This window comes from Herminiimonas glaciei (genome assembly GCF_042664955.1).
GTDB lineage: Bacteria > Pseudomonadota > Gammaproteobacteria > Burkholderiales > Burkholderiaceae_D > Oxalicibacterium > Oxalicibacterium glaciei.
Map to the genome: position 1 here is coordinate 772,186 of NZ_JBHTBU010000001.1, position 57,671 is coordinate 829,856.

50 protein-coding genes (2 of these 50 only partly in view) are annotated in these 57,671 nt (G+C 54.4%); 35 read left to right on the forward strand and 15 right to left on the reverse strand.

Features of this window, described 5'->3' with window-relative positions; all coding sequences use genetic code 11:
- Positions 1 to 346, forward strand: the final stretch of a protein-coding gene (locus ACFQPC_RS03385; RefSeq protein WP_382270198.1) for a hypothetical protein. 455 nt of this gene lie to the left of the window's left edge; 346 of the gene's 801 nt are visible here — the last part of the coding sequence; its start codon lies off the left edge, out of view; its stop codon occupies positions 344 to 346.
- Between the two features lie 67 nt (positions 347 to 413).
- Entirely contained in the window at positions 414 to 1,070 is a 657-nt protein-coding gene (locus ACFQPC_RS03390) for a DUF1345 domain-containing protein (protein WP_382270199.1), read from the forward strand.
- Between the two features lie 16 nt (positions 1,071 to 1,086).
- On the opposite strand, the gene ACFQPC_RS03395 is transcribed toward ACFQPC_RS03390, so the two are convergent.
- The 8 genes from ACFQPC_RS03395 to dapC form a co-directional block, all read right to left on the reverse strand.
- Positions 1,087 to 1,923 carry a Rossmann-like and DUF2520 domain-containing protein gene (locus ACFQPC_RS03395; RefSeq protein WP_382270200.1) on the reverse strand — a complete coding sequence of 279 codons (837 nt, stop codon included), beginning with the start codon at positions 1,921 to 1,923 and terminating at the stop codon, positions 1,087 to 1,089.
- 10 nt (positions 1,924 to 1,933) lie between these two features.
- The gene (locus ACFQPC_RS03400) at positions 1,934 to 3,901 is read right to left on the reverse strand and encodes an ATP-binding cassette domain-containing protein (protein WP_382271863.1); all 1,968 of its coding nucleotides are present in this window, start codon (positions 3,899 to 3,901) and stop codon (positions 1,934 to 1,936) included.
- A 227-nt stretch (positions 3,902 to 4,128) separates the two neighbouring features.
- Positions 4,129 to 5,019: a 50S ribosomal protein L3 N(5)-glutamine methyltransferase gene (prmB, locus tag ACFQPC_RS03405; RefSeq protein ID WP_382270201.1), complete on the reverse strand. Its 891-nt coding sequence runs from the start codon at positions 5,017 to 5,019 to the stop codon at positions 4,129 to 4,131.
- 85 nt (positions 5,020 to 5,104) lie between these two features.
- Positions 5,105 to 6,232, reverse strand: coding sequence for a succinyl-diaminopimelate desuccinylase (dapE, locus tag ACFQPC_RS03410; protein ID WP_382270202.1), 1,128 nt, complete (start codon positions 6,230 to 6,232; stop codon positions 5,105 to 5,107).
- 3 nt (positions 6,233 to 6,235) lie between these two features.
- Positions 6,236 to 6,589, reverse strand: a complete 354-nt coding sequence (locus ACFQPC_RS03415; RefSeq protein ID WP_382270203.1) for an ArsC family reductase — start codon at positions 6,587 to 6,589, stop codon at positions 6,236 to 6,238.
- Between the two features lie 2 nt (positions 6,590 to 6,591).
- Entirely contained in the window at positions 6,592 to 7,716 is a 1,125-nt protein-coding gene (locus ACFQPC_RS03420) for a PilT/PilU family type 4a pilus ATPase (RefSeq protein WP_382270204.1), read from the reverse strand.
- Between the two features lie 52 nt (positions 7,717 to 7,768).
- Positions 7,769 to 8,593, reverse strand: coding sequence for a 2,3,4,5-tetrahydropyridine-2,6-dicarboxylate N-succinyltransferase (gene dapD / locus ACFQPC_RS03425; RefSeq protein WP_012079922.1), 825 nt, complete (start codon positions 8,591 to 8,593; stop codon positions 7,769 to 7,771).
- A 53-nt stretch (positions 8,594 to 8,646) separates the two neighbouring features.
- Complete coding sequence (gene dapC / locus ACFQPC_RS03430; protein WP_382270205.1) at positions 8,647 to 9,861, reverse strand: succinyldiaminopimelate transaminase; 1,215 nt, start codon at positions 9,859 to 9,861, stop codon at positions 8,647 to 8,649.
- Positions 9,862 to 10,103: 242 nt separating this feature from the next.
- Between dapC and smc the strand changes: the two genes are divergently transcribed.
- The 5 genes from smc (at position 10,104) to def (ending at position 18,877) form a co-directional block, all read left to right on the forward strand.
- Positions 10,104 to 13,631 carry a chromosome segregation protein SMC gene (gene smc, locus ACFQPC_RS03435; RefSeq protein WP_382270206.1) on the forward strand — a complete coding sequence of 1,176 codons (3,528 nt, stop codon included), beginning with the start codon at positions 10,104 to 10,106 and terminating at the stop codon, positions 13,629 to 13,631.
- Positions 13,632 to 14,258: 627 nt separating this feature from the next.
- Entirely contained in the window at positions 14,259 to 15,377 is a 1,119-nt protein-coding gene (locus tag ACFQPC_RS03440) for a cell division protein ZipA C-terminal FtsZ-binding domain-containing protein (RefSeq protein ID WP_382270207.1), read from the forward strand.
- Positions 15,378 to 15,383: 6 nt separating this feature from the next.
- On the forward strand, positions 15,384 to 17,462 hold the full coding sequence (gene ligA, locus ACFQPC_RS03445; protein WP_382270208.1) for an NAD-dependent DNA ligase LigA: 2,079 nt from the start codon (positions 15,384 to 15,386) through the stop codon (positions 17,460 to 17,462).
- The gene (gene galU / locus ACFQPC_RS03450) at positions 17,455 to 18,330 is read left to right on the forward strand and encodes a UTP--glucose-1-phosphate uridylyltransferase GalU (protein ID WP_382270209.1); all 876 of its coding nucleotides are present in this window, start codon (positions 17,455 to 17,457) and stop codon (positions 18,328 to 18,330) included. Before ligA ends, galU begins: the two co-directional genes overlap by 8 nt.
- 10 nt (positions 18,331 to 18,340) lie before the next feature.
- Complete coding sequence (gene def / locus ACFQPC_RS03455; RefSeq protein ID WP_382270210.1) at positions 18,341 to 18,877, forward strand: peptide deformylase; 537 nt, start codon at positions 18,341 to 18,343, stop codon at positions 18,875 to 18,877.
- A gap of 57 nt (positions 18,878 to 18,934) precedes the next feature.
- Here def and ACFQPC_RS03460 read toward each other — a convergent pair whose 3' ends face one another.
- From ACFQPC_RS03460 to map, 4 genes are all read right to left on the reverse strand, one after another.
- Positions 18,935 to 19,918 carry a porin gene (locus ACFQPC_RS03460; protein ID WP_382270211.1) on the reverse strand — a complete coding sequence of 328 codons (984 nt, stop codon included), beginning with the start codon at positions 19,916 to 19,918 and terminating at the stop codon, positions 18,935 to 18,937.
- Positions 19,919 to 20,185: 267 nt separating this feature from the next.
- Positions 20,186 to 20,932: a pseudouridine synthase gene (locus tag ACFQPC_RS03465; protein WP_012079914.1), complete on the reverse strand. Its 747-nt coding sequence runs from the start codon at positions 20,930 to 20,932 to the stop codon at positions 20,186 to 20,188.
- 65 nt (positions 20,933 to 20,997) lie between these two features.
- Positions 20,998 to 23,550 (reverse strand): [protein-PII] uridylyltransferase, encoded by a 2,553-nt coding sequence (locus tag ACFQPC_RS03470; RefSeq protein ID WP_382270212.1) that lies wholly within the window; start codon positions 23,548 to 23,550, stop codon positions 20,998 to 21,000.
- A 19-nt stretch (positions 23,551 to 23,569) separates the two neighbouring features.
- Positions 23,570 to 24,400: a type I methionyl aminopeptidase gene (gene map, locus ACFQPC_RS03475; RefSeq protein WP_382270213.1), complete on the reverse strand. Its 831-nt coding sequence runs from the start codon at positions 24,398 to 24,400 to the stop codon at positions 23,570 to 23,572.
- A 284-nt stretch (positions 24,401 to 24,684) separates the two neighbouring features.
- On the opposite strand from map, the gene rpsB reads away from it, so the two are divergent.
- From rpsB to ACFQPC_RS03555, 16 genes are all read left to right on the forward strand, one after another.
- A complete protein-coding gene (gene rpsB / locus ACFQPC_RS03480; RefSeq protein ID WP_041296527.1) occupies positions 24,685 to 25,431 on the forward strand; it encodes a 30S ribosomal protein S2 in 747 nt (248 codons plus the stop codon).
- 126 nt (positions 25,432 to 25,557) lie between these two features.
- Positions 25,558 to 26,439 (forward strand): translation elongation factor Ts, encoded by an 882-nt coding sequence (gene tsf, locus ACFQPC_RS03485; protein WP_124573905.1) that lies wholly within the window; start codon positions 25,558 to 25,560, stop codon positions 26,437 to 26,439.
- Positions 26,440 to 26,611: 172 nt separating this feature from the next.
- Complete coding sequence (pyrH, locus tag ACFQPC_RS03490) at positions 26,612 to 27,328, forward strand: UMP kinase (protein ID WP_382270214.1); 717 nt, start codon at positions 26,612 to 26,614, stop codon at positions 27,326 to 27,328.
- A gap of 65 nt (positions 27,329 to 27,393) precedes the next feature.
- Complete coding sequence (gene frr / locus ACFQPC_RS03495; RefSeq protein ID WP_382270215.1) at positions 27,394 to 27,954, forward strand: ribosome recycling factor; 561 nt, start codon at positions 27,394 to 27,396, stop codon at positions 27,952 to 27,954.
- Positions 27,955 to 28,003: 49 nt separating this feature from the next.
- Complete coding sequence (gene uppS / locus ACFQPC_RS03500) at positions 28,004 to 28,768, forward strand: polyprenyl diphosphate synthase (RefSeq protein WP_382270216.1); 765 nt, start codon at positions 28,004 to 28,006, stop codon at positions 28,766 to 28,768.
- Positions 28,762 to 29,580: a phosphatidate cytidylyltransferase gene (locus ACFQPC_RS03505; RefSeq protein ID WP_382270217.1), complete on the forward strand. Its 819-nt coding sequence runs from the start codon at positions 28,762 to 28,764 to the stop codon at positions 29,578 to 29,580. The genes uppS and ACFQPC_RS03505 overlap by 7 nt, the downstream gene beginning before the upstream one ends.
- A 7-nt stretch (positions 29,581 to 29,587) precedes the next feature.
- Positions 29,588 to 30,760: a 1-deoxy-D-xylulose-5-phosphate reductoisomerase gene (gene ispC, locus ACFQPC_RS03510; protein ID WP_382270218.1), complete on the forward strand. Its 1,173-nt coding sequence runs from the start codon at positions 29,588 to 29,590 to the stop codon at positions 30,758 to 30,760.
- Complete coding sequence (gene rseP / locus ACFQPC_RS03515) at positions 30,757 to 32,124, forward strand: RIP metalloprotease RseP (protein WP_382270219.1); 1,368 nt, start codon at positions 30,757 to 30,759, stop codon at positions 32,122 to 32,124. The genes ispC and rseP overlap by 4 nt, the downstream gene beginning before the upstream one ends.
- A gap of 56 nt (positions 32,125 to 32,180) precedes the next feature.
- Positions 32,181 to 34,580, forward strand: coding sequence for an outer membrane protein assembly factor BamA (gene bamA, locus ACFQPC_RS03520; RefSeq protein ID WP_382270220.1), 2,400 nt, complete (start codon positions 32,181 to 32,183; stop codon positions 34,578 to 34,580).
- 94 nt (positions 34,581 to 34,674) lie between these two features.
- Positions 34,675 to 35,154 carry an OmpH/Skp family outer membrane protein gene (locus tag ACFQPC_RS03525; protein WP_382271864.1) on the forward strand — a complete coding sequence of 160 codons (480 nt, stop codon included), beginning with the start codon at positions 34,675 to 34,677 and terminating at the stop codon, positions 35,152 to 35,154.
- Positions 35,155 to 35,169: 15 nt separating this feature from the next.
- Positions 35,170 to 36,222: a UDP-3-O-(3-hydroxymyristoyl)glucosamine N-acyltransferase gene (gene lpxD, locus ACFQPC_RS03530; protein ID WP_382270221.1), complete on the forward strand. Its 1,053-nt coding sequence runs from the start codon at positions 35,170 to 35,172 to the stop codon at positions 36,220 to 36,222.
- 11 nt (positions 36,223 to 36,233) lie between these two features.
- Positions 36,234 to 36,704 (forward strand): 3-hydroxyacyl-ACP dehydratase FabZ, encoded by a 471-nt coding sequence (fabZ, locus tag ACFQPC_RS03535; RefSeq protein ID WP_041296526.1) that lies wholly within the window; start codon positions 36,234 to 36,236, stop codon positions 36,702 to 36,704.
- Positions 36,704 to 37,492 carry an acyl-ACP--UDP-N-acetylglucosamine O-acyltransferase gene (lpxA, locus tag ACFQPC_RS03540; protein WP_382270222.1) on the forward strand — a complete coding sequence of 263 codons (789 nt, stop codon included), beginning with the start codon at positions 36,704 to 36,706 and terminating at the stop codon, positions 37,490 to 37,492. Before fabZ ends, lpxA begins: the two co-directional genes overlap by 1 nt.
- A 49-nt stretch (positions 37,493 to 37,541) precedes the next feature.
- Positions 37,542 to 38,684 (forward strand): lipid-A-disaccharide synthase, encoded by a 1,143-nt coding sequence (gene lpxB / locus ACFQPC_RS03545; RefSeq protein WP_382271865.1) that lies wholly within the window; start codon positions 37,542 to 37,544, stop codon positions 38,682 to 38,684.
- 20 nt (positions 38,685 to 38,704) lie between these two features.
- Positions 38,705 to 39,337 carry a ribonuclease HII gene (gene rnhB / locus ACFQPC_RS03550; protein WP_382270223.1) on the forward strand — a complete coding sequence of 211 codons (633 nt, stop codon included), beginning with the start codon at positions 38,705 to 38,707 and terminating at the stop codon, positions 39,335 to 39,337.
- Between the two features lie 16 nt (positions 39,338 to 39,353).
- Positions 39,354 to 40,148 carry a TrmH family RNA methyltransferase gene (locus ACFQPC_RS03555; protein WP_382270224.1) on the forward strand — a complete coding sequence of 265 codons (795 nt, stop codon included), beginning with the start codon at positions 39,354 to 39,356 and terminating at the stop codon, positions 40,146 to 40,148.
- Here the strand turns inward: ACFQPC_RS03555 and ppsR are convergent.
- Entirely contained in the window at positions 40,145 to 40,993 is an 849-nt protein-coding gene (gene ppsR / locus ACFQPC_RS03560) for a posphoenolpyruvate synthetase regulatory kinase/phosphorylase PpsR (RefSeq protein WP_382270225.1), read from the reverse strand. The genes ACFQPC_RS03555 and ppsR overlap by 4 nt on opposite strands.
- A gap of 192 nt (positions 40,994 to 41,185) precedes the next feature.
- Here ppsR and ppsA point away from each other — a divergent pair, with 192 nt between their 5' ends.
- The 3 genes from ppsA to ACFQPC_RS03575 all read left to right on the forward strand — a co-directional run bounded on the left by ppsA (position 41,186) and on the right by ACFQPC_RS03575 (position 45,187).
- A complete protein-coding gene (ppsA, locus tag ACFQPC_RS03565) occupies positions 41,186 to 43,624 on the forward strand; it encodes a phosphoenolpyruvate synthase (RefSeq protein ID WP_382270226.1) in 2,439 nt (812 codons plus the stop codon).
- A gap of 161 nt (positions 43,625 to 43,785) precedes the next feature.
- On the forward strand, positions 43,786 to 44,241 hold the full coding sequence (locus ACFQPC_RS03570; RefSeq protein WP_382270227.1) for an NfeD family protein: 456 nt from the start codon (positions 43,786 to 43,788) through the stop codon (positions 44,239 to 44,241).
- A gap of 13 nt (positions 44,242 to 44,254) precedes the next feature.
- A complete protein-coding gene (locus ACFQPC_RS03575) occupies positions 44,255 to 45,187 on the forward strand; it encodes an SPFH domain-containing protein (RefSeq protein WP_012079892.1) in 933 nt (310 codons plus the stop codon).
- Between the two features lie 48 nt (positions 45,188 to 45,235).
- Here ACFQPC_RS03575 and smpB read toward each other — a convergent pair whose 3' ends face one another.
- A complete protein-coding gene (smpB, locus tag ACFQPC_RS03580) occupies positions 45,236 to 45,685 on the reverse strand; it encodes an SsrA-binding protein SmpB (protein WP_175625722.1) in 450 nt (149 codons plus the stop codon).
- Between the two features lie 63 nt (positions 45,686 to 45,748).
- On the opposite strand from smpB, the gene ACFQPC_RS03585 reads away from it, so the two are divergent.
- Positions 45,749 to 46,180 (forward strand): type II toxin-antitoxin system RatA family toxin, encoded by a 432-nt coding sequence (locus ACFQPC_RS03585; protein WP_012079890.1) that lies wholly within the window; start codon positions 45,749 to 45,751, stop codon positions 46,178 to 46,180.
- The gene (locus tag ACFQPC_RS03590) at positions 46,173 to 46,481 is read left to right on the forward strand and encodes an RnfH family protein (protein WP_382270228.1); all 309 of its coding nucleotides are present in this window, start codon (positions 46,173 to 46,175) and stop codon (positions 46,479 to 46,481) included. Before ACFQPC_RS03585 ends, ACFQPC_RS03590 begins: the two co-directional genes overlap by 8 nt.
- Positions 46,482 to 46,520: 39 nt before the next feature.
- Here ACFQPC_RS03590 and ACFQPC_RS03595 read toward each other — a convergent pair whose 3' ends face one another.
- On the reverse strand, positions 46,521 to 47,024 hold the full coding sequence (locus tag ACFQPC_RS03595; RefSeq protein WP_382270229.1) for a DUF4124 domain-containing protein: 504 nt from the start codon (positions 47,022 to 47,024) through the stop codon (positions 46,521 to 46,523).
- 162 nt (positions 47,025 to 47,186) lie between these two features.
- On the opposite strand from ACFQPC_RS03595, the gene guaB reads away from it, so the two are divergent.
- From guaB to ACFQPC_RS03630, 7 genes are all read left to right on the forward strand, one after another.
- The gene (gene guaB, locus ACFQPC_RS03600) at positions 47,187 to 48,647 is read left to right on the forward strand and encodes an IMP dehydrogenase (protein ID WP_012079887.1); all 1,461 of its coding nucleotides are present in this window, start codon (positions 47,187 to 47,189) and stop codon (positions 48,645 to 48,647) included.
- Positions 48,648 to 48,658: 11 nt separating this feature from the next.
- Positions 48,659 to 49,126 (forward strand): GAF domain-containing protein, encoded by a 468-nt coding sequence (locus ACFQPC_RS03605; RefSeq protein WP_382270230.1) that lies wholly within the window; start codon positions 48,659 to 48,661, stop codon positions 49,124 to 49,126.
- Positions 49,127 to 49,175: 49 nt separating this feature from the next.
- Positions 49,176 to 50,795, forward strand: a complete 1,620-nt coding sequence (gene guaA / locus ACFQPC_RS03610) for a glutamine-hydrolyzing GMP synthase (RefSeq protein ID WP_382270231.1) — start codon at positions 49,176 to 49,178, stop codon at positions 50,793 to 50,795.
- A gap of 266 nt (positions 50,796 to 51,061) precedes the next feature.
- Positions 51,062 to 53,776: an AAA domain-containing protein gene (locus tag ACFQPC_RS03615; protein ID WP_382270232.1), complete on the forward strand. Its 2,715-nt coding sequence runs from the start codon at positions 51,062 to 51,064 to the stop codon at positions 53,774 to 53,776.
- 139 nt (positions 53,777 to 53,915) lie between these two features.
- Positions 53,916 to 54,437 carry a sigma-70 family RNA polymerase sigma factor gene (locus ACFQPC_RS03620; RefSeq protein WP_382270233.1) on the forward strand — a complete coding sequence of 174 codons (522 nt, stop codon included), beginning with the start codon at positions 53,916 to 53,918 and terminating at the stop codon, positions 54,435 to 54,437.
- The gene (locus ACFQPC_RS03625) at positions 54,434 to 55,423 is read left to right on the forward strand and encodes a FecR domain-containing protein (RefSeq protein WP_382270234.1); all 990 of its coding nucleotides are present in this window, start codon (positions 54,434 to 54,436) and stop codon (positions 55,421 to 55,423) included. The genes ACFQPC_RS03620 and ACFQPC_RS03625 overlap by 4 nt, the downstream gene beginning before the upstream one ends.
- A 128-nt stretch (positions 55,424 to 55,551) precedes the next feature.
- Positions 55,552 to 57,671 carry the 5' portion of a TonB-dependent siderophore receptor gene (locus ACFQPC_RS03630; protein ID WP_382270235.1) on the forward strand. It continues 283 nt past the right edge of the window, so only the first 2,120 of its 2,403 coding nucleotides appear in the window; the start codon lies at positions 55,552 to 55,554; its stop codon lies beyond the right edge, outside the window.

Genomic DNA, 57,671 nt, shown 5'->3' on the forward strand with positions numbered 1-57,671 from the left:
TTTTGGCTCGGAACTACACGTGACTTCACATGTGATTCAAAAATTTTTGCCAGATGTCCTATGGAGCCAAATTTATGGAAAGCCTTATGTAGAGCTGTTTGGTTTAGAAAAGTTACTATCTGCACCTGCGTTTAAAGTCGAACAGCTTGCTCCTAATATCGTATATATACAACTTACTCCTACACTCTTTGATGTATATGAAAGATATGAAGATGTCGATGGGGTTCGCCAGCTTGTGAAGCAACATCTAGACGATAATATTTTTTTCAAAGAGGATAATCCTGAAGGTCATGTATATAGGACTCCAAATTTCAATTTTCCTCCTCGCCCCGTAAAACGACAATGACAGTTTCTATATGGAAGTGCCTTGATAGTGCATTTTGAGTACGGGCTAACAGTATTCCTTTCTAAGTATGTCCCATCAATCCCAATTTACTCGCTCTCACCTCCGCCTGACGTCGATAATCTTGATCACCGTTGTCGTCAGCCTGATCACGCCTGATTCATGGAATCTCGTAACACGTGCTTTGGCCGGCTGGAATGTCGCGGTATGGGCGAATCTTTTGCATATGGGATGGCGGATGGCTACGTCCAGTCATGCCCGCGTGAAGGCGATTGCCGAACGTGAGGATGCTGGTGCGGGTACGATGCTGGCGATTTTGTCTATCGCGGCACCTTTAAGTTTGCTGGCGATTATCCTTGAGTTGACTTCGGCCAAAGGTTTGTCTGGCACGGATCAGCTTTTCCACTACGTGTTCACCGGGATTACAGTATTGGGGTCGTGGTTGCTGTTGGGCGGTATTTATACGCTGCATTACGCGCGGCTGTATTACCAGTCGGAGGCAAAAAGCAGGGCTTTACGGTTCCCTGATGCTGAGCTCAATCCTGATTATTGGGACTTCCTGTATTTCTCTTTTACAATAGCCGTCGCGGCACAGACTTCTGACGTGACGGTGATGTCTTCCGGGATGCGCAAGGCGGTATTGGTGCAGTCGGTGTTGAGTTTCTTTTTCAATGCCGCGATCATCGGTTTGTCGATCAATATCGCTGCCGGTCTGATCGGTAACTGAATGACACCGATTAGCTTTACTTCCTTGTCCGCCGCAGTGCCAGTTGCGCAGTCAGCTTGCCCATCTGCTTATAGAGTTTGCCGTAGCGTTTATCCCAGTCATAGACCGCACGGTATTGCTTGATGACGGTCGCAACATCGCCACGTGCAATCGGGCCGGTCAAGGCATGCTCCGGACCTATCTGCAATACATTCTCCGAAGTTTCCCGCACCAGCGAGGCCATCATCTTCAAGGCGATCTCCGGCGGTATGCCTGCTTTGCCATAGGCTTGTACAGCGGTATCCATTAAGGTCACTAGGTAGTTGGACGCGAACACGGCGGCAGCGTGGTACAGCACCTTGTCTTCGCCCCGGATGGGTACCGTTTGTGCACCTATGGCCTTGAATAATGGCTGGAGTACAGCGAGTGCCGCCTGATCGCCTTCGACTCCGCAATAGGTGCCGGCAAAGTCTGCCATTACCTTTTCAGGGACTGCGAAGCTGCGGATGGGGTGGATGCTGGCGACTGCCGCACCATGCTTACTGGCGTCCATCAGGATGCTAGAAGGCAGCGCACCACTGCAGTGGAAAACGATGCTGTCTGCGGATAGGCGTCCGCTGTTTGCCAGGGCGCTACAGCAAGCAGCAATCTGGTCATCCGGTGCGGCAATGAGGAAGATGTGTGCGGCTTGCAGGTCGGTGTAGTCGCTTGCGACGCGGCCGGCCCCGATGAAAGCAACAGCACGCGTGCCGCTTTCTATCGAGGTGTTGAGTATGTCTCGTAGTTGGATTGCCTGATGTTGCACCCACAAGCGTGCCAGCGTCTGGCCGACTTTGCCGCACCCGATAATCGAGAGTGTTTGCGGTTCGCTCATGGGTTAACACCTAACTGTTGACTTGTTCCAGCGCTTCTTGCTGTTCCAGCCATTCCGCTTCCAGTTGTGCCACTTCCTTGGTGTAGAAGGTTTGGTCGGCCAGCAGTTGTTTCAGTTCTTTTTTGTTCGCAGCATCGTAGATGAGCGGATCGGCCAGTTTTTCATCTACGCTGGCTTTTTGCGCATTGCGCTTGGCAATTTGTTCTTCCAGCTTTTTGATTTTCTGTTCTATCGGCTTTTTGCGTGCTGCCAGTTTTTGGCGTTCTTCCGCCTCTTGTTTCTTTTGCTCACGCTTGTCTACTGCGCTGACTGCAACAGCAGGGGCAACCGGGCTGGCTGATTTTTCCTTGACTGCCGGCAGGCTAGCGTTGGCTGCTGCATTTTTTGCATCCAGCTTGGTTTTGAAGAGCCAATCCTTGTAGTCGTCGAGGTCACCATCAAAAGGTTGCAGTTTGCCATCGGCAACGATGATGAATTGATCGGTGGTCGCACGCAGCAAGTGCCGATCATGGGATACCACTACCAGCGTGCCTTCGAACTGCGCCAGCGCCATGGTCAGCGCTTCGCGGGTTTCCAGGTCCAGATGGTTGGTTGGTTCATCGAGCAGCAAGAGGTTAGGGCGTTGCCAGACGATGAGCGCCAATGCCAGGCGGGCTTTTTCACCTCCGGAGAATGGTGCAATCTTGCTGGTAACCATCGCGCCGTTGAAGTTGAAGCTGCCGAGGAAGTTGCGCAACTCTTGTTCACGTACCGTTGGTGCAATATGCGCCAGATGCCACAGCGGTGATTCTTCATGGCGCAGCATTTCAACCTGGTGTTGTGCGAAGTAACCGATAGCCAGGCCTTTACCGAATTGCGATGAACCGTTCAGTGGTTGCAGTTCGCCGGCGATGGTTTTGATCAGCGTGGATTTACCAGCACCGTTGACACCGAGCAAGCCTATGCGCTGGCCGATTTGCAGTGAAAAATTGATGCCGGAAACGATTTTCTTTTCCGTGATCGAATAGTCTTTTTCATCCTCGATGCGGTAACCGGCATCGACGTCTTCCATCACCAGCAATGGATTTGGTGCATTCGCCGGTTCGCGGAATTCAAACGAGAATTCTGCCGCTGCGCGCAATGGCGCGAGCTCTTCCATCTTCGACAGGGCCTTGATCCGGCTTTGTGCCTGGCGGGCCTTGCTGGCTTGTGCCTTGAAGCGGTTAATGAAGGATTCCAGATGCGCGCGTTGGCGTGCCTGCTTTTCCATCGCGCTTTGGGCGAGGATCATTTGTGCTGCGCGTTGACGCTCGAAATCCGAGTAGTTGCCGGAGTAGCGCTTGAGCTTGCGCTCATCGATATGTACGATGACGTTGACGACACCATCGAGGAAGTCTCTATCATGCGAGATGACGATCAGGGTACCGGCGTAACGCTTGAGCCAGTCTTCCAGCCAGATGATGGCGTCCAGGTCCAAATGGTTGGTCGGTTCATCGAGCAGCAAGAGGTCGGATGGACACATCAGGGCTTGCGCCAGGTTCAGGCGCATACGCCAGCCACCGGAGAAGCTGGCGACTGGTTGATCCATTTGTGCCATCGTGAAGCCCAGGCCCAGCAGCAATTGTTCGGCGCGTGAACGTACGGTGTAGGCGTCGGCGTCGGCCAGCGCACTGTATAACTCACCGATCAGCACACCGTTGTCCAGCGTGTCGGGTTCGCTTTCGAGGAAGGCGAGTTCTTCTTCCAGGCGACGCAAGGTGACGTCGCCGTCAATTGCGTAATCGATGGCCGAGCGTTCCAATGGCGGGGTTTCCTGCGCTACATACGCGACGCGCCATTTGGATGGGAAGTCGATGGTGCCAAGATCGGCGTGCAGTTCACCGCGCAGCAAGCCGAACAGGCTGGATTTACCCGCACCGTTGGCTCCGATCAGGCCGATTTTGTCGCCCGGGTTGAGCGTGACATCGACGTTGTCGAGAAGCGGCTTGATGCCGCGCATGAGGGAAACTTGCTGAAAACGAATCATGTGGTTTGTAAGCCGACGGCGCCATGTATATCTATACGCCAGCGGCTTTGCTTCTTTAAAGAATGATTAAAAATGCCTAGCATTGTTGCCAGGCGAAATCGCGGCTCGCGGCATTCACAGGAATACACGCAAGCGGCGGGGCAGGCTGCCGGCCTGCCGGGTTACTGCGTCGGCATCATGCGATGCCGACGAATACGACTTTATTGCAATTGATCTGCGGTGATCAGGAACACCATATCGTCGCCGGCGCTGGTAGTGAGCCAGGTCAGGTTCAGGTCAGGGAAAGCCGCTTCCGCGAATTCACGTTCATTACCGATTTCGACCATCAGCAAGCCATTTGGTGTCAGGCGTTGACCGGCACCGGCAACGATCTTGCGCACCAAGTCCATGCCGTCGGTACCACCCGCCAGGGCGATTTGCGGTTCACGCAAATATTCCGGTGGCAGCTTGTCCATGGAGCCGGAGTTGACGTACGGCGGGTTGGTGATGATGAGGTCGAATTTGTATTCCGGCACATTCGCGTACAAGTCTGATTCGATCAGATTGATGCGATGGGCCAATTCATATTCTTCGACGTTACGCTTCGCTACATCCAGCGCATCGGTCGAGATATCGACCGCGTCCACATGTGCATTCGGGAAGGCATCGGCCAGCATGATAGGCAGGCAGCCGGAACCGGTGCACAGTTCGAGGATGTTGTTCACTTTGTCCGGATTGCTGACCCATGGCGAGAATTGTTCAGGGATCAGTTCGGCGATGAAGGAACGCGGCACGATGACGCGTTCGTCGACATAGAAACGATAGCCACCGAGCCAGCCCTCATTGGTGATGTAGGCGGCAGGCAGACGTTCGTCGGCACGCTGTTCGATGACGCGCAAGACCGCATCGACTTCTTCCTGCAGCAAACGCGCATCGAAGAAAGGATCGAGTTTATCCAGCGGCAACTTGAGCGTATGCAGGATCAGGTAAGCCGCTTCATCCAGTGCATTGGTGCTGCCATGGCCGAAGAAGAGCTTCGCGGTGTTGAAACGGGTCACTGCGTAACGCAGCAGGTCGCGAATGGTAGAGAGTTCGTTAGGCTTGATAGGCATGGTTCTGTGCAGCAAAGTGAAAGGATGATGCCTGATGCGAGATGCCGCAATCAGGCGGGTGTCCGGCGATCAGCCGGATGTAAATTTAGAGCAACAGGTTTTCCATCGTGCGGCGATAGATGTTTTTCAGCGGATCGATGAAGCGGACTTCGATGTGCTCATCGATTTTGTGGATGCTGCCATTCGGTGGTCCGAATTCGACGACTTGCGGGCAGATCTGCGCAATGAAACGACCATCCGAGGTGCCGCCGGTGGTCGACAATTCTGTCGTCACGCCGGTTTCGGACTTGATCGCATCGCTCATCGCATCGCTCAGTGTGCCTTTCGGCGTGAGGAAGGGATGGCCGCTGATAGACCATTTCAAATCATATTCGAGGCCATGCTTGTCGAGAATGGCATGCACGCGTTTTTGCAAACCGTCTACCGTGCTGGCGGTGCAGAAGCGGAAGTTGAAATCGATGACGACATTACCCGGAATGACGTTCGATGCGCCGGCACCACCGTGGATGTTTGAAACCTGCCATGAAGTCGGCAGATAGTATTCATTGCCGTCATCCCACTTTTCAGCGACCAGTTCCGCCAATGCAGGTGCGCATTGGTGGATAGGATTGCGCGCCAATTGCGGGTAAGCGATATGGCCTTGTATACCCTTGACGGTGAGTTTGCCGGACATGCTGCCGCGGCGGCCGTTTTTGATGGTGTCGCCCAATACATCGGATGAAGTCGGTTCGCCCACCACACAGTAGTCGAGTTGCTCGCCGCGTGCCTTCAAGGCATTACATACGATCACGGTGCCATCGGTCGCAGGGCCTTCTTCATCGCTGGTGATGAGGAAGCCGATCGAGCCTTTGTGCGCAGGGTGTGCCTGCACGAATTCTTCGGCGGCGACGACCATTGCGGCGATCGAGGTTTTCATATCCGCTGCGCCGCGGCCGTACAGCTTGCCTTCGCGTTGCGTAGGGACGAAAGGCGGCGAGGTCCATTGTTCGAGCGGGCCGGTAGGCACGACGTCGGTATGACCGGCAAATACCAGCAGTGGCTGCGCAGTACCCTTGCGTGCCCACAGATTGGTCACGCCATCGGACTCTATGGTTTCGCAAACGAAGCCCAGCGGTTCCAGCAATTCGATCAGGCGCGATTGGCAGCCTTTGTCTTCCGGTGTAACGGAGGAGAGTGCGATCAGTTCTTCGGTCAGTGCGAGCGTTTTGCTCATAAATTAATCTTGAAAAATTTGTTGATAAAGTTCATCGGAAAAACCGACGCTGGATTTCTTGTCCTTGAACAGGACCGGACGCTTGATGACGGATGGCGATTCCAGCATCAGCGCCGTTGCGCTGGCGTTATCGTTAATCGCCGCCTTGCGTTCATCCGGCAGCTTGCGCCAGGTCGTACCCTTGCGGTTGACCAGCACATCCCATGGGACGTCGCGTAACCAGGTCTTGATCAGGTCGGCGTTGATGCCGTCTTTCTTGAAATCATGGAACACAAAATCGATGCCATTGTCGCTGAGCCAGGTGCGGGCTTTTTTGACGGTGTCGCAGTTCGGTATGCCGTATAGGGTAATCGTCATGTCTACATCTTCAGGGTAAATTCGGTAAAACTTGCTTCTTCCTGCTCCGGTGCTTCTTCCTGCACGGTTTGTGCGGAGTTGTTCAGCAGCCAGAACAAATTGCTGGCCGAGTCGGCATGCGCCAGTGCCTCGTCCTGCGTCACGATGCCATCCTTGATCAATTGCATCAATGCCTGTTCGAAGGTTTGCGAACCTGGCGACAAACTCTTTTCTATCGCTTCCTTGATCAGGGCAATTTCACCTTGCTCTATCAGTTCGGCGATATGGCGCGTATTCAACAACACTTCAACAGCGGCACGACGGCGACCGTCGATGGCACCGATCAGGCGCTGCGACACAATCGCACGCAAGGTCGACGATAAATCGGCGAGCAGCGATTGCCGGTTTTCTATCGGATAGAAATTGATGATGCGCGTCAACGCCTGGTAGCTATTGTTCGCATGCAGCGTTGCCACCACCAGGTGGCCGGATTGCGCATACGCCAGTGCGGCTGACATGGTTTCCTTATCGCGTATTTCGCCGATCAGGATGCAGTCCGGTGCCTGGCGCAAGGCATTCTTCAATGCGATAGGCAAATCACTGGCATCGCTGCCGATCTCACGCTGGTTGACGATGGATTTCTTGTTCTTGAACAGAAATTCAATCGGGTCTTCCAGCGTCAGGATATGGCCGGTGGCGATGGTATTGCGATGATCGAGCATGGCGGCAATCGTGGTCGACTTGCCGGAGCCGGTCGAACCGACTACCAGCAGCAAACCACGTTTTTCCATGATCATATCGGCCAGGATAGGTGGCAGCGCGAGGCTGTTCAGCGCTGGGATCTCTCCCGGTACGTAACGCAGTACGGCGGAAATACTGCCGCGCTGGCGGAACGCCGATAAGCGGAAACTGCCGACACCTGTCACCGGGATGCCGATATTGAGTTCGTTTTCACGTTCCAGCTCTTCCAGCTTGGCTGGCGGGACAACTTCGGCCAACAAGCTCATGACGGCATTCTGGTCCAGCTTTTGCTGGTTGATGGGTACCAGATTGCCGTTGATCTTGATATGGATAGGCGAGTTGACTGCAATAAACAGGTCAGATGCTGCTTTTTCCTTCATCAGAAGGAATAATCTATCCATTGCCATAGCTGTCCCGGTTCAGGTAAATGAAAACGCGTGTTGCGGTACTACTTACTGATTAGTCGCGCAGCAATTCATTGATGCCGGTTTTTGCGCGGGTTTTTGCATCGACGCGTTTGACGATCACTGCGCAGTACAGGCTGTATTTGCCATCAGCGGATGGCAGGTTGCCGGATACGACGACGGAGCCGGCAGGAATGCGGCCGTAAGTGACTTCGCCGGTGGCGCGGTCATAAATCTTGGTCGATTGGCCGATATACACACCCATCGAGATAACCGAGTTTTCTTCGACGATCACGCCTTCGACGATTTCCGAACGGGCACCGATGAAGCAGTTGTCTTCGATGATGGTCGGGTTCGCTTGCATCGGTTCCAGTACGCCACCGATACCGACGCCGCCGGACAAGTGCACGTTTTTACCGATTTGTGCGCAGGAACCGACAGTTGCCCATGCATCGACCATCGAGCCTTCATCGACGTATGCACCGATGTTGACGAAGGAAGGCATCATCACCACGTTTTTGCCAATGAAGCTGCCGTGACGGGCGACCGCAGGAGGCACTACGCGGAAGCCGCCTTTGGCGAAATCTTCAGCGGTGTAGTTGGCGAACTTGGTTGGTACCTTGTCGTAGAATTGCATGTGGTCGCCGGATGGCATGGTGATGTTGTCTTCCAGGCGGAAGGACAGCAAGACCGCTTTCTTGACCCATTGATTCACAACCCATGCACCGCTGTCTTTTTGCGCGACGCGCAGTGTGCCTTCGTTCAGTTGGGCGATGACTTGCGCGACCGCATTGCGGACGTCGGCAGGTGCATTTTTAGGGGAGAAATCGGCACGGTTTTCCCAGGCTTGGTCGATGATCTGTTCGAGTTGTTGAGTCATTTGATGGTCTTGTCAGTTGAAAGAAATGATTACTAGGATTAGCCAGGATTAAATTAAGCGGCAGTGCTGGATAATTTTTTTGCGAATTCGACTATGCGTTGCGCTGCTTCGAGGCATTCGTCGACTTCGGCCACCAGCGCCATGCGGATGCGGTTCTGGCCCGGATTGATGCCATGCGCTTCGCGGCCCAGATAGCTGCCCGGCAATACCGTGACATTATATTCGGCATAGAGGCGCTTCGCGAATTCAACATCGCTGATGTCGACCAGTTTGTCGACCCTGGCCCACAGGTAAAAACCGGCGTCCGGTAGGGAGACGTCCATGACTTCCTGCAGCAAGGGGGTGACTTGCTTGAATTTCTTGACGTATTTTTCGCGGTTTTCAATCACGTGCTGTTCATCGTTCCAGGCTGCAATCGACGCGCTTTGCACGGAAGGGCTCATCGCGCTGCCGTGGTAGGTGCGGTACAGCAGGAAGCTCTTGATGATGTCAGCATCGCCGGCGACAAAGCCGGAGCGCATGCCAGGCACGTTGGAGCGTTTGGACAGGCTGGAGAAACCAATCAGGCGCGGATAGCCTTCGCGTCCCAGTTTATGGGCCGCTTCCAGGCCGCCCAATGGTGCTTCCGCCTTGAAGTAAATTTCCGAATAGCATTCATCGGCGGCGATCACAAAGCCGTAACGATCCGACAATGCAAATAATTCAGCCCAGTCATCCAGCGTCAATACCGCGCCGGCCGGATTGCCGGGCGAGCAGATGTACACCAGTTGTACACGCGCCCAGACTTCTGGCGGGACGCTGGCGAAGTCTGGTGCAAAGTTGCGCGCCGGATCGCAATTGACGAAATAAGGCTCGGCACCGGCCAGATAAGCGGCGCCTTCATAGATTTGGTAAAGCGGGTTAGGGCAGACCACCAGCGCCTGCTTGCTCGGGTCGATCACGGTTTGTGCCAATGCAAACAATGCTTCGCGCGAACCATTGACAGGCAGCACTTGTGTCGCCGGATTCAGTTTCGGCAGGTTGTAGCGGCGCTCGAGCCAGCCTGCAATCGTGGCGCGCAAGGCATCAGCGCCGGCGGTAGTCGGATAAGTGGCGAGGCCATCTAGGTTATCCGCCAGGGCTTTCTGTATGAAAGCCGGGGTCGGATGCTTGGGCTCACCAATGCCGAGGCTGATAGGGCGGTAAGCAGTATTCGGCGTGACGCTCGCAAACAGTTGCTTCAGTTTTTCGAATGGATAGGGTTGGAGCTGTTTAAGGAGTGGATTCACGGCAGAGAGCAGGAAATGTACGGTTAGTGTTCGGGTTAAATGTAAATTCACACGAGGTTCAAAGTGGCAACATTATACCGCCCATGACGACAGAACCGCTGCATGCGTAAAGTCTTGCTCCAAATGCTTGGAATCGTTGTGCCAAATGCTATGATTAGCCCCTTTTACGGCCTCTTTTGCCGCCTCCGCCATATTGGCTGGATATTTACTTTAAGCAGCATATTCTAGGAACGGTCGATAACGTGCGTCTAACTTCCATTAAATTATCGGGATTCAAGTCTTTTGTTGATCCGACGAATTTCCAGGTGCCGGGTCAATTGGTCGGTGTCGTAGGCCCGAATGGCTGCGGCAAGTCCAATATCATTGATGCTGTGCGCTGGGTTTTGGGTGAATCCAAGGCTTCCGAGCTGCGCGGCGAGTCTATGCAGGACGTTATTTTTAACGGTACGACCAACCGCAAGCCGGCCGGTCGTTCTTCGGTTGAGCTGGTATTCGACAACGGCGACGGCAAGGCTGCCGGACAGTGGAGCCAGTATGCCGAGATCGCGGTCAAACGCACGCTGACGCGCGACGGCACTTCCACTTACTACATCAATAACCAAGCGGTGCGCCGCCGCGATATCCAGGACATCTTCCTCGGTACCGGCCTCGGCCCGCGCGCCTACGCGATCATCGGGCAGGGCATGATTTCGCGCATCATCGAAGCGCGCCCTGAAGAATTGCGTATCTTTTTGGAAGAAGCTGCCGGCGTTTCGAAGTACAAGGAACGTCGCCGCGAAACCGAAAACCGCCTGCAAGACACCCGCGAAAACCTGTTGCGTGTCGAGGATATCCTGCGCGAACTGAATGCCAACCTGGAAAAGCTGCAAAGCCAGGCTGCAGTTGCGCAAAAATTCCACGAGCTGCAAGCCGACCAGGACGAGAAGCAAAAACTGCTGTGGTTGTTGCGTAAAACCGAAGCGAAAAACGAGCAGGAAAAATTCTTCCGCGATATCGAAAAAGCACAAGTCGACCTGGAAGAACAAACCGCCAAACTGCGTCACGTCGAAACCGAACTCGAGCATATGCGCCAGGCGCATTATGCAGCCGGCGATCGCATGCATCAGGCGCAAGGCCATCTGTATCAAACCAATTCCGAAATCGGCAGCCTGGAAGCGCAAATCAAATTCGTGATCGAATCGCGTACCCGCCTGCAATCGCAACTGAATTCATTGACCGCGCAGCGCGACCAATGGCAACGCCAGGGTACGCAATTCCAGGATGACCTGGTTGAAGCCGAGATGCATCTGGAAGAACAATCCATGCGCGTCGAGCAGGCGCAGGAAGCGGCGCAACGCGAGAATGATCGTTTGCCGGCACTGGAACAGGCATGGCGCGAAGCGCAGCTGAAAACCACCGAATCGCGCGGCAAAATCATGCAGGCGCAACAGCAGATCGAACTGGAATCAGCGCATCAACGTAACGCGTCGAATATCTTGTCCGGGCTGACGGTACGCCGTGAACGCCTGCAGCAGGAAAAGCAGGGCTTGAACCTGCCGGACAGCACGCACCTTGCCAACCTGAAGATGCAGCTGGAAGAGAAGCAGGCGACGCTGGAAGAAGCGACCGAGCAACTCGAAGTCGCGCAAGAGCAATTGCCGAAGCTGGAAGAAGAGCGCCGCGCCGCGCAGGAACAGGTCAATACCGAAACGGCGAACAATGCGCAGCTGGAAGCACGCCTCGCTGCCTTGAAGCAGTTGCAGGAAAACGTACAGACCCAGGGCAAGGTACAGCCTTGGTTGCAAAAGCATGAACTGGGTGAATTGCCGCGCCTGTGGCAAAAACTGCAAATCGACCAGGGTTGGGAAACTGCGCTGGAATCGGTCTTGCGCGAACGCACATCAGCGCTGGAAATGTCGAATCTGGATTGGGCCAAAGCCTTCTTCAACGATGCACCACCAGCCAAGCTGGCCTTGTTCACGCCAAATGCGACCGCGTCGGAAGCAGTGGAAACACCCGCCGGCCTCAAGCCTTTCCTGAACCTGCTGCAATTGAACGATCCGGGCTTGCGTGCATTGATGCAGGATTGGTTGCATAACGTCTATATCGCGGACGACACGGCAGCGGCTTTTGTCGATCGCAATAAACTGCCGGTTGGTGCCTACTTTGTCACCCGTCAAGGCCATGTCATCAGCAAAACCAGCGTGCGCTTTTATGCGTCCGACTCGGAGCAGGATGGCATGCTGGCACGCCAGCAGGAAATCGAAAACATCACCAAGCAATTGCGTGCGCAGCACATGCTGGCCGACGAAGCGAAATCGCGTTCTATCCGCTCTGAATCGGCAGTGACGCAAGCGACGCAACGTCTGCAGGAAATTCGTCAGCGCGTGAATACGCTGACTCAAGCAGTGCATGGCTTGCAAATCGATGTGATGAAGCTGTCCGAAGTGCAGGAGCGCTTCAACCAGCGCAGCACGCAGATTGCGACCGATCTGGAAGAAATCGCGCTGCAGGAAGCTGAGCAGCAACAGGTCAAGGCGGAGTCGGAAGCCAAATTCGAACAGCTGGATGGCGAATTGGGCGAGCTGCAGGAAACGCATGAAGAAGGCCAGACCGATTACCTGAACAAGGAGCAGCAGCTTAACGACGCCCGTCAACGTGTGCGCGAGCTGGAACGTGCCGCGCAGGAAACCGCGTTCGCCGAAAAATCGCAACGTAACAAGATTGAAGAATTGAAACGCAGTATTGCGACCGCGCTGGAACAGGCGGCGCAACTGTTTGCGAATATGCAGCAGGGCAGCCTGGAATTGGAAAGCCTGGACGACCAGGCGGCACAGGCCGGTTTGCAAAGCTTGCTGGATACGCGTAGTGAGCAGGAGCGTGCGTTGGCAGATGCGCGTCATGAACTGGATCAGTTGACGCAGCATTTACGCGGCCATGACGAAGCGCGCCTGCAGGCAGAGCGCAGCCTGCAACCACAGCGCGATCGTATTACCGAATTGCAGTTGAAGGAGCAGGCGGCTCGTTTGAACCAGGAACAGTACGCACAACAATTGATAGAAGCACAGGCTGACGAAGCTGCGCTGGCAGAGAAGTTGAACGGCGATATGCGTCCATCCTATTTGCAAGGTGAAGTCACGCGCCTGACAAATGCGATCGCCGCGCTGGGTGCAGTCAACCTGGCAGCACTGGATGAACTGGCGACCGCGTCGGAACGTAAAAACTTCCTCGATGCGCAAAATGCCGACCTGACCGAAGCGATCAATACGCTGCAGGATGCCATCACCAAGATCGACAAGGAAACCCGCGATTTGCTGCAGGATACCTTCGACAAGGTGAACCATCATTTCGGCGAATTGTTCCCTATCCTGTTCGGTGGCGGGCAGGCCAAACTGACGATGACCGGCGAAGAGATCCTCGATTCCGGTGTGCAGGTAATGGCGCAGCCACCAGGCAAAAAGAATGCAACCATCCATTTGCTTTCGGGTGGTGAGAAGGCATTGACGGCTACGGCCCTGGTGTTCTCAATGTTCCAGCTGAATCCGGCACCGTTCTGTCTGCTGGATGAGGTGGATGCACCGCTGGATGATGCGAATACCGAACGTTTCTGCAATATGGTGAAACGGATGTCCGCGCACACCCAGTTCCTGTTCATTTCGCATAACAAGATTGCGATGGAAATGGCGCAGCAATTGATCGGGGTGACGATGCAGGAGCAGGGCGTGTCGCGCATTGTGGCGGTCGATATGGAATCGGCGGCGGATTTTGCGGCAGAAGCGCAGACGGCCTGAGTGTAGCTCTGGCTGGCAGCTATAAGTTTTATGCAGTAGTGAGCAAGCGGAACGATTTGACGACTACATAGTCGGTGAATGGATGCTTTCCCGCATGTTTTTCAGAGGGTGGCCTGGCTTGACAAGCCAGGTTGCTAAAATTAACCTGAGTGCTAGAACTCATTTCACAAATATCCGCGAGTGCGAACGCGGCTATTTGGGAGGTAGTGCAAGGCGTGTCGCGCCGCCAAGGGTGGTCCCCTTGGCAAGCGGCGCAACGCAGCAATACGTCCAAATAGCCCGTTCCCTTCGGGTTCTTACCAAAAGCGGCGCTGGCCGCGTTGTGCTCCTTGCGCATAGGCCACTATGCGACGCGTCGCACGCCTTGCCAGCACCGCTTTTGGTAAGAACGCATCTCACGGATATTTATGAAATGAGTTCTAATCACACGGGTCGCAAGTGCATCATTGACGCCGGTCGCCGCCTTGTAACTTTATAGGCAGGCGCGCGTTATGGATGTATAGATTGACGACCATCCAACCTTTGGATTTTTATGACCCTATCTGCTTATTCCCGATTTGCTCGCGGCGTGCGTAGCGCGCAGCCGAACAGATTTCCCCTGCAATCCACATTTACGGCAGGTGCAGCATGAACGATCTCCAAACCAGCTTGTTTGTCATCGGCGGCGTAATAGTCGTCGGTGTCATTTCCTACAATAAGTGGCAGGAACACAAGGCCAAGAAAAGCGTGGAGCGTGCTTTTTCTTCATCGCACGACGATGTGTTGATGGCGCCGGAAGGACGTGAGTCGCGCGAGGAACGCCTGGAGCCTTCAATCGATGGCGAACGCCATGAACCGACTTTCTCCGAAAATCCTTACGATGACGTCGCACCGGTCCAGCAGGACGCGGCTGCACCGCACGCGGAAGCCGAACTCGATGCGCCGGTTGATTTCGTGCAGCCAATAGAAGAAAAGGAGTTGCCGGTCGATTACCTGATCGATTGCACGATTCCGCTGACACTGACCACGCAATTGCGCGGTGAAAAAATCCTGCCGGCCTTGCAGTCACTGCGCCACGTCGGCAGCAAGCCGGTGCATTTTGCCGGCCAGCATATCGATGGCGGCTGGGAAGCCATTACGCATGGCGGCATCTATAAATCGCTGATGGCGGGTGTACAGCTGGCCAATCGCAGTAATGCACTCAATGAGCTCGAGTATTCCGAATTCGTGATGCGCCTGCGCCAGATTGCCGATGACTTCGATGCGGATCCGGATGTGCCGGATATGGCAGAAGTGATGGTGACCGCGCGTTCTCTGCATCATTTCGTCACCGAATACGACGCCAAGCTGAGCGTGAACGTACATACCAATGGTGCGCCATGGTCGGTGACGACCTTGCTGGCGGCACTGGAACGCCAGGGCTTCGACGTGCGTCCTGAAGGCCGCCTGGTGATGCCGGACGGCGATGGTGGTGTCCTGTTCTCGCTGTCGACCAATGTCACGCTGGCCGAAGAAACCACCAGCCGCCTGACCTTGCTGCTGGACGTTCCTGTAGTGTCGCCTGCACGTGACGGCTTCGGTGCGATGACGGCATGTGCGCGTTCATTGGCGGCACGCCTGGATGGCACGGTAGTGGATGACGGCAACCAGCCTTTGTCCGATGCGTCGCTGAATGAAATTTCCGGTCAACTCGAAGTGTTCTATGCCGACATGGAATCGGCAGATATCCCTGCAGGTTCCACCCGGGCATTGCGCTTATTCAATTAAAAAATTATGCAGCCGGATTTGTTTTCTACGGCATCGCAAGCAGATGCAAACGCGACGCCGGAGGAGCCGGACGCCAGCAATCCGGCGGCACGCGCAGCATGGTTACGCGATGAACTGAATCGCCACAATTACTCTTATCACGTCCTCGATAATCCATCGATCCCCGACGCCGAATACGACAAGCTGTTCCGCGAGTTGCAAGCGCTGGAGACGTCCCATCCCGAGCTGCTGGTATTTGATTCGCCGACACAAAGGGTAGGCGCGCTGGCCTTGTCGGCTTTTCCGCAAGTCACGCATTCGGTACCCATGCTATCGCTCGGTAATGGCTTTGAAGATGAAGATATCATCGCTTTCGACAAGCGTGTCAGCGACGGTTTGAATAGCACGGAAATTGAATATGCCACCGAACTGAAGTTCGACGGCCTCGCGATCAACCTGCGCTACGAAGACGGCGTCCTGGTTGAAGCGGCGACCCGCGGCGACGGTGCGACCGGTGAAAACGTCACGACGAATATTCGCACCGTGCGTGCGATTCCATTGCGCCTGCATACGGCAACGCCACCCAAGGTGCTGGATGTGCGCGGCGAAGTGATGATGTACAAGGCCGACCTGGCGAAGCTGAACGCGCGCCAGCGCGATGCCGGCGGCAAGGAATTCGCCAATCCGCGTAACGCGGCGGCAGGCAGCTTGCGCCAGCTTGATTCACGCATTACCGCACAACGTACCTTGCGGTTTTTCGCATACGGCATAGGCATGCTGGAAGGTGCGGACATGCCGCCTTCCCATTCGGCCTTGCTGGATTGGTATGCAGAGCTTGGTTTGCCGGTATGTGCGGAACGCGCAGTAGTCAAGGGCGCGGCCGGTTTGCTGGAGTTTTATAAAGCAGTCGGGCAAAAACGTCCGACGCTGCCGTATGAAATCGACGGCGTGGTTTATAAAGTCAACCTCGTCGAGCAACAGCAGCAACTCGGTTTCGTGTCACGTGCACCGCGCTATGCAATCGCCCATAAATTTCCGGCCGAAGAAGCGCTGACGACAGTGCAGGGCATAGAAGTGCAGGTCGGGCGTACCGGTGCGATTACGCCGGTAGCACGCCTGGCACCGGTGCTGGTGGGCGGTGTGACGGTGACGAATGCAACGCTGCACAATGAAGATGAAGTGCGGCGCAAGGATATCCAGATCGGCGATACCGTCATCGTGCGTCGTGCCGGTGATGTGATTCCTGAAGTGGTCGCCTATGTGCCGGAAAAACGTCCGGCCGATGCGCAACCTTTTGTGATGCCGACCAACTGCCCGGTATGCAATTCGCCTATCGTGAAGCTGGAAGATGAAGCGATTGCCCGTTGTTCCGGTGGCTGGGTGAAATGTGCGGCGCAACGCAAGGGCGGCTTGCTGCACTTTGTCTCGCGCCGTGCGATGGATGTGGAAGGCCTGGGTGACCAGCTGGTCGAGCAATTGGTCGACAAACACATCATTACTACTGCGGCTGATTTGTACAAGCTGGGTTTCCGTGCCCTGGCCGAACTGGATCGCATGGCTGACAAGTCGGCGCAGAATGTGATGGCCGCACTGGAAAAATCCAAGTCGACGACGCTGGCGCGTTTCATTTATGCGCTGGGCATACGCCATGTCGGTGAAGCGACGGCGAAGGAACTGGCGCGTCATTTCGGCAACCTGGAAGCGCTATTGCAGGCATCCGAAGAGCAGTTGCTGGAAGTGGCCGATATCGGTCCGGTAGTCGCACAATCGATCAGGAGCTTCCTCAGTGATCCGCTGAATATGGAACTGATTGAACAATTGCAGGCGGCAGGTGTCAGATGGCCCGAACACGTGGTGGAGAACAAGCCCAAGCCCTTTGCCGGGAAGACGTTTGTCCTGACCGGAACCTTGCCTACGCTCAGTCGCGACCAGGCTGCTGAAAAAATTGAGGCGGCAGGCGGCAAGGTCGCCGGTTCCGTCTCCAAGAAAACCAGCTATGTCGTAGCGGGTGCCGACGCCGGTAGCAAACTGGCGAAGGCTGAGGAGTTAGGCATCACCATACTTGATGAATCTGCATTGCTGCAATTACTGGATACCCATGAGTAAAATTAGAAAAGCCGTTTTTCCCGTCGCAGGCCTCGGCAGCCGTTTCCTGCCAGCCACCAAGGCGCAACCGAAAGAAATGTTGCCGGTCGTTGACAAGCCTTTGATTCAGTATGCGGTGGAAGAAGCGGTGGCGGCCGGGATTACGGATATGGTCTTCATCACCGGTCGTAACAAGCGCGCGATTGAAGATCATTTCGATACCGCTTATGAACTGGAAGCCGAGCTCGAAGCCGCCAACAAGAATGCCTTGCTGGAACTGGTGCGCAATGTCATTCCCAAGAACATCAATTGCATCTATATACGCCAGTCGGCACCGCTGGGCCTCGGCCATGCCGTCCTGTGTGCACGTCCTGTGATCGGTAATGATCCGTTTGCCGTCTTGCTGGCGGATGACTTCATGGATACCGACGACGGCGTGAAACCGGTACTGGCGCAAATGACGGATGTGTTCCAGCGCGAAGGCCACAGCATACTGGCGGTACAGGATGTGCCGCGAGCTGACACCAAGCAGTACGGCATCGTCAGTGCGACCGCATATCAGCCGCAACTGGAACTGGTAAATGCGATCGTGGAAAAACCGCAGCCTGATGTAGCACCATCGACGCTGGCTGTAGTAGGCCGTTATGTGCTGAACAACAAGATTTTCGATTATCTGGAAACGATCGGCAAAGGCGCCGGCGGTGAAATACAATTAACAGATGGCATAGCTGCGTTGATGCAGGCCGAGAAGGTGCTGGCCTATCGTTATGACGGCCAGCGTTATGATTGCGGTTCCAAGCTGGGCTACCTGAAGGCAATGGTGGCGATGGGTCTCAAACATCCTGAAACCGGTGCAGGCTTTACCGAGTACTTAAAGACATTGAAGTGAAAATACTGAAATGACCGTAAGAGAAATTTTGAAGATGGGCGATCCACGCTTGTTGCGCGTGGCAGAGCCGGTCAAGGAATTCGGCACGCCCGAACTCGATGCGCTGATCGCGGACATGTTTGACACCATGCATGCGGCGAATGGTGCGGGCCTGGCTGCGCCGCAAATCGGCGTGAACCTGCGGCTCGTGATTTACGGCTTCAAGCAAAACACGCGTTACCCGGATGCCCCGCCGGTACCGGAAACCGTGCTGATCAATCCCAAGCTGCGGCCGCTGTCGGCAGAGATGGTGGACGGTTGGGAAGGTTGTTTGTCGGTGCCGGGCTTGCGTGGTGTCGTACCGCGTTTCAGTGCCTTGCACTATGACGGTTTCGACCAGTATGGCAATGTGATCAGCCGCGATGCCGATGGCTTCCATGCACGCGTGGTGCAACATGAATGCGATCACCTGGATGGCATCCTGTATCCGATGCGGATAACTGACTTATCGCAATTCGGTTATGTCGACATCCTGTTCCCCGATCTTGATCCGAACGATGACGATTGATGTGCATTAAGAGGTAGACGTAAAAAAGGGCGACTGGATGTCGCCCTTTTTTTCGGATTAAAACTTGTGCCGGATACCGACATTGAACAGCTTGTCGGTCTTGCCGGGTGCGACCACCCGGTACATGGCATTGTCATCGTTGCTCAGGCGCGCCCAGCTGGTATACAAATTGGTGCGTACGGATAGATTGTGGGTGTAGCCGATAGCGATTTGCTTCGCATCAGCGTTGTCGGCGAACCGGTCACGCTTTTGCATATAGGACGTCATGATGGTGTCGGCGCTGGTCAAATTGATCTTTAAACCGAGCAAGGCATCACGTGTATCCAGCGTACCGGGGCCTTTGTTTATCGCGTAGGCGATAAAAGGTTGCAGCAAACCGAAGTTGTAGTTGCCGCCGATCAGCGTCGTCTTGGCGCTGTCGTTGCCTGTTACGTCCTTGGTGTCCTGATAGGTCAATACCGTAGCAAGCGGACCGGATGCATAGCCAATGGCTCCGGCCACCGTGCGACTGGCGCTGCTATTGCCGGCTACTTCGCCGAAGCTATAGGCAGCCTGGCCGTTGATGCCGTTCTTCGCGTTAAAACTGTAGTTGACGGTATTGTCTATGCGGTTGCCGCCGTAGTTGAAAATACGTACGGAATCACCGGCCAGGGTATCGGCAAACGGATCGAATACGGCAGAGTTGGTGAAGACCATGGTCTGGACCCGGCCCAGCTTCACTTCGCCAAAGTCACCGGCCAGGCTGACATAGGATTGCCGGTTGAAAAATCGGGTGGCATCACTTTGCGAGCCAGTGTCTGCGTTGAAGCCGGCTTCCAGGACAAAGTTTGCCTTCAGTCCGTTGCCGAGATCTTCGGTACCTTTGAAGCCGACCCGGCTGACACTTTGATTGCCACTATCGATGCCGGTCACGGTGCCATTACCGGCGTTCTCTATCTTCAGGCCCAGATCAACGACGCCATAGACGGTGACGCTGCTCTGGCCATAGGTGGCGCCTGCCATCGACGTCAACAGTGAAAATGCGAATAGAGTCTTTTTCATTTATCCACTCCCTTTGTTTTCAGTTGAAACAACGATCCGGTGACTTGGCTTGTGTTCTAAAACGAGGTTAGCTTTAAATGTAAATCAACAGCATTTTCTGAATAGTGCAATTTCAGTGCTTAGTTTGCAGCTGTATCCGGAGTTTGAGCAAGGAGGGAATTGGCTAATAGTGAATTAATATCGCGAATAGTGGCGATTTATTCACAGTGTTGGCTCCTGTCAATAAATCCATGCGATGCGGGGAGCAGGGTGGCCGGCCACCCTGTATCAGAACTGTTCGTCTTCGCGCAGGTAGCGCCATTGGCCGACCGGGAGGTCGCCGAGTTTGACGTTGCCGATGCGTACCCGCTTCAAGCCTATGACTTTCAAACCGACCATATCGCACATGCGGCGGATCTGGCGTTTCTTGCCTTCGCGCAGGATGAAGCTCAACTGATCTTCGTTTTGCCATTTAACCTTGGCCGGCAAGAGTTTCTTGCCATCCAGCATCAGGCCGTGGTTCAGGCGTTTCAAGTCGGCTTCCGGCAGCTTGCCCGGTTTGCTGTATTGCACGCGTACCAGGTATTCCTTCTCGACTGAGGTGTCTTCACCGATCAGGTGCTTGGCGATGCGACCATCCTGCGTCAACACCAGCAAACCGACGGAATCGATATCGAGCCGGCCGGCCGGTACCAAGCTACGCAATTGGGTCGGGTGGAACTGCGTAGCTGCCTGGTCTTCACTCCAGCGCGTGCTGGCATTCACCAGCGCGACTGCGGGCTTGTAGCCATCTTCGGCCTGGCCGCTGACATAGCCCATCGGCTTATTGATGAGTACGGTGACGCGTTTCGATTGTTCGGCTGCCGCCTGGCGTTCGACGGTAACGCGTTGTGTCGGCAAGACCTTGCTACCCAATTCAGAGACGACCTTGCCATCGACGCGCACCCAGCCGCGCGCTATCCATTCGTCGGCTTCACGCCGCGAGCAAAGGCCGAGCTCGGACATACGTTTGGAAAGGCGGAGAGGTTCATTCATGATGGAGCAATTCTGTAAATCGTAAATTAAAAATGAGAAATGGATGCTGCCGGAATCCGGTGGACTCAGACGCGCAGCGCATCCAGCAAATCGGTTTCCAGCTGGATCTGGCTGCGCGGATTATCCAGCATTTGACCATCGACCAGGAACACGTCTTCTACACGTTCCCCCAGGGTCATGACCTTGGCGGTGTGCAGGTTGACTTTGTATTTCGCCAGGATGTTGGCGACTGAATACAGCAAGCCATTCCTGTCGTTCGCGGAAATGGTTAGCAGATAGTAACGGCCGCGTTCGTCCGGACGCAAATCGACCGTGGGCGTGGCCGGGAAGTTGCGGCACAGGCGCGACAGGCGGCCCTTGCATGGCGAAGGCAGATCCAGCTGGGCCGTCAGTACGGCGGTCAGTTCATGCTCGATCAGGCTGATCAGGTCGCGATAATTGTCGGCGAAAGCCGGCTCGGTAATCAGGAAGGTATCGAGGCCGTAACCATGTTTGGTGGTGTGGATTTTCGCATCCAGGATGCTGAAATTCTTGCGATCAAAGTAGCTGCAGATGCGCGCGAACAAATCCGGCTGGTCCTTGACATAGACCGTCACCTGCAAGCCTTCGCCTATCGGTGCGAGACGGCATTTGACTACCGGGGTCGGGCTGTCGATTTTGTCGTACAGTGTACGGGTTTGCCAGGCGATATCGGCGGCATCATGACGCAGGAAATAGACGACGTCGAGTTGCTTCCACAAAGCTTCGTGTGCATGTGCGGACAAGCCATACAGGCGCAGCGATTTGAGCGCTTCTTCCTGCCGGTTCTTGAGTTCGCGATCAGCCGACGGTGCATCGCCACCCAGCGCGCGCAAGGTCATGTTGTACAGGTCTTCCAGCAACTTGCCTTTCCAGGCATTCCAGACCTTCGGGCTGGTGCCTCGTATGTCGGCGACGGTCAGCAAATACAGGGCGGTCAGGTGGCGCTCGTCCTTTACCAGTCTGGCAAAGTTGCTGATGACTTCCGGATCGGACAGGTCTTGTTTCTGCGCGATCTGCGACATCATCAAATGGTTTTCAACGAGGAACACCACCAGTTCGGTTTCTTCTTCCGTCAAGCCGTGATCGACGCAGAAGATGCGCGCATCTTCCTTGCCCAGTTCCGAGTGGTCACCGCCGCGACCCTTGGCTATGTCGTGGAACAGGGCGGCGATGTACAGCAACCACGGTTGGCTGAAGTTGGCCGCGAGCTGGCTGCAGAACGGATATTCGTGTGCGTGTTCGCTCAGCATGAAACGACGTACATTGCGCACCACCATCATGATGTGCTGATCGACCGTATAGACGTGGAATAAGTCGTGCTGCATCTGTCCGACGATCTTGCGGAAGTTCGGCAGGTAACGCCCCAGCACGCTGGTCTGGTTCATGCGACGCAAGGCATGCGTGATGCCCTGCGGTGCCTGCAGGATTTTCATGAACAGCGCACGATTCACCGGATCCTGGCGGAATTGATTATCTATCTTGAAGCGTGCATTCCACAGCGAACGGAAGGTGCGCGCAGTCATGCCTTTGAGTTCCGGATGCAGCGAGAGCAGCAGGAATACTTCGAGCATGGTCGATGGCTTGACTTCGAAGGTGTCGTCGTTCGCAATATCGATGAAGCCGTTGACTTCATTGAAGTCTTCGTTGATCGCGACCGGCGATGTCATTTGCGGGAATAACTGCGCTTCGATGTTTTGCAGCAGGATCGCATTCAGTTGCGTGACGGCTTTGGCTGCAAGGTAGTAACGCTGCATCAGGTATTCGCTGGCGCGACGGGTTTCGGTGGTCTTGAAGCCTATCGATTCGGCGATCGCGGTCTGGATGTCGAACACGAGGCGATCTTCGTGACGGTTCGCAATGATGTGCAGGCGTATGCGTACATCCTTGAGTGAACGTTCTTTTTGCGTCAGCTGGCGCGCTTCGGTCGGCGTGATCAAACCTTGTACCGCCAGCTCGCGCCAGGAGTTACCGAGGCCGGCCGCTTTCGATACCCACAGGATGACTTGCAGGTCGCGCAAGCCGCCCGGGCTTTCCTTGCAGTTCGGTTCCAGGCTGTAGGGTGTGTCTTCGTACTTGGCGTGGCGTTGGCGCAGTTCCAGGGTCTTAGCCTGGAAGAAGGCTTGCGGATCCATCGCCGCATTGCAGCGGACCTTGAGCAACTGGAACTGGGTGGCGTTGCCTATCACTAGACGTGCTTCGAGCAGGCTGGTTTGTACCGTGATGTCGGCTTCCGCCTCGTTCAGGCATTCATCTATGGTGCGTATGCTGTGGCCGATTTCGAGGCCGATATCCCAGAACAGCTGGACCAGTTCTTCCAGCTTGGCTTGCAATGCTGCATTCGGTGCTTCCTGCAGCAGGATCAGGACATCGACATCCGAGTGCGGGAACAATTCACCGCGACCATAACCGCCGACCGCTACCAGCGCTGCGCTGTCCGGCAGGTCAAACGCCGTCCAGGCCTTGCTCAGGGCGGCATCGACATTAATCCGGAGCTGGGTCAGCAGTTGCTCCGCCTTGCCATCCTGCAAAAAGCGATCAATGACGATTTTTCGTTCGGCTTTGAGTTCTTCTTTTATTGCGATGGCAAGTGACGGCATTGGATGCTTAGACGTGAATTCAGGCGTTGATGGCTTGTGGAGTAAGGGGTACGATGAACTCGGGCGGCGGCGGGGTGCCGGCCGACTGGGTCAGGATTTCGTAACCGGTTTCCGTTACCAGCACGGTATGTTCCCATTGCGCGGACAGGCTGCGATCCTTGGTTTTGATGGTCCAGCCATCGCCCATTTCGCGGATTTCACGACGACCTGCATTGATCATAGGCTCGACTGTGAAGATCATGCCAGCTTCGAGTTTTTCCAATGTGCCCGGACGGCCATAGTGCAGTACTTGCGGCTCTTCGTGGAACACCTTGCCGATACCATGGCCGCAGAATTCGCGTACTACGCTGTAGCCGGCCTTTTCGGCGTGCTGCTGGATGACGTAGCCGATATCGCCCAAATGTGCGCCCGGTTTGATCTTGGAAATGCCCAGCCACATGCATTCGTAGGTGATCTGGGCCAGGCGGCGCGCCAGGATGGAAGGCTCGCCGATAAAGAACATGCGGCTGGTATCGCCGTGGTAACCGTCCTTGATGACAGTAATGTCCAGATTGACAACATCGCCGTTTTTTAGGACTTTGTCGCCCGGGATGCCGTGGCAGATAACATCGTTGACCGAGGTGCAGATTGCTTTCGGGTAAGGAGTGTAGCCTGGCGGGCAGTAATTCAGCGGAGCCGGGATGGTGCCTTGTACGTTCACCATGTATTCATGGCACAGACGATCCAGCTCGCCGGTGGTGACGCCGGTTTTGACAAAAGGTGTAATGTAATCAAGGACTTCGGATGCGAGTCGGCCTGCGATGCGCATGCCTTGTATGTCTTCTGCGGTTTTAATTGAAATATTGCCCATAGGAAGCCGAAAATTGCTGGAATGACAGCATGGAAAAATGGTTTGATGAAGAATTATAGACGAGCGGGCATTTATTCGCCGGGCAATGTGGCGGGACACTTGAAAGGAGTGGTGGTTGTAGGGTAGAATCTTGGGCTTGCTTGAATTAACTTTTATTTAATTAAGTCAGGCAAGACTTTATGTAAATCGCGAACTCGTTCGAAAAGGGTGCTGCGGTCAGGCTGAGAACGGCCAAATGATCACGGTGACTGAGCGGGTTCCAGACCTTAACCCTGGAGATATTTATGTCCGTAACAATGCGCGAAATGCTGGAAGCTGGCGTCCACTTTGGTCACCAAACACGCTTCTGGAACCCAAAGATGGCCCCTTTCATTTTCGGCCATCGCAACCGTATTCACATCGTTAACCTCGAAAAAACGATGGGCATGTACCAAGAGGCGATGAAATACATCCGCCAATTGTCGTCCAATCGTGGCACCGTCCTGTTCGTAGGTACCAAACGTCAAGCACGTGAAACCATCGCAGCTGAAGCGCAACGCGCTGGCATGCCTTACGTTGACCAACGCTGGTTGGGCGGCATGCTGACCAACTTCAAAACGATCAAGACATCGATCAAGCGTTTGAAAGAAATGGAAGCATCGATCGAAGACGGTTCCGTACAAAAACTCAGCAAAAAAGAAGCGCTGATGTTTGAACGCGAAAAAATCAAGCTGGAAAAATCCATCGGCGGTATCAAGGATATGGGCGGCATTCCTGACGCAATTTTCGTGGTTGACGTTGGTTACCACAAAGGTGCGATCACTGAAGCAGCGAAACTGGGTATCCCGGTTATCGGTGTAGTCGATACCAACCACTCGCCAGAAGGCGTTACCTACGTTATCCCAGGTAACGACGATTCCTCGAAAGCGATCATGTTGTACGCTCGTGGCGTTGCTGACGCAATCCTCGAAGGCCGCGCAAACGCGACCAACGACCTGGTTGAGTCGATCAAAGGCGGCGACGACTTCGTTGAGGTTAGCGAGCAGGCTTAAACCCTGCCTCTGATGGTTTGAGCGTCAGAATAAAAGGGGCAACAGCGGTTCGCCCCTTTTTTTCGAGCGCATTTTGAACGTAATAAGATTGTGGACGTCTGATCGTCCAATTGTTAGGAGATTGTAATGGCCGTTATTACTGCAGCGATGGTTGGTGAACTGCGTGCGCTCACCGATGCGCCGATGATGGAATGTAAAAAAGCATTGACGGAAGCCGATGGCGATCCGGTCAAGGCAGAAGAGATCCTGCGTGTCAAACTGGGCAGCAAGGCTTCGAAAGCAGCTACCCGCGTGACCGCTGAAGGCGTAGTTGCAGCATATGTATCCGGCAATGTTGGCGCGTTGATCGAAGTCAACTGCGAAACCGACTTTGTTACCAAGAATGATGACTTCCTCGGTTTTGCCAATACCCTGGTTAAACTGGTTGCAGAAAAAAATCCGGCTGACGTAGCTGCTTTGTCGGCCCTGCCACTGGAAGACAAAACTGTAGAAGAAACCCGCGCTGCCCTGATCGGCCGTATCGGTGAAAACATGTCGATCCGCCGTTTCGTGCGTTTCGAAACCACCGGCAAACTGGCTTCCTACCTGCACGGCACCCGTATCGGCGTCATGGTCGATTTCGAAGGCGCGGACGAGCAAGTTGGTAAAGACGTAGCGATGCACATCGCTGCAATGAAGCCAGTGGCATTGTCGTCGGACAACGTTCCAGCTGACCTGATCGCTAAAGAGCGTTCGGTTGCTGAATTGAAAGCGGCAGAATCGAACAAGCCGGCAGACATCGTCGCCAAGATGATCGAAGGCTCGGTACAGAAGTACCTGAAGGAAGTTTCCTTGTTGAACCAATCGTTTGTTAAGAACGACAAGCAAACAGTGGAACAAATGCTGAAAGAAGCGAAATCGACAGTCAAATCGTTCACGATGTTTGTGGTCGGTGAAGGCATCGAGAAGAAGCAGGATGACTTTGCTGCAGAAGTGGCAGCACAAGTAGCCGCAGCAAAACAGGCGTAAGCGAAAAAAATCGGGCCGGAAGGCCCGTTTTTTTAGCATCATCAAGTATCCTTTGATGAGCTGACAGATTAAGATTTCATAGGCTGGCTTTTATCGAGCCGGCCATGAAGCCTGAAAATCAGGTAAGAACTGTATCCCAGTAAAAACCGGACAAAAACAAGGAATCCAGCCCATGACAACCCCAGCTTATAAGCGCGTTCTTCTCAAACTTTCGGGTGAAGCGTTAATGGGAGACGATCCGTACGGTATCAACCGTGCCACTATCGAACGTATGGTGGCGGATGTGTCAGAAGTAGCAAAATTGGGTGTGGAACTGGCGATCGTGATCGGCGGCGGCAATATTTTCCGTGGCGTGGCGCCCGGTGCGCAAGGCATGGATCGCGCAACCGCCGACTACATGGGTATGCTGGCAACCGTCATGAACTCGCTGGCGTTGGCTGATGCGATGCGTCAGGTTGGCATTACCGCCCGCGTCATGTCGGCGATTGCCATTGAACAGGTGGTTGAACCGTATGTGCGCCCGAAGGCATTGCAGTACCTGGAAGAGGGCAAGATCGTGATCTTCGCCGCCGGTACCGGCAATCCGTTTTTCACTACCGATACCGCAGCGGCTTTGCGCGGTTCGGAAATCGGTGCGGAAATCGTCCTGAAGGCGACCAAGGTCGATGGCGTCTACAGCGCCGATCCAAACAAGGACCCGGATGCAACCCGTTACGCGACGATTACTTTCGACGAAGCGATCTCCAAACACCTGCAAGTGATGGATGCAACTGCATTCGCACTGTGCCGCGACCAAAAACTGCCGATCAAGGTATTCTCTATCGTTAAGCCGGGCGCACTCAAGCGCGTAGTCCTGGGCGAAGACGAAGGTACCCTGGTCCACGTATAAATTTCTATACAAATCCCGCTGAAATTCAATTCAGGTTTAACTCGTTGTAAAAGAGGAGAACAGTAATGACTGTTGCAGATGCAAAGAAGACAGCCGATCAAAAGATGCAGAAGTCGATAGAGACTCTGAAGGCTGATCTGGCAAAAGTACGTACCGGCCGTGCACATACCGGCATACTCGACCACGTGATGGTTGAGTACTACGGCAATCCAACCCATCTGAGCCAGGTTGCCAACGTGACACTGATCGATGCGCGCACCATCGGCGTCCAGCCGTTTGAAAAGAAAATGGTAGCCGTCGTCGAGAAGGCCATCCGTGAAGCTGACCTCGGTTTGAATCCTGCAACCCAGGGTGAATTGATTCGCGTACCGACCCCGCCATTGACAGAAGAACGTCGTAAGGAAATGGTCAAGCTGGTCAAGAGCGAAGCAGAAGACGCAAAAATTGCCGTGCGCAATATCCGTCGCGATGCCAATGAAACGTTGAAAAAACTGGTCAAGGAAAAAGCCTGCTCGGAAGATGAAGAGCGTCGCGCACAGGATGAAATCCAGAAATTGACTGATAAATTCGTGATCGAAATCGATAAATTGGTCGTGGAAAAAGAAAAAGAAGTGTTGACGGTTTGAGTCCGTACTCAATTCCTTCACACTGCTTTTCGCTGCCGGTCACTCGCCCATGACGTCGCCTAGCTCAACCCTGGTTGTACCGGAAGTCTCGCTGGTGCCGCGTCATATTGCCATCATCATGGATGGCAACGGGCGCTGGGCCACCAAGCGTTTCATGCCGCGCGTTGCCGGTCACGTCAAAGGTGTGGAAGCGGTGCGCGGCGTCGTCGAAGCCTGCGCCAGGCAGGGCGTCGAGTACGTTACCTTCTTCGCTTTCAGCTCAGAAAACTGGCGTCGCCCGGAAGATGAGGTATCGCTGCTGATGCGCCTGTTCGTTACTGCGCTGGAACGCGAAGTATCGAAGATGCACGCGAATGGCATACGCCTGAAGATAGTCGGTGACCTCAGTCGTTTCGACGACAAGTTGCAGAAGATGATCTCTGCTGCCGAACGCAAGACGGCCGGCAATACACGGCTGACAGTGACCATCTGCGCCAACTATGGCGGCCGCTGGGACATCATGCAGGCGGTCAATCAAATGCTGGCGTCCAATCCGGGCAGCGGTGATTTCACTGAAGAGCAGCTGGCACCTTATCTGTCGCTGGCCTATGCGCCCGAGCCTGATCTCTTCATCCGCACCGGCGGGGAAGAGCGCATCTCCAATTTCCTGTTGTGGCAACTGGCTTATACCGAGCTGTATTTCACCGATACTTACTGGCCGGATTTTGACGCGGCTGCATTGGAGTTGGCTATCGCTTCCTATCAGCAACGCGAACGACGTTTCGGTCGTACCAGCGCACAATTGGCCGAGCAATCGCCGGTGGCCAAATGTTAAAAACACGCATCGTCACTGCAGTAGTCTTACTGGCAGTGCTGCTGTTGGTGATCTATTCCGGTTCCTTTATTGCATTTGCTGTGCTGACTGTCGCATTTTTTGCGGCGGCGGCCTGGGAATGCCTGCGCCTGTTCGGCAATAAGAATCCCGTCGTTGGTGCCGTGCTGTGGACTGCCGCGTTTGCGTGGCTGATTTACAGCGGCAGCTTCAAGCAAAGTGTATTCCTGGCGGCCATGTGCGTCGCGATCTGGGCCTTGCGCCTGACGCCTTCGCTGGCACTGGGCCTGCCGGTCATGAGCGGCCTCGCCAACCGTTTGTTGACAGGCATTTATGGCATCGCCATCCTCGGCGCCTTCATTGCCTTGCTGGTTCTCTACAATCATTCCGCGCTGTATATGTTTTCGATCATGGCGATCGTCTGGATTGCCGATATCGGCGCCTACTTTAGCGGTAAGGCGTTCGGCAAACGCAAGCTGGCGCCTTCGATTTCTCCTGGCAAGTCGTGGGAAGGTGCGATCGGCGGCGGCATCCTGGTCTTGCTGGCTGCGGTTGCCAGCATTGCGGTGCCGGCGCTGGCCGATACCTTTGCCGTACGGCTTTACCTGCAGTGGGGCTGGTTGGGCTTCCTCGCAGTGCTGATCCTGATGGTGGCCGCGAGTATCGTCGGGGACCTGTTCGAATCGCAACTCAAGCGTCGCGCCGGTATGAAGGACAGTAGCGGCCTGTTGCCCGGGCATGGCGGTGTGCTGGACCGGATCGATGCCTTGATACCGACCTTGCCGCTGGCAGCGCTAATCACTTATTGGATGTAAGGCGGAAATGCAGCAAATCACGATTCTGGGTTCGACCGGTTCAGTCGGCGTTTCCACCCTTGATGTTATTGCCCGTCATCCTGATCGCTATTCGGTCTATGCCCTGACCGCGCAAAGCAAGGTCGAGGAGTTGGCGCAGCAATGTGCCCGCTTCAAACCACAGGTCGCGGTGCTGGGCTCGGCGGAAGCTGCAAAAAAATTACAAATGCTGTTGGATGCACAGGGCTTGCACACGCAGGTTGAATACGGTGAGGCGGCCTTATGCGCGGTGGCCAGTGCACCGGAATGCGATAGCGTGATGGCGGCGATTGTCGGTGCTGCCGGCCTGGCTCCTACGCTGGCGGCGGCGCGATCCGGCAAGCGCGTGCTGTTGGCGAACAAGGAGGCGCTGGTGATGTCGGGCCCCTTGCTGATGGAAGCAGTGGCTGCCAGCGGCGCCATCCTGATGCCTATCGACAGCGAACACAATGCCATTTTCCAGTGCATGCCGGCGACCTGCCAGCGCACGCCGCTGGAACATGGCGTGGAAAAAATCCTGTTAACCGCATCCGGCGGTCCTTTCCTCAAACGTGATGTCAATACGCTGGACCAGGTGAGTTGGCAGGAAGCCGTTGCCCATCCGAAATGGGTGATGGGGCGCAAGATTTCGGTCGATTCCGCCACCATGATGAATAAGGGCCTGGAAGTCATAGAGGCGCACTGGCTGTTTGCCCTGCCGGCAGAGCGGATCGAGGTCGTGATCCACCCGCAAAGCGTGGTGCATTCGATGGTGTCCTACGTCGATGGTTCGGTGCTGGCACAGCTCGGCAATCCGGATATGCGGACGCCGATTGCCCATGCGCTGGCTTACCCGGAACGCATCAGTTCCGGCGTGCCGGCCATCGATTTGATTCAAATTGCGCAACTTAGCTTCGAAAGGCCGGATTTCTTAAGATTTCCCTGCCTGAAACTGGCGTATGATGCTTTGCAAGCAGGCGGTTCCGCGCCTGCGATTATGAACGCAGCCAATGAAATCGCCGTGCAGGCATTTCTCGACAGCCGCATCGGTTTCCGTGTGATAGACCAGTTGATCGCACGCGTGATGGATGCGATGCCGTCGGTGGCGATTACCGATATCGAATCGGTCTTTGCGCAAGATCGTTGCGCCCGTGAACTAGCCAACTCGTTGATACCATCATGATGCTGCTGCAAACCATACTCGCATTTGCCGTTGTACTCGGTGTACTGGTGATCGTGCATGAGCTCGGCCATTACCTGGTGGCACGCTGGTGCGGCGTCAAGGTTTTGCGCTTTTCGGTCGGTATGGGCAAAGTCATTTATTCGCGTCGCTTCGGTGCGGACCAGACTGAATGGGCGGTGTCGGTCTTACCGCTGGGCGGTTACGTCAAGATGCTGGATGCGCGCGACGATGACCTGGGTGACATTTCCCCGGCCGATATGAAGCGCGAATTCACGCGCCAATCGGTGTGGCGCAGGATTGCGATCGTGGCTGCAGGCCCGCTGGCCAATTTCCTGCTGGCGATCCTGGTATTTGCCGGATTGTATAGCTATGGTATTCCGGAGCCTGCACCTAAACTGCGCGCTCCTGCCGAGAAATCAGTCGCGTATCAGGCTGGCTTGCGTGGCAATGAACTGGTGACTTCTGTCAATGGCGAGCCGGTCCAGATATGGAACGACCTGCGCTGGCAGATGGTGCAATCCGTCATCAACAAGCAGCCGGTCAGGCTGGAAGTCGAACGTCCGGTGCCAGGTTCGCCGGATGCTAAAAACATCCAGACCGTGACACTGCCGGTAGACAGCATTTCCGCGAACGAACTGGAAGGTGACTTTCTCGGCAAGCTCGGTATAGACCTGGCGCGGCCACCGGCAATCCTGGGCCAGGTAGTCGCTGACGGACCGGCAATGAAAGCCGGTTTGCAGCAGGGTGACCGGGTGGTCAGCGTCAATGGCGCCACCATAGCCGATGGCTTGTCCCTGGTCGAGCTGGTACGGGCATCGCCGGGGAAAGTGCTGAACGTCGATGTGCTACGCAATGGCCAGCCTGTGAGCTTGCGCGTGGTGCCGGAAGAAGTGAATGCCGACGGCCAGGTGTTTGGCCGCATCAAGGTTGAGGTGCCGATGGCACCGGACATGGTAGTGGCCCATCATTCACTATTTGCCGCCTTGCTGAAGGGCATCCAAAAGACCTGGGATACCAGCGTTTTGACGATCAAAATGGTCGGCAAGATGATTATCGGTGAAGTCTCGTGGAAAAACGTGACCGGACCGATTACGATAGCCGATTATGCAGGGCAAACCGCGCGTATCGGTTTAATCAGTTATTTGAGCTTTATCGCCTTTGTCAGCATCAGTCTGGGAGTGATGAATCTGCTACCTATCCCAGTGTTGGATGGGGGGCTTTTGCTGTATTATGCTGTGGAAGTTTTAACAGGTCGTCCGGTCTCCGAACGCTTTGGTGCAATTGCACAGCGCGCAGGTATAGGAATATTGATGACCTTGATGCTGGTAGCAGTCTTTAATGATATCAATCGTTTGATTTCCTGAAGGCGCAATCCTTTTCCAGACCAAGGTCTGACTAGTACATTACATTACGATAGCCAATGAAATTTAATTCAGAGTCTTACTCCTTGCCGGTCTTTCCCCGTCGTCTTATCGCTATTGCCGCCTTTGCCCTGTGCTCAGGCTATGCGCATGCAGCCGATCCTTTCACGGTCAAAGACATCCGCGTTGAAGGTATTCAACGTACCGAAGCCGGTACGGTTTTCAGCTACCTGCCGGTGCGTGTAGGCGAGACCTTCACCGACGACAAGGGCGCGGCGGCGATCAAGGCACTGTATGCGACCGGTTTCTTCAAGGATGTGCGGATAGAAGTTGAAGGCGATGTGCTGGTGGTTTTTGTTGAAGAACGTCCGGCGATTGCCAGTGTCGAATTCACCGGTACCAAGGAATTTGAAAAAGACCAGTTGACCAAGGCATTGAAAGAAATCGGTGTTGGCGAATCGCGCATTTTTGACAAAGCGCTGGTAGATCGTGCCGAGCAGGAATTGAAACGCCAGTATTTGTCGCGTGGCTTGTACGGCGTACAGATCACGACCACGGTGACACCGCTGGAACGTAACCGTGTATCGGTCACCTTCGCGGTAGATGAAGGTGATGTCTCACGCATCAAGAATATCAATATCATCGGTAACAAGGCCTTCAGCGAAAAAGAGTTGATCAGTTTGCTGAGCCTGCGTACCCCGGGCTGGTTTACCTGGTACTCGAAAGCCGATCAATATTCGAAGCAAAAGCTGGCAGGCGATATCGAAGCGCTGAAGTCTTTCTATCTGAACCGCGGTTATATCGAGATGCAAATCGAATCGACCCAGGTGTCGATTACACCGGACAAGAAAGACATTTTCATCACCATCAATATTAAGGAAGGTGAGAAATTCACCGTTTCCGATATCAAGCTGGAAGGTGAAATGCTGGGCCGTGAAGCCGAGCTGACTTCCTTGCTGAAATTGAAAAAAGGCGATGTCTTTTCGGGTGAGAAGCTGACCGCCAGCACCAAGAGTATTTCGGATCGCCTGGGTAACTTCGGTTATGCCTTCGCGAACGTGAATGCGAACCCGCAGATTGACCGTGAAAAGAAAGAAGTCGCTTTCACCGTGATGATCGACCCGGGCAAGCGTGTCTATGTGCGTAACATCAATATCAGCGGCAACACCAAGACGCGTGATGAAGTTATTCGCCGTGAAATGCGCCAGTTTGAAAACTCCTGGTACGACGGTGAAAAAATCAAACTGTCGCGTGATCGTATTGACCGCCTTGACTACTTCAATGACGTTACAGTGGAAACGCCGGATGTGGTTGGCAAAACCGACCAGGTTGACGTCAATATCGGCGTGACCGAAAAACCAACCGGTAACATCATGCTGGGTGCCGGTTTCTCGAGTGCGGATAAATTGTCGCTGAGCGGTGGTGTGAACCAGGCCAATGCCTTTGGTAGCGGTAACACGCTCGGTGTCAACGTCAATACCAGCCGTTTGAATCGTACGATTGCGCTGTCCAGCACCAATCCGTACTTTACCGACGACGGTATCAGCCGCAGCTATGAAGTGTTCCTGCGTACTACCCGACCACCGACCATCAACACCGGCGATTATCGTATCCGTACCATGGGTGCAAACATCAAATTTGGTGTGCCGTTTACAGAATATGACACCGTATTCTTTGGTGCCGGTGTGGAGCAAACCGAGGTTCAGACTTACACCAGCGTTGCCAATTACAATGATAGTCCCGACGTCTATAAGCGTTATGTTGACAGCATGAATGGCGTGTTAAGTCCTAGCGACCCTAACAGCGCATTCCAGCAGGGGCAACATGATGCGTCCGCATTAGCTGTGCCATTGACTGCTGCATGGCAAAGGGATAATCGCGACAGTGCTTTGGTGCCAACCAGAGGGCGTTATCAACGTGCTAACTTTGAGCTTTCCCCGGCCGGTGACTCGAATTATTATCGTGCAACCTATCAGACGCAGTATTTCCAGCCTTTGTTTAACGGCAGCACGACGCTTGCATTGAATGGCGAGATCAACTACGGTAAAGCACTGGGCGGTAAAGTTTATCCTATCTTTAAGAACTTCTATGGTGGTGGTATCGGTTCGGTGCGTGGCTATGAAAGCTCGTCCCTCGGACCTAAGGCTGCCAACGGCGATCCGCTTGGTGGTTCGGCGCGCTTGATTTTTAATGCAGAATTGCAAATGCCATTCCCGGGTTCTGGCCTGGATCGCAGTTTGCGCTGGTTTACCTTCTTTGATGCGGGTAACGTGTATGCAGATGGATTTGGTGGCGGTGGCGGCGTGAAAACTTCGGTGGGTATTGGTTTAAGCTGGGTATCTCCAATCGGCCCGCTCAAGTTGAGTTTTGGTAAGGCGTTGAATGCTGTGACTGACGGTACACCGCAAGAGCGTGACCGCACACAAGCGTTCCAATTCCAGTTGGGTACAGGTTTCTGATCGCTTGAGGCATAATAGGCGGTCGGTATTGAAATTTGAAACACGGAGAATTATTTTGAAGTCTTTAATTAAATCGTCAGTAGTCTCCAAAGGCGTGGCAGTTGTTGTCGCGGGATTGTGTTTTGTTTCCGTGGCGCAAGCGCAGGAAACACGGATAGGCTTTATCAGCACAGAGCGTGTGTTCCGCGAAGCGTCACCGTACAAGGCGGCACAGGTCAAGCTGGAGCAAGAGTTTGCCAAGCGCCAGAAAGAATTGCAGGATTTGGCGAATCGCCTGAAAAACCTGGCCGACAAGTTCGACAAGGATGCACCTGTATTGTCGGATTCGGAACGGGTCAAGCGTCAACGCGAACTGGCTGATGTCGACAAGGATTTCCAGCGTACGCAACGCGAGTTCAAGGAAGACCTGAACCAGCGTCGTAACGAAGAAACCGCGAGTGCGATTGAACGTACCAATAAAGTCATCAAGCAAATCGCCGAAGCTGAGAAATACGATATCGTGTTGCAGGAAGCGGCCTACGTCAGTCCGCGTATCGACATCACCGATAAAGTAATCAAAGCGCTGGGCAAATAAAATAAAAAGGCAACGATGAGCACTCGGCTGGGAGAATTAGTCGAACGCTTGGGGGGCCGGTTGATAGGCGATGCGGACATAGCAGTGGTCGGCATCGCACCGTTAAACGATGCAGACGCATCGCACATCACGTTTCTTTCCAATCCCAAGTTCAGAGGGCAGGCCGCGCAAACACACGCGGCCGCTTTAATTTTGTCTGCTGCAGATGATGAGATCGTCGCGGCTGACTACAAGGGGGCGCGCATCATTGCGGCCAATCCGTACGCTTACTTTGCGCGTGCGGCACAGTACTTTGCCGCTATGCATGCGCCTGTTGCGCCGGTAGGCATACATCCGAGTGCCAGCGTCGATCCGACCGCGCAGATAGCTGCCGGCGCTTCGATCGGGCCATTTGTAGCAGTTGAGGCGGGCGCGGTGATTGAAGATGGCTGCGTGATCGATGCCGGGTGTTTTATTGGGCGCGATGCTCGAGTCGGTAGCGGTACTCATTTTTATCCCCGCGTGACATTTCTGGCTGGCTGCCGGATCGGTGCGCGTGGCATCATCCATTCCGGCGCGGTAATAGGCGCGGATGGCTTCGGTTTTGCGAATGAGGGTGGGGTCTATATCAAGATTCCGCAGACTGGCGCGGTCAGGATAGGTGACGATGTTGAAATCGGTGCCAATACCTCGATAGACCGCGGCGCGCTGGCAGATACCGTAATTGAAGATGGCGTCAAGCTGGACAACCAGATCCAGATCGGTCACAACTGTCATATCGGTGCCCATACGGCGATGGCCGGCTGCGTCGGTGTGGCAGGCAGTGCCATCATAGGCAAGTACTGTACTTTCGGCGGTGCGGCGATGGTGCTGGGGCATTTGACCATAGTCGATAATGTGCACATCTCGTCCGGCAGCATGGTGTCGCGTTCGATACGTGAACCGGGTCAATACACGGGCTTTTATCCATTGGCAAAGAATGCCGAGTGGGAAAAATCAGCGGTCATTGTGCGCAATTTGGCGACGATGCGTGAGAAAATCCGCGAATTAGAAAAAACTATTAAATCGCTAGGCGACAAACCAGAATGAGTAACTCGGAAATGAAAACACTAGACATCAATCAGATCAAGCAATACCTGCCGCATCGTTATCCTTTGCTGCTGGTTGATCGCGTGTTGAACTGGGAGTCCGGTAAATCGATTACCGCGATCAAGAACGTTACCGTCAATGAAGAATTCTTCAATGGCCACTTCCCGCATAAACCGGTCATGCCGGGCGTGCTGATGATAGAAGCGCTGGCGCAAACCGCCGCCTTGTTGTCTTTCCTGACCATGGGGCAAAAGCCGGATGACAATAGCGTGGTCTACTTCATCGGTATCGACGGCGCGCGCTTCAAGCGCCCGGTGGAACCAGGTGACCAGTTGAAAATGGAAGTCGAAATCCTGCGCAATGCGCGCGGTATCTGGAAGTACAAGGCGACCGGTTCTGTGGATGGCCAATTGGCACTGGAAGCGGAACTGATGTGCACCATGCGTACGATTAACGATGCGAGTCCAGCAGCGGGGCAGTAATGTCATTGATCCATCCAACAGCGATTGTTGATCCGAAGGCACAACTCGACTCCAGCGTTGAAGTTGGTGCTTATACGGTGATCGGGCCCGATGTAGTGATCGGTGCCGGCAGCAAAATCGGCCCGCACGTCGTGGTCGAAGGCCATACGACCATTGGTGCCGACAACAAGATATTCCAGTTCGCTTCGATAGGTGCGGCACCGCAGGACAAAAAGTATGCCGGTGAACCTACCTTGCTGACGATAGGCGACCGCAACACGATACGCGAATTTGTCACCATCAACCTGGGAACGGCTCAGGACGTGGGCATCACCCGCCTGGGCAGCGATAACTGGATCATGGCGTATGTGCACATCGCGCATGATTGCCAGCTCGGCAGCAACATCATCCTTGCCAATAATGCGACGCTGGCCGGTCACGTGCACCTGGAAGACTGGGTCTTCCTTGGTGGTTTCACTTCAGTCCATCAATTCTGCCGTATCGGTGCACATGCGATGACGGCGTTCACTGCAGCGGTCAGCCAGGACATCCCGCCATTCGTGACGGCTGCCGGCAATCGTGCGGTACCGGCGGGTATCAATAGCGAAGGTCTGAAACGTCGCGGCTTCAGCAGCGAGCAGATCATGGCGATCAAGCGTGGCTACAAGACGATCTACCGTTCCGGCTTGCCACTGGACGAGGCCAAGCTGGCGCTGCAGGCGGAAGAAGAAAAATCGCCGGACGCGGCGCAATACCTGCGTCAATTGCGTGAATTCATAGAAACATCCCCTCGTGGCATCATCCGCTAACACTGCCGGGAGTTCAGCCGGTAGTTCAACTGGACACACAGCGATCGCAATGGTCGCCGGTGAAACATCCGGCGATTTGCTGGCAAGCCGTTTGTTATCCGGCTTGCGTCCGCAAATGCCCGACGCCCATATGCATGGTATAGGCGGTCCGCACATGGCGCAGTACGGCTTTGTCAGCGACTTCCCGATGGAAAAGTTATCGGTGCGCGGCTTGTTCGAAGTCCTTGCGCATTACCGTGAAATCAAGGGCATACAGATCGCCTTGCGCGACCAATTGCTGGCCGAGCGTCCGGCAGTCTTCATCGGTGTGGATGCACCTGATTTCAACCTGGGACTGGAAGCACAGCTCAAGAGTGCCGGCATTCCAACCATGCATTTCATCGGTCCGTCGATCTGGGCCTGGCGTGGTGGCCGCATCAAGAAAATTGCACGTGCCGCCTCGCACATGCTGGTGATCTTTCCATTTGAAGAAGAGATTTACCGCAAGGCGGGAATACCCGCTACCTACGTCGGCCATCCGCTGGCGCAAGTCATTCCGATGGAGCCTGACCAGGCCGCTGCGCGCACTCTCCTGAATTTGCCGCCGTCAGGACCGGTCGTGGCGATCCTGCCGGGTAGCCGTATGTCTGAGTTGAAGTACAACGCCGTGGCTTTTGTCGCGGCGGCGAAGATCCTGCTGCAACGTGATCCCGGCTTGCGCATAGTTGCACCTATGGCCGGCGCAGCACAGCGGCGTTACTTCGAAGAGTTGATTGCGCAAGCCGGTTTGCAGGATGTACCGGTGCAAATACTGGACGGGCAATCGCATCAGGCATTGGCTGCGGCGGATGCTGTCATGGTCGCGTCCGGTACTGCCTCGCTGGAAGTCGCACTGTTCAAACGCCCGATGGTCATTGCCTACAAGATGATGAGTGCGTCCTGGCATATATTGCGTCATATGGCTTATCAGCCATGGATAGGTTTGCCAAACATCCTGGCACAGGAATTCCTGGTGCCGGAATTGCTGCAGGATGCAGCGACGCCGCAAGCGCTGGCTGATGCACTATGGCAGCAACTGCAGGACGGCGCACACCGTGAACGCCTGCAGCGCCGTTTTACTGAAATGCATCACAGCTTGTTGCGCGATACGGCAGGTGAGAGCGCCCGCGCCGTGATGGAATTAATCGCGCAGTCGCGCAGCGGCAGCGTGTAAACGTAGAGAACGATCACACCGTGAAAAAAGAAGATCCCAATCTCTCATTGTTCAGTTTCCTGGACGAAGACATTATCTGCGGTGTGGACGAAGCCGGACGTGGTCCTTTGGCGGGGCCGGTATTTGCCGCTGCCGTCATCCTTGATCCCATGCGGCCGATCGATGGCTTGCGCGATTCCAAGAAACTGACGGAAGCAAAGCGTGATGCACTGGCGCTCGACATCAAGCAATACGCCATGTCCTGGTCGATTGCGCAGTGTTCGGAAGAAGAGATCGATAGCCTGAATATCCTGCAGGCGACCATGTTGGCGATGCGGCGTGCGATTGAAGGATTGCATGTGCTGCCGACCCTGGCCCTGATCGACGGCAATCGTTGCCCGGTGACCAGCGTACGCTCGGAAGCCATCATCAAGGGGGATGACAAGGTGCAGGCGATTTCCGCCGCTTCCATCCTGGCCAAGACCGCGCGTGATCATGCACTGGGCTTGCTGCATATCCAGTATCCCCATTACGCTTTTGACCAGCACAAAGGGTATCCGACGGCTTTGCATCTGGAGCGCTTGCGCGAACACGGCGTATCGCCGGTACATCGCAAATCCTATGCGCCGGTGCGTGCTTTGCTGGGCGCAGTTACGCCTGCAAACAAGGCTTAAGGGCAAGGCAGTTTCCATGACGATCAAATCCATTTCCTCACGTGATAATCCACTCTACAAGGAGCTGAAGCACCTGGCTGCGAGTTCGCAGGCACGACGCAAGGCCGGACGCACTTTGCTCGATGGCGTGCACCTGTGCGAAGCCTATCTGGAGAAAGTAGGCTTGCCACCCTTATGCATAGTCGGTGAAACGGCGATGCTGAATGGTGAAGTAATCGTGATTGTCCAGCAATGCAGCGGTACGGCTACCCAATGCATCGTCTTGCCGGACGCCTTGTTCCATGCGCTGAGCCAGGTCGAGCACGGTGTGGATTTATTGTTTGTGATAGATACACCGGATTTGCCAACGCCGCCGCGCTTGACGCAATCTGCGGTTTTGCTGGACAAGGTACAGGATCCCGGCAACTTCGGCTCTATCGTGCGCAGTGCGGCTGCCGCCGGCATCAAGCAAGTCTTTTGCAGTGCGGGGACTACTTTTGCCTGGTCACCCAAGGTTATGCGCGCCGGCATGGGCGCGCATTTTTTGCTGGAAATATTTGAAGGTGTCGACCTGTCCGATTTGCTGGGGCGTTCTGATATTCCGGTGATTGCGACCAGCTCGCATGCAGAAAAGCAGTTGTATGAGTTGGATTTGCGCCAGCCGGTCGCCTGGTTGTTCGGCCATGAAGGGCAGGGCGTGACGGATGACTTGCTGGCACGCGCAACACACCGGATTTCGATTCCGCACCTGGGCGACATTGAATCACTGAACGTCGCCGCCAGCTCCGCCGTCTGCTTCTTCGAACAGGTACGGCAGCAAACTTCGCGCTAATCCTTGATCGGCGGATCCAGTTTGATTTCCTGCAGGATGGTCGCCGCAATTTCTTCAATCGACTTGGTGGTCGACGACATCCAGCGTATGCCTTCGCGGCGCATCATGCGCTCCGCTTCATTTACTTCGTAACGACAGTTTTCCAGTGCCGCATATTTGCTGCCGGGTAAACGTTCGTTGCGGATTTCTGCGAGCCGGTCGGCGGCGATCGAGAGGCCGAATATTTTGTGTTTGTACTGCTGCAATCCACCCGGTAATTTTTCCCGTTCGAAATCATCCGGGATCAATGGATAATTGGCCGCCTTGATGCCGTACTGCATGGCCAGGAACAGGCTGGTAGGCGTTTTTCCTGAGCGCGAGACACCCACCAGGATGACATCCGCCGCAGATAAATTCTTATGCGACTGCCCGTCGTCATGCGCCAGCGAAAAGTTGATGGCTTCGATACGGTTCTTGTATTCCTCGGAATCCGTGCTGGTATGGCTGCGGCCTATCGTGTGGGTAGATTTGACGCCCAGCTCCTGTTCCAGCGGCTCGACAAAAGTTTGAATTAAATCCATGTGCATCCCTTGGGATTGGCGCACAATGCTGGATAAATCTGCTTTCACCAACGTAGAAAAAATGATGGGACGCTGTCCGTCGGAAGCGAAGGTCTCATTAATTTTCCGCAATGCATCATAAGCCTTGTCCGGGGTATCGATGAACGGTAAACGGACCTGTTTGAAGCGTAATTCAAATTGCGTTAACACCGAATGGCCGAATGTTTCCGCTGTGATGCCAGTACCATCGGAGACAAAAAACACAGTGCGTGTGCTGGCCGGACTACGCTCGACAGGTTGGCTCATGAGATGGTGTAAGGATGCTGTAAGTTAAAAAAATGCTGCGGTGCAGTGCGAACTCGTAAGACTTTGGGTAAAATGTCGGCCAATTGCTCACACATGTTACGGCCTTACTCGAAGAATAACAAAAACTGTCGCCTATCTGTCGCCTATGAAGGGCACGCATGAAGATTTCTTGTCATCAAAGCAGAGGTTGTTATGTCGATTGCATTACAAACGGGGAGCAAGTATGACCCGGCAGTAGAGGGAAACTACGTCGTTTCCTTCGACCGTTTACGGATGTCCGATGTGGACTCGGTTGGCGGTAAAAACTCGTCTTTAGGCGAGATGATCAGCCAGCTTGCAGAAGCCGGCGTCAGGGTGCCGGGCGGCTTCGCCACCACGGCACAGGCGTTCAGGGATTTCCTGACGTACAGTGAAAACGGTGGGCTGAGTCTGGCACAACGTATCGCTGATCGTCTGGCCGACCTGAATATCGACGATGTACGTGCACTGGCGCAAGCCGGCGCAGAAATTCGTCAGTGGATAGTGGAAACACCATTCCAGCCGCAATTGCTGCAAGACATCACGCAGTATTACAAAGACCTGGCCGCAGATTCCTCCAAGGAAATGTCGTTCGCCGTGCGTTCTTCTGCAACAGCGGAAGATTTGCCGGATGCGTCATTTGCCGGTCAGCAAGAAACCTTCCTTAACGTTGTCGGCATCGAGAATGTGCTTGAAGCAATCAAGCATGTCTTTGCATCGCTGTATAACGATCGTGCAATTTCCTACCGTGTCCACAAAGGCTTTACCCATGCTGAAGTTGCATTGTCAGCCGGCGTACAGCGTATGGTGCGTTCCGATAAGGGCGCGGCCGGTGTGATGTTCACGCTGGATACCGAATCCGGTTTCCAGGATGTGGTCTTCATCACTTCCAGCTATGGTCTCGGCGAGACCGTAGTGCAGGGTGCGGTCAATCCGGATGAATTCTATGTGCACAAGCCGATGCTGGAACTTGGCAAGCTGCCTATCATCCGTCGCAACATCGGCTCCAAGCTGATCAAGATGGAATTCACCGAAGAAGCGAAAGCCGGTCGTTCGGTGCGTACCGTCGACGTGCCTATCGGCATGCGCAATCGCTATTCCTTGACCGATGAAGAAATCGTCGAACTCGCCAAATATGCAGTCATCATTGAAAAGCATTATGGCCGTGCTATGGATATCGAATGGGGTAAAGACGGTATCGACGGCAAGCTCTACATTTTGCAGGCGCGTCCGGAAACCGTGAAGTCGCAACAAAAATCCACCGATGTACAACAACGCTTCAAGCTCAAGGGTAGCGGTTCGGTATTGACCGTTGGCCGTGCCATCGGCCAAAAGATCGGTGCCGGTCCGGTGCGCGTCATCCTCGATGCTGCGGATATGGAACGTGTGCAGCCGGGCGACGTGTTGGTAGCGGATATGACGGACCCGAACTGGGAGCCGGTCATGAAGCGTGCTTCGGCGATCGTCACCAATCGCGGTGGCCGTACCTGCCATGCGGCGATTATCGCGCGTGAACTGGGCGTGCCGGCAGTGGTTGGTTGCGGTGATGCGACCGAATTGCTGACTGACGGTACGCTGGTCACCGTATCCTGTGCCGAAGGCGACGAAGGCAAGGTCTATGATGGCTTGCTGGAAACCGAAGTGACGGAATTCGCACGCGGCGACTTGCCTGAGCTGCCGTTGAAAATCACGCTCAACGTCGGTAACCCGCAACTGGCTTTCGACTTCCAGAGCATCCCGAATGCAGGTGTCGGCCTGGCGCGTTTGGAATTCATCATCAACAACAATATCGGCGTCCATCCAAAAGCGATTCTGGAATACCCGCATATCGATGCTGACCTGAAAACCGCCGTGGAATCGGTCGCGCGTGGCCATGCTTCGCCTAAAGCGTTTTACATCGACAAGCTGGCAGAAGGTATCGCTACTATCGGTGCGGCATTCTGGCCTAAACCTGTGATCGTGCGTTTGTCCGACTTCAAATCGAATGAGTACAAAAAACTGATCGGCGGTTCCCGTTACGAACCGGATGAAGAAAATCCTATGCTGGGCTTCCGTGGCGTTGCACGCTACCTGGCACCGGATTTTGCCGAATCCTTCGAAATGGAATGCAAGGCGATGAAGCGCGTGCGTGACGAGATGGGTTTGACCAACGTCGAAATCATGGTGCCGTTCGTCCGTACTTTGGGACAGGCCGAAAAAGTGATCGACCTATTGGCAAAGAACGGCTTGAAACGCGGTGAAAACGGCTTGCGCATCGTCATGATGTGCGAAGTGCCGTCGAACGCTATCCTGGCTGAAGAGTTTCTCAATTATTTCGACGGCTTCTCCATCGGTTCCAACGATTTGACTCAGCTCACGCTGGGCCTGGATCGCGATTCCGGTATGGAAATCCTGGCGGCTGATTTCGATGAACGCGATCCTGCGGTATTGGCGATGTTCTCGCGTGCGATTGCAGCGTGTCGCAAGCAAGGTAAATACGTCGGTATTTGCGGTCAAGGTCCTTCGGATCATCCGGATTTTGCCGAATGGCTGATGAAGGAAGGTATTACGTCGCTGTCGCTGAATCCTGATTCGGTGATTGAGACATGGCAGAACCTGGCCAAGCGTCTGTAATGTTCTATGGCAGTAAGGCAGTCGGGTGTGTGAATTTATGTTGCGACACAGTTTTTTAGTCTAGACTGTGTGCACCCGACTGTTGATAAGTCTTATCGTGGTTTCTTAACCCTCGTCGCCCAACGGTCCACGAGGGTTTTTGCTTTTTGGGAGAAAAACACATGACGGACTGGATGATTTGGTTTGCCGTGGCCTGTGTGCTGGTCATACTGGAAATGGCAACCGGTACCTTTTATCTATTGATGATAGGCATAGGAACCGCCGCAGGTGGTTTGGCGGCACTGGGCGGCATGGGAGTGCCGGAACAATGCCTGATTGCAGCAGCAGTTGCTGCGTTCGCTACCTTTGCTTTGCGGCGCAGTAAATTCGGGCGTCCTGATCACACTGATGCAGCGCGCGATCCTAACGTGAATCTCGATATAGGACAGACGCTGGAAGTCGGGGAATGGCATCAAATCAATGCCAGTTCATACACCGCACGCGTGATGTATCGCGGCGCTTTATGGGATGTGGAACTGGCGGAAAGCGAGTCGCCAGTGCCGGGAAAATTCGTCATACGGGAAGTACAGGGTAGCCGTTTAATCGTCCGCAATAGTGACGCAACTGCTCACGCTTAATAAAGGAAACACTATGTTCGATACTACTAGCATCACTATTTTCCTGCTGTTTGTCGCCATCGTTTTTGTCATCAAAACCATCAATGTCGTGCCGCAGCAGCACGCGTGGGTAGTGGAGCGCCTGGGTAAATACCATGCGACGCTGGGCCCCGGCCTGAAAATCGTTTTGCCTTTCATCGACCGTATCGCCTACAAGCATTCGCTGAAAGAAATCCCGCTCGATGTGCCTATGCAAGTCTGTATTACCAAGGACAATACGCAGCTCGAAGTCGACGGCATACTGTATTTCCAGGTGACAGATCCCATGCGCGCTTCCTATGGTTCATCGAATTATATTTCGGCGATTTCGCAACTGGCGCAAACCACCTTGCGTTCCGTCATCGGCCGTATGGAGCTGGACAAGACTTTTGAAGAACGCGACCTGATCAATCATGCAGTGGTTGGTGCCGTCGATGAATCAGCGGCAAACTGGGGTGTGAAAGTCTTGCGCTATGAAATCAAGGACCTGACACCACCGAAGGAAATCCTGCATGCGATGCAATCGCAGATTACTGCCGAACGTGAAAAGCGCGCATTGATTGCTGCATCGGAAGGACGCAAGCAAGAGCAAATCAATATCGCGACCGGTGAGCGTGAAGCATCGATTGCACGCTCGGAAGGTGAGAAGCAGGCAGCCATCAACCGGGCGCAGGGTGAGGCATCGGCGATCCTGTCGATCGCGGAAGCGACAGCCGAAGCGATCCGTAAAACAGCTTCGGCGATCCGTGAGCCGGGTGGTTCGGATGCGGTCAACCTGAAGGTCGCGGAGCAGTATGTTGAAGCGTTTGGCAAACTGGCGAAAACGAATAACTCGATCATCATCCCGGCCAACCTGGGTGATATGAGCGGTTTGATCGCGACTGCGATGCAGGTCGTGAAATCGCAGGGCACTTCGGCCAAATCATAAACAGATGTAAAGCAGGACAAATTAAAACGGCGCCTCAGGCGCCGTTTTTTATCGTCGGTTCTGTTTCATGACTGACTGGATTTCACGCTGGGTATCGCGTTGTTTTTCAGTATCGCGTTTGTCGTGCTGTTTTTTACCCTTGGCGAGGCCGATTTCGCATTTGATATAGCCACGCTGGTAATGCAGGTTGAGCGGGACCAAGGTGTAGCCGGAACGCTCCACCTTGGCGCTGAGTTTTTTGATTTCCTCTGACTTCAGCAAGAGCTTGCGTGTGCGCACAGGATCAGGCGTAATGTGGGTAGAGGCGGTCGCCAGCGGGCTGATATGCGAGCCAAACAGGAAAATTTCGTCATTGCGCACGATGACGTAGGCTTCCTTCAGCTGCACGCGCCCGGCGCGGATGGATTTGGCTTCCCAACCTTGCAATACGATGCCGGCCTCGAAGCGCTCCTCGATGAAGTAATCGTGGAATGCTTTTCTATTGTCAACAATGCTCATGAGTTTCGGCTAGGGGTCGGTTAAAATGGATACTTCGCGATTCTATCAAACGGTTCATATTCGATGGCGGTAGTACATAAATCAGTCTTGTTGGGCTACAGCGCTGAACAAATGTTTGCGCTGGTAGACCGGGTTGAGGATTATCCTCAGTTTTTGCCATGGTGCGGCGGGGTCGAGGTCAAGCAGCGGGAAGAAGACCGGCTGGTCGCCAGCATTATGATCAATTACCATGGCGTCAAACAAAGCTTCACCACGGAAAATACCAATGTGCGCCCGGTTTCGATGACCATGCGCCTGCTGGAAGGGCCGTTCAAGCAATTGCACGGCACCTGGACTTTCAAGCCTTTGCGGGAAGACGCCTGCAAGATCGATTTTGACCTGCAGTATGAATTTTCCAATCGCCTGATCGAGCAAATCATCGGGCCGGTATTCAATATGATAGCCACCAGCTTCGTCGATTCATTCAGCAAAAGGGCGGATGCAGTCTATGGCTGATCCGGCTTCCACCATCCATATCCAGATTTGCTATGCACGTCCGGACCGGCAGTTTTTGCTGGAGCAGACAGTCGCCAGCGGCACTACGATACAGCAAGCGATACAGGATAGCGGGATTATCCGGCAAGCGCCGGAAATTGATGTCAGCGTCTGGCGTGTGGGTATCTATGGCAAGCTGAAAACCCTGGATACGGTGCTGCGCGAGCATGACAGGGTGGAAATCTATCGGCCGCTGATTGCCGATCCCAAGGACTCGCGCCGCAAGCGTGCGGATCATAAAAACGTCAAAAAGACCGCCTGATACCGCTTTCAGGCCGGTCCCTGAGTATTGCTTCCCGCCTTATTTGCACTGGTTGAGCGCGCGCCGGCTCTCACGTATTTCCTGTTCACGTTCTTCATCACTCAAAAATACCCGTTCCCCGGCCTGGTCCGTACGGACGACGCGCTGTCCTGATTCCAGTGCCCGGTTGTAGGCGCTGGCACGTTCGCAATTCTTTTTGGCATCGGCCGCCTGTTTGGCTTTTTGCTCGGCTTCCTTGTCTTTTTCAGCTTGTGCCATCCGGCGTTTCTGGAAATCGGCGTTCTGGTCGGCCAGCGTAGGCGGCGCTTTTTTTGTCATCTCGCTATCTTTTTCGGTTTCTTCGGCGGCTTTCTCGGGTGCTCCACTTAATGCCTTACCCAGGGATTTCAGGATTTTGCCGGTCGGGACCGATGGCGGAGGCGGCATATCCGAATACTGTTTCACGCCTTTGCTGTCGAGCCAGATGTATTGGGCGAGGGCGGAACTGCTTCCGATGGATAAGACGAGTGCGACGGCGAGACCAGCCAAACCTGTTGAACGCATGACAAATCCTTCAGAGAAACAAGATAAATAGTTGTGCGATTTCGCCACGCTTCCGCTGCGCTGTCAATCAATACGGCCTTTTGCGCGCCAGCTTTTTTGCAAGTGCAAGACGCGGCAAACGGATTTCTGTATAATTCGCTTTTGCGCCACTAGGAAAATACTATGCGTCTATTACAAAAAGCACTCACATTCGATGACGTGCTGCTGGTCCCGGCTTACTCTGACATTCTCCCAAAAGATACTTCCCTTGTTACGCGCCTGAGCCGTAACATCACTTTGAATATCCCTTTGCTGTCGGCAGCGATGGATACCGTGACCGAAGGTCGTCTCGCCATCGCGATGGCACAAGAGGGTGGCATCGGCATTATCCACAAGAACCTGACTGCCAAAGAGCAGGCGCGTGAAGTTGCCAAAGTTAAACGTTTTGAATCCGGCGTCGTACGTGATCCGATCACCATCCCGCCAGATACCAAAATTCGTGACGTGCTGGCCTTGTCGCAACAACACGGCATCAGCGGCTTCCCGGTCGTCGAAGGCAAAACCGTGGTCGGTATCATCACCAACCGCGATTTGCGTTTTGAAAACGAACTGGATGCGCCTGTCAGCAGCAAGATGACACCGAAGGAAAAACTGGTCTATGTACCGGACGGTGCAGATCTGGTTGAAGCCAAGCGCCTGATGAACAAGCACCGCCTGGAGCGCGTGCTGGTGGTCAACGACGCCTTCGAACTGCGCGGCCTGATTACCGCCAAAGACATACAAAAAGCCACTGAACATCCACTGGCGTCCAAAGACAGCCAGGGTAAATTGCGCGTCGGCGCAGCAGTTGGCGTCGGTGCCGATAACGATGAACGCGTCGACTTGCTGGTCAAGGCCGGTGTGGACGTCATCGTGGTTGATACCGCACACGGTCATTCGAAAGGCGTGCTGGATCGCGTACGCTGGATCAAGGATAACTACAAGGGCGTAGACGTCATCGGCGGCAATATTGCGACCGCTGCAGCTGCGCTGGCACTGGTTGAGCATGGCGCCGACGGCGTCAAGGTCGGTATCGGTCCTGGCTCGATTTGCACTACGCGTATCGTTGCCGGTGTCGGTGTACCGCAAATTACCGCAATCTCGAACGTAGCCGATGCCCTCAAAGGCACAGGCGTGCCATGTATCGCCGACGGCGGTATCCGCTACTCCGGTGACATCTCGAAGGCATTGGCAGCAGGTGCTTCCAGCGTCATGATGGGCAGCATGTTTGCCGGTACCGATGAAGCGCCGGGCGAAGTGATCCTGTTCCAGGGGCGCAGCTACAAGGCGTATCGTGGCATGGGTAGCCTGGGTGCGATGGCCGATGGTTCGGCTGACCGTTACTTCCAGGATCCTGCCAACAACGTCGACAAGTTCGTACCGGAAGGCATCGAAGGCCGCGTCGCCTACAAAGGCAGCATGGTCACCATCCTGTATCAACTGGTCGGTGGCGTTCGTTCTTCCATGGGTTATTGCGGTTGCTCGTCGATAGACGAATTCCGCGAGCGCGCCGAGTTTGTCGAAATTACTTCGGCCGGTATGCGTGAATCGCATGTCCATGACGTGCAGATCACCAAGGAAGCGCCGAACTACCGCGCTGAATAAGGTCGAAGTTCATGGCCTTGGCGTTTGCCAGCCCGGCGTTTGATCAGGGCAGGAGTGGACAGGAAGACCTTGCCCATGCAGTTGCCCGTATTGAGCGCCTGGGCAAGCAGTTGTTCGGTGTCTCAGCCTGTACCGTATATCTGCATGCCGTTGATCAACCAGGATTCCAGGTGGATTCAGCGGCGCATCAGTTTTGTGCGCAACTGGCCCTGACTGATGGCTTGCAGGTTGTGCCGGAAAAATCATCACCATTCCAGGCCGCCTTGGGCAGGATCGAGAACCTGGACGTAAAGTTTTATGCCTTGCAGCCCGTGCGTAGTCGTGACGGGCAGGTCATAGGCAGGATAGGCCTGATACATGAACGGCCACGCATGTTCACCGAAGGTGACCGGCACTGCCTGCTGGACCTGGTCGCGGTGCTGGAGCGCGAACTGCATACACATGCAAACACGCCGACTGCACCATCCGCCGCAAAATGATCAGCCTGAAAATTAATTGTTCCATCTAGAAGCATTAGCCAACTATCCCATGCATTCGAAAATACTCATCCTCGATTTCGGTTCACAGGTCACCCAATTGATCGCGCGTCGCGTGCGCGACTCCGGTGTTTTTTCTGAAGTCTTCCCATACGATGTCAGCGATGAGTTCGTACGCAATTACGGTGCTGCCGGCGTCATCCTGTCGGGTGGCCCGAATTCGGTCATCGAAGGTGACGAATCGCCACGCGTACCGCAAGCGGTATTCGAACTGGGTGTGCCGGTCATGGGTATTTGCTACGGCATGCAGGCGATGGCTGAGCAACTTGGCGGCAAGGTAGAGAACGGCAAGGTGCGCGAATTCGGTTACGCCGAAGTGCGTGCGCATGGTCATACCGCCTTGCTGAAAGACATCAGCGACTTCACCACGCCTGAAGGTTACGGCATGTTGAAAGTCTGGATGAGCCACGGCGACAAGGTCAATGAAATGCCGCCTGGCTTCAAGCTGATGGCGTCGACACCAAATTGCCCAATCGCTGGCATGGCTGACGAAGAGCGTCGTATGTATGCCTTCCAGTTCCATCCGGAAGTCACACACACCGTACAAGGAAAAGCCATCATCGCGCGCTTTGTGCACGATATTTGCGGCTGTAAATCGGACTGGAATATGCCGGATTACATTGCCGAAGCCGTCGAAAAAATCCGCCAGCAAGTCGGCAGTGATGAAGTCATTCTCGGTTTGTCCGGTGGCGTCGATAGCAGTGTTGCTGCCGCGCTGATCCACCGTGCGATCGGCGACCAGCTGACTTGCGTATTTGTCGACCATGGTTTGTTGCGCCTGGATGAAGGCAAGATGGTCATGGAAATGTTTGCCGAGAGTCTGGGCGTGAACGTGATCCACATTGATGCCGTCGATCAGTTCATGGGCCATCTGGCCGGTGTCAGTGATCCGGAAGCCAAGCGCAAAATTATCGGCCGTGAATTCGTCGAAGTGTTCCAGGTTGAAGCAGGAAAACGCAAGAATGCGAAATGGCTGGCACAAGGCACGATTTACCCTGACGTGATTGAAAGTGCCGGCAAAGGCAAAAAAGGCCACACCATCAAGAGCCACCACAATGTAGGCGGCTTGCCGGAAACCCTGAACCTGCAATTGCTCGAACCTTTGCGTGAACTGTTCAAGGATGAAGTGCGTAAATTGGGCGTAGCGCTCGGCTTGCCGCACGATATGGTGTATCGCCATCCATTCCCGGGTCCGGGCCTGGGCGTGCGTATCCTGGGTGAAGTGAAAAAAGAATTCGCCGACTTGCTGCGTCGCGCCGATGCCATCTTTATCGAAGAATTGCGCAAGACGCCATTCGTCGCCACACCGGGTGCTTCGGAAGCGACCGATAACGGTATCCCACACCGCAACTGGTACGACGCGACCAGCCAGGCATTTGCCGTCTTCCTGCCGGTCAAATCGGTGGGCGTGATGGGCGATGGCCGTACCTATGAGTACGTCGTCGCTTTGCGCGCGGTACAGACACAAGACTTCATGACCGCACACTGGGCGCATTTGCCGCATGAGTTGCTGGGCAATGTCTCGAATCGTATCATTAATGAAGTGCGTGGCATCAATCGTGTGGTCTACGACATCTCGGGTAAACCGCCTGCTACGATTGAGTGGGAGTAAATACTGTTCGGTCGTGTTACCTCGCGAGGTAAGGAAAATATAGCTTGTACGATAAAAAAACCCGCAATTTTGCGGGTTTTTTTATGCTTGAATGAGTTATGGATGGCATTGAAAGATACTTTTAGTTAAACGACAAACCTGCATATTTCGCATTAGTCATGTTATTTTTCTCGGGTTTCAATTTGACGCTTATGTAGTTCATCGACTGGACCGGAAGATGCCAGGATATATTTTTTACTTTGAGTAATTCTTGTAAGAAGGGGCGTATGGTTTCTATCTTTGTGAACGGGGAGAACAAAACCAGCCAAATCAGTGACTGGAAAATATCTTGGGATCGTCGGCAGGAAACGCTGATACTGACTTGCTATTTTCCATCCGGTAAGTCGTACTACAGCCCGCTCAGCAATTGCAAAGTTGAACCGACAAAAGTGCTAAAGGGAGCACTTTTGTCAAAAAAAGGTGGTGTAGTGTTCAATGCCATCGATAGCGCAGTGATCTATGGCGGGAAATATGCCGTCGTCCAGTTTCGTGGGGGCTCAAAAACTTACGTCAAAGATGTAAATAGTATTACTTTCAGTCCTGAGACGAGCATCAAGGATGGAGAGATATTCCGCTACTTCCGTCTAGTGGCAAATGCCCGGGTAAAGCAGGCGAGTCAGCAGGACAAACTGATCGCAGAGAATGTGCAGCGTCAAATGGAAAAGCTGCTGCCTCACGAGGATACCGCGCTGCACGCTTATTGCACGGGGCAGAACCGATCACGACCGCTTGCAGGAAATTTTATCTATCCTTTCGGTATTAACGAAAGCCAGCTTAAGGCGGTAGAGCGAGCCTTCACCTCGCAAATCAGCTTGATCGAAGGTCCTCCGGGAACGGGGAAGACACAAACGATACTGAACATCATTGCGAATATTGTGTTGCGGGGCAAAAGCGTCGCTATTCTTTCCAATAACAATACTGCGGTAAAAAATGTTTATGAAAAACTAGATGCTGCCGGGCTGGGTTATTTGGTTGCCAAGTTGGGTAATAAAGAGAATCAAACAAGTTTCTTTAGTCATCTACCGGTCGTACCACCCAAGCCCTCCGTTTCTGTGCCTGCCATGGAACAAATTCAAACCGTTCTACAGAAGTTGAAACAATATCTTCATGCACAGAACACGGTGGCGCAGTTGCAGGCCGAAATTGATGAATTGGGCATAGAGCAGCGCTATCTGCTGCAATGGCAGCGCGAAAATCAAGTAATGACTTCGCATTCTCTGGATAAGTACAAGCTGTCTCCAAGCAAATCCGCAGATTTGATCGCTTATTTGACTTATCTTGCAGAGAAACAAATCAATGTCCAAGACAGGATCAGCTTATTGGTCAATTTTAAAATATGGCGTACGAAACCGTTTGCGGATGGGGCGCTGCGAAAGTCCGCAATCTATGCCTTGCAGCTTCACTATTATGAGAAAGCACTGAAAGAAAAAAAGTCATTATTGGCTGCTCATCAAGAGGTGTTGCGAACGGGGGATTTTCAAGCGTTGTTAGAAGACCTGACTCTCACATCGATGGGGTATCTCAAGCATTATCTTCATCAGCATGTCCAGGATCAAACAGTATTTGATTCTGAGACTTACCGTATAAATTTCGATGCGTTTATAAAGCGTTTTCCGATTATTGGCAGCAGTACGCATTCGATCATCAACTCGATCGGTGAGCGCGTGGTCCTCGATTATGTCATCATCGATGAGGCCTCACAGCAGGATATCGTGCCGGGAATCCTTGCGTTGGGTTGTGCCAAAAATTTGATTGTCGTCGGTGACAGAAAGCAGCTCCCGCACATTCCATTGAATCTGGATATCGCTGTGCCGAACGTCGAATTCTATGATTGCGAAAAATACAGTTTGCTTGATTCATGCGTTGGTATTTTCCAAGATACGATCCCGATGACGCTGCTGAAAGAGCATTACCGCTGCCACCCGAAAATTATCCAATTTTGTAATCAACAGTTTTACGACAATCAGTTAATTCCGATGACGCGAGATGCCGGTGAAAAGCCGCTAAAGTTGCTCGTTACTGCAAAGGGAAATCATACGCGAAACAACTCGAATTTGAGGGAGCTGGATTCATTGCTTGCGACTCTAAAGTGGGATGGAAAGACTGAATGGGATGGCGAGAACAGTAGGGGATTCATCGCTCCCTACAACGCACAAGTCAATCTTTCCCGTGCACATTTGCCGACCGATTTTGTCAATGATACGGTGCATAAGTTTCAGGGTAGAGAGTGTGATGAGATAGTCTTTTCCACCGTGTTGGATAAGAAGGACAGTAGCCAAACGAATCTGAGTTTTGTGGATAATTCTCACCTCGTTAATGTAGCGGTATCGAGGGCAAAGAAGCTCTTCACCTTGGTGACGGGCGAGGATGTTTTCTCCGCAAATAATGGCCCTATTGCCGCATTGGTTCGCTACATTGAATATTACGCGGATGAGAAACAAATTCATCGCGCTCCCGTCGTATCTGCCTTTGATTTGCTCTATAAAGAATATGACAAATCTTTGGAGCGGCTCAATGCCCGGTTATTACCAAGTGACTCGCGTTATGAGTCCGAGCAGATTGCAGCACAGATATTGCGCTCGACTTTGGCTCAGGAAATTTACCAAGCAATCAAGTTCCACTCTCAAATCTTATTAGTTCAATTAGCCTCAGTGATCAACGATACATTGACGCAGCGCGAGCGCGAGTTTATGAAGAATGGTGCTAGTTGTGATTTTGTGCTGTACTTCAAAGTAGGGAAGGTACCACTGGGTGTGATTGAGGTTGATGGTTCATCTCATGCTGAGCCCGTGCAAGCAGAGCGAGATGCTTTGAAAGATAGCATTCTGAGAAAAAGTGGGATTCCCTTGTTGCGACTGCGAACTGTCGAAAGTGATATCGAAACAAAGATCGGGAAATTTTTAGCTCAATGGGCAACCGACGGCTCAGGCTTAAATGCTTGAGTGCAAGCGGTGTTTTTTCGTTGCATCTTTACATCGGGTTGAGCGGTATAGATTGCCTCGCTGATTTACGATGAATATAATGAGAATCATTATTATTTAAAATGCCCGGCCTTTCAGTGCCCGGCACGCAGAAAATCCAATGTCGGCCCCGGCCCTTAACCCAGTCCTGCAACAGCAGGCCCATACCCTCTACAGCGACCATCATGGTTGGCTGTTCGGCTGGTTGCGCAAAAAGATGGGCTGCACGCATCAGGCGGCGGATCTTGCGCACGATGCCTTCCTGCAAATACTCGGGCGTCCGGAAGCATTGGCGGACGTGCGCGAGCCACGCGCTTATTTAACGACGATTGCACGCCGGCTGGTATTCGAGAGCTGGCGTCGGCGTGACCTGGAACAGGCCTATCTGGCCGAGCTGGCGGCCTTGCCTGAAGACGTGGCACCGTCGCCGGAAGATCAGGCCCTGGTGTTGGAAACTTTATTGGCGATTGATCGTTTGCTGGACGGGCTGTCAGTCAAGGCGCGCAGCGCATTCCTGATGAGCCAGCTGGATGGCATGACTTACAGTGAAATCGCAGCCGAACTGAATGTTTCGGCCAGCCGTGTGCGTCAATATATGGCTCAGGCACTAAGCTGCTGCTATGCCGCTGCATTGCCGGCATGAGTGCTTTCACTCCTACTGCATCGGCACCGGCCGTTACCGATCCGATAGTCGAAGCAGCTATCGACTGGATTATTTGCTTGCGCTCCGGCGACGCCGGCCCGGTTCAGCATGAAGCGTTCAAACAGTGGCGTCTGCAGGATGTACGTCACGATACCGCGATCCGTCATCTGGAGCAGGTACTCGGTACTTTTGACGGCTTGCCTGCCTCTTCCTATGTCCGTAGTTCGGCGCGACGCGCCTTGCTGAAGTCGCCGGATCGGCGGAAGCTGCTGCGGAATACCTTGGCATTGTTGCTGGTCGGCTCCGGTACCGGTTTGCTCGCGCAGCGCATCACGCCATTGAATACGGTAACAGCGGATTTGCGTACCTCTACCGGCCAGCGCAAGCATATGCAACTGGCAGATGGCAGCCAGATATGGCTGAACGCACGCAGCGCGGCTGATATTGACTTCGACGAGAGTACGCGTCGCATCCATTTGCGTAGCGGGGAAATTGTCGTCGATGTTGCTGCAGATGCGCAGCGCCCCTTCATCGTAGAGAGTGCGGAAGGCAGCATGCGTGCGCTGGGAACCCGTTTCCTGGTCAGGCAGGAGGAGGGCGCTACAGTTCTCGCCGTCTTGCATTCAGCTGTACGCATCGATGCCAAGGATGGTGCCAGCCGTACCTTGGTTGCAGGAGAAACCGCACGCTTTGATCAGTCGCAGATAACGGCCATCGATACGGCATCCGGCGCTGCCGCTGCCTGGGTCGATGGTTTTATTGAAGTACATGACCGTCCGCTGCGTGAAGTGATCGCAGCCATGCGTCCTTATCGTTCCGGCTTTTTGCGTGTCACGCCACAGGCTGGTGCCTTGCGTGTCACCGGGACTTTCCCGCTGGATGACAGTAAGCGGACTCTGGCGGCCCTGGCGGAGACTTTGCCGATAGTTATCCGCAGTCGTACTGATTACTGGATCAGCATCGAGTTGCAGGATTCTGCTTCCTAAAGCCTGGCCTGATTTCCGGCTAAAAATATTTTTCAAATAATGTCGTGGCGGCCCTGTCACTTTTCACTCTTCGTTGCACAAACCAGATGAAGCCTCGTTTATCTCGTTTGTTATAGCGGAGAATTACCTTGACCCCACTTTTTAATATTTTTTCATTGCGTCCATCGGTGCTGGCGGTCTGCCTTGCCCTGGGCTCCCCAGTGCTTATGCAGACGACGTTTGCTCAAAGCAGCCAATCTGCAACGCAGGTATTTGATATCCCGGCCGGGCCGCTGGATGCGACCCTGACCAGAATCGCGCGCCAAAGCGGGCAGATCATTTCCATCCAGCCGGAGCAGGTGCAAGCCCGCAAGGCGCCTGCCATCCGGGGTGAAATGAGCGCAGATCAAGCTTATCGCCAGGCTTTGCAAGGAACGGATCTGGAACTGGTCGTGAGCGCCAGCGGTGCCTTGAATTTGCGCCCGGTTCCGGCGAAAACGGTTTCTACCTTGCCTGCAATAACGGCAACAGCGAGCCAGGAAACAGCCACCGGCCCTTTTGTTGGCTATGCCGCCCGGCGCAGCGCCACCGGCACCAAGACCGACACCCCGATCATCGAAACGCCGCAATCGATCACGGTGATCGGCGCGCAGGAAATTGAGACGCTGAAGTCGCAAAGCCTGCAGGATGCACTGGGATACGTGGCGGGTGTGAGCCGCGCCGAGGGCATGGACCGCACCACGGACAGCTTGTTCCTGCGCGGCTTCCGCACTAGCCTGGGCAACTACTATCGTGATGGCACGCTGTATACGGTGAACATCTACAACGGGCGGCAAGAGCCATACGGCCTGGAGCGCATCGAGTATTTGAAAGGCGCTTCGTCCGTGTTGTACGGCGCGACGCCACCGGGTGGCGTCATCAGCACGATCAGCAAGCGACCCGTCACCGAACCGCTGCGCGAGTTGAACGTGGAAATGGGGAGCTTCGATCGTAAGCAGCTGTCAGGTGATTTCGGTGGCGCGCTGAATGAGGACGGGAAGTGGTCCTACCGCCTGACCGCGTTGCGGCGCGACAGCAATACTTTCGTCGACTATGTGCCCGACGACCGGACCTATGTGGCGCCAGCCATCAAGTGGCAACCAAACGCCGGCACGTCGCTGACGTTGCTTGGGGAATACCAGCGCGACCATACCGCCTATGCCTATGGCCTGCCGGCCCAGGGCACGGTACTACCCAATCCCAACGGCCGTATTCCACGTGACCGCTTCGGCGGCGAGCCCGGCTTCGACCGCTTCGATCTCAAGCGCACGTCGATCGGATACGTGTTTGAGCATGCCTTTAACGACAGGCTGATCTTGCGCAACAACCTGCGCTATATCCGTGCCGAGAGCGGCTACGATTCCACCAGCATCTGGCAGCTCGCGCCCGACCTGCGCCACACCGCCAGTCGGACCGCCAGCCCGCGCTGGGACCTGTCAACGGCCTTCAACGTCGACACTTCGTTGCAGTACAAGGTGGAGACGGGCGCTATCCAGCACACGGTGCTGGCCGGCTTCGACTATTCGCTGCCCAAGCACGAGACCAAGCGTTATCTACGCAGGGCCAGCAGCATCGATCTCTACGACCCCGTCTACGGCGGCACGATGGGACCAATCACGCCCAACTATGGATCGTCCACCAAGAGCGACACGCGGCGCATGGGCGTCTATATCCAGGACCAGATGAAAATCGAGGACAAATGGGTCGTGTTGCTGGGCGGTCGACAGGACTGGGTCCGCGCCAGCGAAAGCAATGTCTTCACGGGCGAGCAATACGCGGACAACGAGAAGAGCCAGGCCTTCACTGGCCGCGCCGGCCTGGTCTACCTGGCCGAGAATGGCCTGGCACCGTTCGTCAGCTACAGTCAGTCCTTCGAGCCGACCAGCGGTCAGGACCGCGAGGGCAGCCGCTTCAAGCCCACCGAGGGCGAACAGTATGAGCTCGGCCTGCGCTACCAGCCCGCAGGCTCGGACACCATGCTGTCGGCATCCGTCTATACATTGACACGCAAGAACGTCACCGTCGCGGACCCCATGGATACGTCCTACCAGATCCAGACCGGCAAGGCGCGCTCGCGCGGAGTGGAACTGGAGGCGCGCACCCGCATCGGCCGCAACACCAACCTGATCGCTGCCTATGCCTACACCGACGCGCGCACGCTCAAGGCCAGTCCCTTGCAACCCGATGCGGAAGGCCGTCGCCTCGACTCGGTGCCGCTGAACCAGTTCTC

Coding starts and splice junctions, on each gene's coding strand:
- ligA (WP_382270208.1), top strand. CDS start 15,384: ATGCAGCCGGATTTGTTTTCTACGGCATCGCAAGCAGATGCAAACGCG.
- tsf (WP_124573905.1), top strand. CDS start 25,558: ATGGCCGTTATTACTGCAGCGATGGTTGGTGAACTGCGTGCGCTCACC.
- map (WP_382270213.1), bottom strand. CDS start 24,400: ATGGGCAATATTTCAATTAAAACCGCAGAAGACATACAAGGCATGCGC.
- ACFQPC_RS03625 (WP_382270234.1), top strand. CDS start 54,434: ATGAGTGCTTTCACTCCTACTGCATCGGCACCGGCCGTTACCGATCCG.
- bamA (WP_382270220.1), top strand. CDS start 32,181: ATGAAATTTAATTCAGAGTCTTACTCCTTGCCGGTCTTTCCCCGTCGT.
- frr (WP_382270215.1), top strand. CDS start 27,394: ATGACTGTTGCAGATGCAAAGAAGACAGCCGATCAAAAGATGCAGAAG.
- prmB (WP_382270201.1), bottom strand. CDS start 5,019: ATGCCTATCAAGCCTAACGAACTCTCTACCATTCGCGACCTGCTGCGT.
- ACFQPC_RS03465 (WP_012079914.1), bottom strand. CDS start 20,932: ATGAATGAACCTCTCCGCCTTTCCAAACGTATGTCCGAGCTCGGCCTT.
- dapD (WP_012079922.1), bottom strand. CDS start 8,593: ATGACTCAACAACTCGAACAGATCATCGACCAAGCCTGGGAAAACCGT.
- ACFQPC_RS03505 (WP_382270217.1), top strand. CDS start 28,762: ATGTTAAAAACACGCATCGTCACTGCAGTAGTCTTACTGGCAGTGCTG.
- ispC (WP_382270218.1), top strand. CDS start 29,588: ATGCAGCAAATCACGATTCTGGGTTCGACCGGTTCAGTCGGCGTTTCC.
- ACFQPC_RS03615 (WP_382270232.1), top strand. CDS start 51,062: ATGGTTTCTATCTTTGTGAACGGGGAGAACAAAACCAGCCAAATCAGT.
- rpsB (WP_041296527.1), top strand. CDS start 24,685: ATGTCCGTAACAATGCGCGAAATGCTGGAAGCTGGCGTCCACTTTGGT.
- ACFQPC_RS03440 (WP_382270207.1), top strand. CDS start 14,259: ATGAACGATCTCCAAACCAGCTTGTTTGTCATCGGCGGCGTAATAGTC.
- guaB (WP_012079887.1), top strand. CDS start 47,187: ATGCGTCTATTACAAAAAGCACTCACATTCGATGACGTGCTGCTGGTC.
- ACFQPC_RS03555 (WP_382270224.1), top strand. CDS start 39,354: ATGACGATCAAATCCATTTCCTCACGTGATAATCCACTCTACAAGGAG.
- ACFQPC_RS03595 (WP_382270229.1), bottom strand. CDS start 47,024: ATGCGTTCAACAGGTTTGGCTGGTCTCGCCGTCGCACTCGTCTTATCC.
- guaA (WP_382270231.1), top strand. CDS start 49,176: ATGCATTCGAAAATACTCATCCTCGATTTCGGTTCACAGGTCACCCAA.
- ACFQPC_RS03415 (WP_382270203.1), bottom strand. CDS start 6,589: ATGACGATTACCCTATACGGCATACCGAACTGCGACACCGTCAAAAAA.
- ACFQPC_RS03460 (WP_382270211.1), bottom strand. CDS start 19,918: ATGAAAAAGACTCTATTCGCATTTTCACTGTTGACGTCGATGGCAGGC.
- dapE (WP_382270202.1), bottom strand. CDS start 6,232: ATGAGCAAAACGCTCGCACTGACCGAAGAACTGATCGCACTCTCCTCC.
- galU (WP_382270209.1), top strand. CDS start 17,455: ATGAGTAAAATTAGAAAAGCCGTTTTTCCCGTCGCAGGCCTCGGCAGC.
- lpxA (WP_382270222.1), top strand. CDS start 36,704: ATGTCATTGATCCATCCAACAGCGATTGTTGATCCGAAGGCACAACTC.
- lpxD (WP_382270221.1), top strand. CDS start 35,170: ATGAGCACTCGGCTGGGAGAATTAGTCGAACGCTTGGGGGGCCGGTTG.
- ACFQPC_RS03400 (WP_382271863.1), bottom strand. CDS start 3,901: ATGCGCGGCATCAAGCCGCTTCTCGACAACGTCGATGTCACGCTCAAC.
- fabZ (WP_041296526.1), top strand. CDS start 36,234: ATGAAAACACTAGACATCAATCAGATCAAGCAATACCTGCCGCATCGT.
- ACFQPC_RS03605 (WP_382270230.1), top strand. CDS start 48,659: ATGGCCTTGGCGTTTGCCAGCCCGGCGTTTGATCAGGGCAGGAGTGGA.
- ACFQPC_RS03575 (WP_012079892.1), top strand. CDS start 44,255: ATGTTCGATACTACTAGCATCACTATTTTCCTGCTGTTTGTCGCCATC.
- uppS (WP_382270216.1), top strand. CDS start 28,004: ATGACGTCGCCTAGCTCAACCCTGGTTGTACCGGAAGTCTCGCTGGTG.
- rseP (WP_382270219.1), top strand. CDS start 30,757: ATGATGCTGCTGCAAACCATACTCGCATTTGCCGTTGTACTCGGTGTA.
- smpB (WP_175625722.1), bottom strand. CDS start 45,685: ATGAGCATTGTTGACAATAGAAAAGCATTCCACGATTACTTCATCGAG.
- ACFQPC_RS03390 (WP_382270199.1), top strand. CDS start 414: ATGTCCCATCAATCCCAATTTACTCGCTCTCACCTCCGCCTGACGTCG.
- ACFQPC_RS03470 (WP_382270212.1), bottom strand. CDS start 23,550: ATGCCGTCACTTGCCATCGCAATAAAAGAAGAACTCAAAGCCGAACGA.
- lpxB (WP_382271865.1), top strand. CDS start 37,542: ATGGTCGCCGGTGAAACATCCGGCGATTTGCTGGCAAGCCGTTTGTTA.
- def (WP_382270210.1), top strand. CDS start 18,341: ATGACCGTAAGAGAAATTTTGAAGATGGGCGATCCACGCTTGTTGCGC.
- ACFQPC_RS03570 (WP_382270227.1), top strand. CDS start 43,786: ATGACGGACTGGATGATTTGGTTTGCCGTGGCCTGTGTGCTGGTCATA.
- ppsA (WP_382270226.1), top strand. CDS start 41,186: ATGTCGATTGCATTACAAACGGGGAGCAAGTATGACCCGGCAGTAGAG.
- ACFQPC_RS03395 (WP_382270200.1), bottom strand. CDS start 1,923: ATGAGCGAACCGCAAACACTCTCGATTATCGGGTGCGGCAAAGTCGGC.
- ACFQPC_RS03590 (WP_382270228.1), top strand. CDS start 46,173: ATGGCTGATCCGGCTTCCACCATCCATATCCAGATTTGCTATGCACGT.
- ACFQPC_RS03620 (WP_382270233.1), top strand. CDS start 53,916: ATGTCGGCCCCGGCCCTTAACCCAGTCCTGCAACAGCAGGCCCATACC.
- ppsR (WP_382270225.1), bottom strand. CDS start 40,993: ATGAGCCAACCTGTCGAGCGTAGTCCGGCCAGCACACGCACTGTGTTT.
- ACFQPC_RS03420 (WP_382270204.1), bottom strand. CDS start 7,716: ATGGCAATGGATAGATTATTCCTTCTGATGAAGGAAAAAGCAGCATCT.
- ACFQPC_RS03585 (WP_012079890.1), top strand. CDS start 45,749: ATGGCGGTAGTACATAAATCAGTCTTGTTGGGCTACAGCGCTGAACAA.
- pyrH (WP_382270214.1), top strand. CDS start 26,612: ATGACAACCCCAGCTTATAAGCGCGTTCTTCTCAAACTTTCGGGTGAA.